This is a genomic window from Streptomyces sp. NPDC033216 (genome assembly GCF_055577115.1).
The window spans coordinates 72,235-128,041 of sequence record NZ_JBVIQK010000009.1 but is presented as its reverse complement, the minus strand read 5'-3'; the positions used below and the strand labels follow the sequence as shown (position 1 = coordinate 128,041).

Below are 55,807 nucleotides of genomic sequence, written 5' to 3'. Positions count from 1 at the left end.
GGGACTGTGGCCGGGCCCGGTCGTGACCGAGGTCGTCCAGGCCGACGAGTTCTGGGAGGCCGAACCCGAGCACCAGGACTACCTGGAGCGCTACCCGGAGGGTTACACCTGCCACTTCCCGCGCCCCGACTGGCGCCTGCCCAGGCGCGACGCGGTCTGACCCGCCGACCGTCACGTCCGAGGCCGTCCCACTCGCCGAGGTGGGGCGGCCTCGGTGGTGTAACGGTGCTCGGGCGGGCCGGCCCGCAGTGGTCATGAGCAGGCCGTCCTGACGCCCGGCCGGTGATCGTCCTGTCGACGCGTGCCGGCCGGGTCGGCATCTGTCGCCGGGTCGGCCGTGCGGCGGTGGGACGAAGTGCTCGCGCGTCGACCGCCGCGCCGGCCGCCGAGTCCAGGACCGCGAGGGGATGACCGTCGGCGAGGAGCCGTGCGCAGCCGGGGCGCAGGTCACGGCGGGATGCGCGGAACCAGCAACGTGTGTACGTCCTGGCCGGCGAAGATCAGACCGTCGGGATGGCCGAGGTCGATGGCGAGCGCCAGGTCCTCGTCGGTGGGCCAGTTGACTGCCAGCAGGCCGAGGAGCACCTGGTGCCCGATGCGGACGTCGGGGAGCGTCCGGAGCATGCGCTCGACCGACGTGAAGACGGGAACCGTATGCGGTCGCGGCGGGTCGTCGATCACCGGGAGGGTCAGCCTGCCGTCCTCCGGGGAACGGCGGGCGATGAACTCGTCCGGCTCCGGGACGAGGATGTCGCAGGCGACCAACGTGTCCAGCACCGCCCGGTCGCCGGGGGTGCGGTTGAGGTCGCGCAGTGCCTCCTGCGCGGCCGCCACGAGCACTTCCTCGGGGATGCTGTCGTCGTGCATGGCTTGCCCCCATCAGGGCCCCGGCCGGACCGTCCGGTGCGGGATGCGCCAGGCGGCGGCGTGGCTTCACCTTCCCCCTACCCGGGGCCTGATGGGGCCATGCGGCGTCCCTGCCAGCGAGGCGGGCGGACGTGTCCCCGGGCCCAGCCGATCCGACCCCTCCTCACCTCGGGCGGGCGTGGATATCCCTGGGAGTGGGCAGAGCGTCGTCCGGCGTCAGGGCCGTCACCGACGGGCGGGTGCCACCGGCTCGGCGCGGCCGTGCCCGGACATGTCACGTCGCGGGTCCCAGGAACAGGCCCCCGTGCCGGTGCGGTCATGCCGTGGAGCGCCGCGCGCCTGGGGAGGGTCCGCCGGGGACGGGCCCTCTCGGAGCGGTCACGCCGTGGAGCGCCGCGCGCGTCGGCCGCCCTTGTCCAGGAAGCGGCGCAGCCGGGCGTGCGGCCAGGTGTTGATCACGTCCTCCTTGGAGAGCCGGCCGCGCTGGGCCGTACCCACGCCGTACCGCATGTGGGCCAGGTGGAGAACGGAGTGGGCGTCGCTGTCGATCGCGAACCTCACGCCGTGCCGCCCCGCCCGCAGAATGTCCTCGTCGCGCAGGTCGAGCCGGTCCGGATGGGCGTTGACCTCCAGGGCGGTGCCGGTGCGGGCGCAGACGGCGAAGATCTCGTCGAGGTCGGCGTCGATGCCCGGCCGCTTGCCGAGGATACGGGTGGTGGGGTGGCCGATGACGTTGACGTACGGATTCTCGCAGGCCCGGACGATCCGCCGGGTCAACGCCTCGCGACTCTGGTCGAAGTGGGAGTGCACCGAGGCCACGCAGAGGTCGAAACCGGCGAGGAAGTCGGCGGGCCAGTCCACGGCGCCGTCGGGGGCGATGTTCAGCTCCACTCCGTGCAACAACCGCATACCGCCCCGCCTGCCGAACCTCCGGTCCAGTTCCCGGACTTGATCGCGCTGGGCGAGCATCCGCCCGGTGGTCATGCGTTGCATGTACAGGTCCGGCCCGTGGTCGGTGATCGCGTAGTAGGCGTAGCCGCGCTCCGCCGCCGCCCGCACCATGTCCTCCAGCGTGGCGAGACCGTCGGTGAGATCGGTGTGGGTGTGCAGGTCGCCCCGGAGGTCGGACTCGGTGACCAGCTCGGGCAGTTCGTCGCGCAGTCCGGCCTCGATCTCGCCGCGGTCCTCGCGCAGCGTGGGCTCGATCCACGGCAGGCCGAGCCGGGCGTACACGTCCTCCTCCGTGGCGGAGACGATCTTCGCACCGCTGTCCACGTCGAACAGCCCGTACTCGGAAAGCCTCAGCCCTTGGGTCAGGTCCGCGTACTCCTGGAACAGGGCGGCGACCTCGTCGTTGGACCGAGCCACACCTCCAGGATAGGCAGTGAAGCGGCGGTCGGACCGGCGCGGGCCGATGCGCGCCGCCCGGTCGTCCGCCGTGTCGCCGTGCCTGCGGGCAGCGGCCTCCGTGACCGTGTGCTCGGGTTACCCGTCCAGTGGGGTGGCGGCGCGGTGCCCAGCACCGTGGGCGACGCGCTCTCCGGCGGCGATCTCGACACAGGGCGCCGCCCTGCTCCCGTCCAGCTCCGCCGCTTGTTCGGCGAGGGCCGACCCGGCGGCCTGGCCGGCGCCCGCCGGACAGTGGGGTGTCCCGAGGTTGCAACCGGTACCCGGGTACAGGTTTACCGTCGGAGGTGTCCCCGCCGGGGGACGTGACGACGGGAGTGGGCGCGATGAACGATCTTGCCTGGGTGCCGCAGTCCTGCGCGCTGCCCACCGCTGATCGACCCCTGCGGGTCGCCGAGTGGGATGCGCTGTTCGCCGAGCGGCTGACCTCGCTGTCGCGGCCCCGGCCGCTCGGCCTGCGCCTCGAGCTGACCGGGAGCCCGCTGGTGGAGGACCAGCTCCTGGACCTGATGGAGCGGGAGAGCGGCTGCTGCTCGTTCTTCACCTTCACCTTCACCACCGCCGACGACCTGATACGGCTGGACATCTCGGTGGACCAGGCACACGAGGCGGTCCTGGACGCCCTGGCCGCGCGGACGGCTGACGCGGGGGAGCGGCGGTGAGTGCGGGCCTGCGCAGCGGCAGGTCGCCGAAGCGGCCGGGGTGAACCTCCAGACCCTTCGCTATTACGAGCGGCGCGGTCTGCTCGCCGAGCCCGAGCGCAGCAACGGCGGTCACCGCCTCTACGACGAGAACGCGATCACCACGCTGCGGGTCATCAAGGCCGCCCAGCGGCTCGGATTCACGCTGGAGGAGGTCGCCGAGCTGTTGGAGGCCGGCCGGCACCGGCACGGCCGTCCCGTGGCAGGGCTCCAGGCGCGGGCCGCGGCCAAACTCGCCGAGGTGGACGCCGAGATCGCCGATCTGACCACCATCCGCACCGCCCTGACCGCCGCCGTCGACGCCGGGTGCGACGACCTGACCGCCTGCGCGTCCAGCTCCTGCTGCCCCCTTCCGTTCACCGACCTCGCCGAGGAGAACCGTCATGCCGGACCGGACGGCTGAACTCACCTCCGGCGCCCGCGAGGCCCTCGGCAGCCTGGCACCGGCCTTGTCCCTACGTCCGTCAGCTCGACGCCCTGGAACGGCTCGGACTGGGTGACGCGTGGTTGCGCGCGGTCTGCCACGGGAACGGGGCGCGGCTCTGCGGGCATAGGCGCGCCGACGTCGGCGCCACGCCGCGCGTTGCCGGGACGGCGCCCGGCTCGGAGCTGCGGGCGACCGCGCCTACCTCGTGACCGCGTCCTCCGCCCCGGCCGGGCCCTCGGCCGCGTTCGCCGGGTGCGCGGTGAGCAGGTCGGCGAGGCCGACCCGGGTGAGGAACTCGCGGCGGACGCGGTCGGCGACGTCCGAGACCTCCTCGGAGCCGTCGTCGGCGGGGTCGATGTGGACGCGGTACGGGCGCTGCCCGGCCGGCAGGGCGACGATGCGGGTGATCTCGTCGGAGACCATCGAGGCGTCGGCGTCCTCGGGGGCCAGCCCGGCCAGTTTCCTGGAGACCTGTTCCATCAGGCCCGGGTGCCTCGTCTCGTACGCCGCCTCGGTGGCGCTGTCGGCCGGGTGGCCGGAGTGGGCGAAGTGGTTGGTGCCGCTGGTGAAGGAGCCGGGGACCACGATCGAGGTCTCCACGCCCCAACGGGCCACCTCGGCGGCGTAGCTGACCGCGAGGGAGTCCATCGCGGCCTTGGCGGCGAAATAGGGGGCGAGGTAGGGCGGGGTGCCGCCCTTCACACTGGAGCTGGACACCCAGACCACCAGACCCCTGCCCGCGGCGCGCAGGTGCGGCAGGGCCGCGCGGTTGACGCGCTGGGTGGAGAGCACGTTGACGTCGTAGAGCTCCGCGAGCTGTTCGGGGGTGAACGCCTCGGCCGGACCGGTGACCATGTGCCCGGCGTTGTGGATCAGGACGTCGATACGGCCGTGTTCGGCGATGACCCCTCCGATCGCGGCGTCCACAGACTCCTGGGAGGTGACGTCGAGTTCGACGGCACGCAGGTCGACGCCGTGCTGGGCGCCGTACTCGGCGGCGGCCCTGACCTGCTGCGCGTTGCGGGTGCCGGTCTGGCGCATACCGGCGTAGACGGTGTTGCCGGCGTCGGCGAGGGCGCGGGCGGTCAGGGCGCCGAAGCCGCTCGAGGCGCCGGTGACCACGACGATGTTCTTCACGGGGTTCTTCTCCTCGGGCATCGGTTCCCGGCAGGGTGGCAGGGCGAGAGAGGCGTGCCGGGCGGGACGGGAGGGGGCCAGGCGGTCAGGCCAGGCCGCCGTTGGCGTACAGGACCTGGCCGTTGATCCAGCGCGCCGGTCCGGCGAGGAACGCGACCGCCTCGGCGATGTCGTCGGGGGTGCCCAGGCGCTCCAGTGGCGCCGCCTTGGACAGATTGTCGATCGTGGCCTGGTCCTTGCCCTCCAGGAAGAGGGGCGTGGCGGTGGGGCCGGGGGCCACGGCGTTGACGGTGATGTCCCTGCCGCGCAGTTCGCGGGCCAGGACGAGGGTCATGGCCTCGACCGCGCCCTTGCTCGCCGCGTAGGCGCCGTAGGTCGGGAACTGGAGGCGGGTGACCGAGGTCGAGAAGTTGACGATGGCGCCGCCGGCGCGTACCCGGCGGGCCGCCTGCTGGGAGACCACGAACGTGCCGCGGATGTTGGTGCGGTGCATCCTGTCAAGGTCGTCCAGGTCCAGTGTGGCGATCGGCGACAGCAGCATGATGCCCGCCGTGTTGACGACGACGTCGACGCCGCCGAACTCCCGCTCCAGGGTGTCGAAGGCCTCCGCCATGGCGTTCTCGTCGGCGATGTCACCGCCGACCGCGATCGCCCGGCCGCCTGCCGCCGTGATGGCGGTGACGGTGTCGTCGGCGCGGGTCTGGTTGCCGGCGTAGTGGACGCCGACGGCGATGCCGTCCTCGGCGAGGCGCTCGGCGACGGCGCGGCCGATGCCGCCGGAGCCGCCGGTGACCAGGGCGACGCGGGCTGTGGAGTCGTCCTTCATGGTGATCCGTCCTTCGTGAGGTGTTCCGCGGGCGCGGAGCCCGGGACGGTGCGCGACAGCCGTGGGAATCGCCGCTAACGGTTCTGACACATCAACGCTAACACATCGATGATGTGATGCAAGTGTTAGCATCGATGCATGGCGACGGTCGAGACGAGGACAACCCAGCCCCGCGAGCGGATCCTGCGAGCCGCGACGGCCCTGCTCGCCGAGGGCGGACGAGACGCGGTGTCCACACGCGCGGTCAGTGCGGCCGCCGGCGTGCAGGCGCAGACCATCTACCGGCACTTCGGCGACATGCGGGGACTGCTCGACGAGGTGGCCCGTCGCGGATACGCGTCCTATCTGGCCGCCAAGCAGGCCCAGGACGGCGTAGGCGACCCCGTGGCGCAGTTGCGGAACGGCTGGGACACGCATGTGGCGTTCGGGTTGGCCAACCCCGCGCTCTACAGGCTGCTGTACACCGAACCGCGGCCCGGCCAGCAGTTCGCCGTCACCGGTGCTGCGCACGAGGTGTTGCTGCACATCGTCGAACGGGTGGCCAGGGCCGGCCGGCTGCGGGCGGGCGTCGAGGCGGCCGCGACGATGATCCACTCCTCGGGAATGGGCGTGACCCTCACCCTCATAGCCGCGCAGGCCGACGGCAGGCTCGCACACTACGAGGGTCTGTCCGAGAACGTCCGGGAAGCCGTCCTGGACTCCGTGCTCACCCCCGCCGACGTCGTCGTCACCCGGCCGGGCCCCGAAGCCCGCTCCGTGAGCGTGCACGCCATCGCCCTCAAGTCCCTGATACGCGACGGAGCGCGGTCCCTCACCTCCGCGGAGCGCATCCTGCTCACCGAGTGGCTGGACCGGATCGCGGCCGACGGGGGCGGTGCGCAGCCCGACGCCGGCACGGCCGTACCCGGCGTGGGCCCCGCGCCACGGCAGTAGTGCCTGACGGGCCGCGGGTGCAGTGTGCGGGAGCACGTTCCGCGGCTGGACCGATGGCCGAAGCCGGACCGGTGGCCGACGCGGTTCGCGCGAGGCGGCCCGTGAACACCCCGCCGTCGGCGCCCCGGACGGTCGACGGCGAGGTGCGGTGGCTCGTCAGCGGGACCCGCGGGCGTTGAGCCGGGCGGCCTGACGCGTCAGGTGGTCGCGCTCGGCAAGGCCGGGTGCCTTCCGGGCCGCCTCGGCGTACAGCCGTGCCGCCGTCGCCACGTCGCCGTCGCGCTCGTGGAGGTACGCCGCCACCGCGGTGTGGCGGGGCAGTGAACAGTCCACCGCCGCGAGCGCGGCCAGGCCGGCGCGCGGCCCGTCGGCCTCGCCGACCGCCACCGCACGGTTGAGCCGGACGACCGGGCTGTCGGTCAGCCGAGTCAGCTCGTCGTACCACTCGACGATCTGCACCCAGTCCGTCTCCTCGGTGCTGGGCGCGTCGGCGTGGAGGGCCGCGACGGCGGCCTGGGCCTGGAACTCGCCCAGCCGGTCGCGGGCGAGAGCCGCCTGGAGGATCTCGACCCCCTCGGCGATCGACGCGGTGTCCCACCGGCCGCGGTCCTGCTCGGCGAGCGGCACCAGACTGCCGTCGGATGCGGTCCGGGCGGCGCGCCGGGCGTGATGGAGCAGCATCAGGGCGAGCAGCCCCGCCACCTCGGGGTGGTCGATCGCGGCGGCGAGCTGCCGGGTGAGCCGGATGGCCTCGGCGGCGAGGTCGACGTCGCCGGAGTAGCCCTCGTTGAAGACCAGGTAGAGGACGCGCAGCACGGTGGCGACGTCGCCGGGCCGGTCGAACCGCACGCGGGAGACGGTGCGCTTGGCCCGGCTGATGCGCTGCGCCATGGTCGCCTCGGGCACCAGGTACGCCTGGGCGATCTGGCGGGTGGTCAGCCCTCCGACGGCACGCAGGGTGAGCGCGACCGCGGACGACGGCGTCAGCGAGGGGTGGGCACACAGGAAGTAGAGCTGGAGCGTGTCGTCCACGGCGGCCGCGGGCCCGGGCGCCGGCTCCTCTTCGACGAGGTCCTCCCGACGGCGGCGGGCGGTGTCCGAGCGCCGCGCGTCGAGGAACCGGCGCCAGGCCACCGTGACCAGCCAGCCCTTCGGGTCCCGCGGCGGGTCGGCCGGCCAGACGCGGACCGCCTCGACCAGGGCTTCCTGCACGGCGTCCTCGGCCGCCGCGAAGTCGGCTCCGCGGCGGACGAGGACGGCGAGCACGCTCGGTGTGAGGCTCCGGAGCAGGACCTCGTTCATTCCGGTCTCACTCCGTGATGGTGTGGTGCGCGGACAGGAACGGGCGCAGCTCGAGCCACTCGTGGATCGGCCTCCCGCCCGCGCCGGGGGCGGCCGACAGCTCCCCGGCCAGCTCTACGGCGCGCTCGTAGCTGTCGACGTCGATCACCATCCACCCGGCGATGAGGTCCTTGGTCTCGGCGAACGGGCCGTCGGTGACCGGCGGGCGTCCCTCGCCGTCGTACCGGACGAACGTCCCCTCGGGAGCGAGGGCCTGGCCGTCCACGAACTCGCCGGTCTTCTCGAGCCGGGCCGCGAAGTCGTTCATGTACCGGACGTGGGCCGAGATCTCTTCCGGCGTCCACTGGTCCATGGGCACGTCGTTGACCGAGGCCGGCGCGCCACGGTAGTGCTTGAGCAGCAGATACTTGGCCATCGTGGTTCTCCTCTACGCTGGTGCGACCCATTGTGGTCGCGTTCACCCCGGGGACGGAGCCGGCCACGCGTTCTCGACATGGCCGTCCGAGATTCCTCTTCGCGGCTCCCGTGAACGAGCCCGGGGGAACCGGCGCGGGGTGTCCGACGCCGCGCCGTGCCGAACAAGGACAGTCACTGTCGGGGGGAACGCCGACGCCCCGGTTCTTCCGCTCCCGCACGGATTCCCCCCGCCTCCCGCCACGTCCGGCGGCCGATCGCACGGACCCGCCGCGTCCGCCCTGTCGAGGCGCCCGGCGACGAATACTCCCGTGCCGGGAAACCGACGGTGATGCAGACTCGCTCCATGGTGGACACGGTGGACATGGAGGCCTTCCAGAACGAGGTGGCTGTCTGGGCGGCCGGCGGTTCCGGCGGGCCGGCGGGTGAACTGGCCGAGCGACTGGGCGTGCGCACCGCGGTACTGCTGGAGGGACCCAGCGACCTCGCCGCCGTCGAGGCACTGGCCGCCCGGCGTGGCCGGGACCTGGCCGCCGAGGGGGTGTGCGTCGTCTCGATGGGCGGGGCGATGAGCGTCGGCCGCTACGCCGACATCCTCGGACCACCCGGCCTCGGCCTGCGCCTGACGGGACTCTGCGACGAGCGGGAGCAGCCCTTCTACGACCGTGGCCTGGAGCGCGCACGGGCGCCGCGCCGGGGCTTCTTCGTGTGCGTGTCGGACCTGGAGGACGAGCTGATCCGCGCGCTGGGCACGGTCAGGGTCGAGGAGGTCGTCCGGGCGGAGGGCGACCTCCGTGCCTGGCAGACCTTCCTGCACCAGCCAGCACAGCACGGCCGCCCCCCGCACCAGCAGTTGCGGCGCTTCCTCGGCACGAAGAAGGGCCGCAAGATCCGCTACGGCCGCCTCCTGGTCGAGGCCCTCGACCCCGGACAGGTGCCGGCCCCGCTCGACGACCTCCTCACGAGCTTGTGAGCCATGGGCTGGCGACTCATGGGCCTGTGACCGGCGGGCCCGTGACCCATGGGCGCGCGACTGGTGGGCGGGTCTGTGACCGGTACTCCCCGCACCCGAGGGAACAGGACCGCTCGAGACGACGGTGGCCGAGCGCCGCCGTCGGTTCGGGCCTCGACCCCGGCTTCTGCCTTCACACCCGCACGACCGGCGTCATGGAGCTGGACGGCCGGCAGCCGCCCGCCCCCGACGCAGCCGCCCGGTTGCTGACCCGCCCGCCAGGAGGAGCTTCGCGTAACCGTGATCAGGGGCGGCCTGTCGCGTCGATGTACGTCTTGGTGGCGTCGGTGATGAGGTCCCGGCTGCTGTCCAGGTCGAGAGCCTGGGCCTGGAGGTGGTCGTACATCACGCGGTAGTGCTGCACGTCGGAAGCTTTCTCCAGGTAGAGATCGCTGGTGAACCGTTCCAGGTACACCACCGCGTCGGGGGTCTCGGTGAACTCCAGAATGGAGAACTGTCCCGCCAGGCCCGGGTGGGCGCCCGCCCTGTAGGGGAGGACCTGCACGGTGATGTGAGGCTCGGCGCCGAGCGCGTTCAGGTGCTCCAGCTGGTCACGCATGACGTCAGGGCTGCCGACGACGCGGCGCAGGGCCGACTCGTCCAGGACGACCCACAGGCGCAGTAGAGAGGCCGGGTCGTAGATCCGGTGCTGTCGGCGCAGTCGCACCTTGAGGTGCGTGGCGGTCCGCTCCGCGGTGAGCTGGGGGATCGACTGCTCGATGACTGCGCGGGCGTAGGCGGGAGTCTGTAGCAGTCCGGGGATCACCATGGGGGCGTAGGTGTGCAGGGAACCGGCGTCCGTCTCCAGGGCGATATAGACGCTGTGGGGGACGTTGCCGTAGGCGTGCCACCAACCCTGCTGTCCGGATTCCCTGGCCATCTGCATCAGGTTGTCGACGACCTGCTGGTCCGTCACTCCGTAGATCGCGCACAGGTCACGCACATCGCGGGAACTGATAGCGCGGTTGCCGTTCTCCATGTGGCTGATCTTGGACTGAGAGACCATGAGCCGCTCCGCCACCTCATAGCTTTTCAGCCCACTGGCCACGCGGAGCCGATGCAGCTCGGCCCCGAGACGGCGTCTCCTGACGGTGGGGTTGATGTTCGCCGCCATACGTGGTGTACCTCCGGCTCCAAATCATCGTGCGGCCCGAAGACTGCCATGCGGCAAAGGCTGTTGATCAAGCGCCATGCCGTCGTGTTCGCGGCGGCCGAAAGCGGACTGTGACCTTGTCATGTGCCTCACGGCAGCAACCATGGGGCGTGCTGCGGGGAAGGTCGAGAGCTGACGCGGAAGGCGGACGTGTGTACACCCCGTTGCATACCTTCTGTCCCGCACTGTGGCCGGCCTTCGATGACGCTGGTGCGGCTGAAGGCGGCTGTGGGTACGGAGGAGCGACTGCGGGGTGATATCGGACCGACTTCTTCTCTTTCCTCCCACCTTGCACCGCAGCACCCAGAAACATGCTGAATCAGGATATTGAGCTCCAGATGGTGGAAGTAGCCGCCCTCTTAATCGGTTGACCCCGTGACGTCGCCTCGGCAGGGTCGGCAGCGTCCTGCCACACCCGAATGGAAGCCTGCTCGCTGGTGGACCGCGCCGCCCCGCCGGGCGGTGGGACAGCGAGCCGGCGGACCGGAGATGCCACCCAATGACTTCTCACCTCCATGCGCTCACCTTCGACGCGAACGACGCGCCCCGTCTCGCGCGCTTCTGGGGCGACTTCCTGCGCTGGGAGGCGGCCGACGACTCCCACGACGGCATCGCTCTCCTGCCGAGCGACGACACCGGGTTCCGGATGAGGTTTCTTCCGACCGAGGAGCAGAAGACCGGCCCGAACCAGATGCACTTCGATCTGACGAGCACGTCCCCCGACGACCAGCAGCAGATCGTGGCGAGGGCGCTCCGACTCGGCGCCCGGCACATCGACATCGGTCAACGCCCGGAGGAGGGGCATGTGGTGCTCGCCGACCCCGAGGGCAACGAGTTCTGCGTCATCCCGCCGGGCAACGAGTTCCTCAAGGACTGCGGTTTCATCGGGGCGCTCGCGTGCGACGGTTCGCAGGACGTCGGCTACTTCTGGAGCCGCGCGCTGGGCTGGCCGCTGGTCTGGGACCAGGACCAGGAGACCGCGATCCGCTCGCCGCACGGTGGACCGAAGGTCACGTGGGGCGGCCCGCCGCTGGCGACGAAGACCGGGAAGAACCGGCTGCACTTCGACATCGCCCCGCCCGCCGACGGCGATCAGCAGGCGGAGGTCGACCGCCTGGTCTCCCTCGGGGCCAAGCGCATCGACATCGGCCAGGGCGAGGCCGGTTGGGTGGTGATGGCCGACCCCGACGGCCATGAGTTCTGCGTGCTGCCCCCTCGATGACACGCAAGACCCGCGGAACCGGCGACTTCCGTACGACGGACTCTCGCACAGCGGACCTTGCCACGACGGGGCCGGCGTCGCGCGACGAGCGTGCGCCCACCTCGTCGACGGTCAGCTGGTCAGTCCTCACGTCGACACGTCGCACCGGACGCGTCCCCCGACTGCTTCCAGGTCCCCAGGGCGCGAGCGGGTCTTCACCGTGGTCCACGGTGCCCGAGCGGTCTGCGCCGGCGGACAGGACCGGTTGGCTACGTCGCCGTTCCGGTGCCTGGGCGCACGTTCTCGCCGGACACGTGTCCGCAGGAGTCCACCCGTTCGGAGTCACGCGGCTCCCGGGCCGCGCCGGTGGGTGACCAGTTGAGCATGCCCGCGCCGGTCCGCCGGTCCGCCGGTCTGCCGGTCCGGCCATGCGGCCCTCCGGCGTCCGGCCGTGCCCGCCTACCCGCGCGCCGACTTCGGGAAAGTGTGTGCAGAGCCCGCCGGGCCTTCTCCCACCCCGGCCACCCATGGCACCGGCACGACGGCGTCGGCACCGCCACCGCAGAGACGGGGCGCCGAAGCCGCTCAGGCTCTGGCAGGAGACACATCGGTGTTCCAGGCGGCGCGCAACTGTGATCATGGGGCGGGACAACTGACGCCGCATTCACGAGGAATCGCTCACCATGCCTGTGCCTGCCGACCCGACGGTGCTCCATCCGATGCCTGAGCACCCCCGGGTGGTGCTGCTCAAATCCTTGGTCACCTCCCCGTTGATCGAGGTCGGGGAGTACTCCTACTACGACGACCCGGACGATCCCACCGCGTTCGAGACGCGCAACGTGCTCTACCACTACGGGCCGGAAAAGCTGGTGATCGGCAAGTTCTGTGCCCTCGGCACGGGGGTACGGTTCCTCATGAACGGCGCCAACCACCGCATGGACGGCCCCTCGACCTTTCCCTTCCCCACCATGGGCGGCTCGTGGGCCGAGCATTTCGATCTGCTCACCGGCCTGCCGAACAAGCGCGACACGGTCGTGGGCAACGACGTCTGGTTCGGCTACGGCGCAATGGTGCTGCCCGGCGTACGGATCGGGCACGGCGCGATCATCGGTGCCGGCGCCGTGGTCGCGTCGGACGTGCCCGACTACGGGATCGTCGGCGGCAACCCGGCCCGCCTCATCCGCACCCGCTACAGCGACGAGGACGTTGCCCGGCTCCTGGCTGTGTCCTGGTGGGACTGGCCCGCCGCGCACATCACGGAACACGTACGGGCGATCATGTCGGGCAGCATCGCCGACCTGGAGGCCGCCGCCCCGGACGCCGGCCGCACGTGACGCGGACGAGGAGACTTCAGCTGAGCTTCTCGGCCGCTCCGGCGATGACGCCCCTGGGGCCGCGGACGTTGTGGACTAGGAAGCTGCCGTCGAAATGCCGTACCTCACCGTCGAGTTCGGCACCTTGGGCGCGTCGACGGGCGAGGGCGTCCTCGATGTCGTCGACGGCCGACATGGTGCGACGCTTGCGTTTCGCGTGACCTCGGCTCCGCGGCGGCGACCGCGGAGCCGAGCGGTGTCACTTGGTCGCGCCCTGCGAGAAGCCGTTGTAGATGTAGCGCTGGAGGAAGAGGAACACGAGCAGGGTCGGGGCGATCACCAGGATGGTGCCGGCCGAGATGTTCTCCCAGTGCGCGCCGAAGGGCCCCTTGAAGCGGAACAGCGCGGTGGAGATGGTGCCGAGATCCTCCGAGGGCATGTAGAGGAAGGGGATGTAGAAGTCGTTGTAGACGGTGATTCCCTTGATGATCACCACCGTGGCGACGGCCGGCTTCAACAGCGGCAGGATGATCTTCCAGTAGATGGAGAGGGCGTTCGCCCCGTCCAGGCGCGCGGCCTCGTCGAGGGAGACCGGGATGCCCCGGATGAACTGAAGGAAGATGTAGATCGAGACGATGTCCGTCCCCATGTAGAGCAGGACGGGCGCCCACAGGCTGTTGAACAGGCCGAAGCCGTTGACCACTTGGAAGGTGGCGACCTGCGTGGTGACCCCGGGGACCAGGGTGGCCACCAGGAACAGCGCCATGACCGGCTTCTTCGCGCGGAAGGCGAAACGGTCGACCGCGTACGCCGTCATCGAGCCGACCAGGACCGTTCCGGTGATCGAGAAGAGCAGGATGAACGCGGTGTTCCCGAAGGCGGACAGCATCTTGCCGTCCGTGAAGGCCGTCGCGTAGTTGCCGAGGTTGAGCCAGTCGCGCGGCGGCGTCAGGGCGCCGCCGTCGGCGACCTCCTCGGACGTCTTCAGCGAGGTCAGGAAGACGACGACGAGGGGGACCAGCACGATCAGGGACGCGACGACCAGCGACAGGTAGGTCAGGGCCGGTCCGATCCGACGACGGCGCGGGGCGGGCAGTGGCGTGGTCATACGAGGTCCACCTTCTCGTCGGGCACGAGGCGGCGCTGGATCCAGGTGACCAGCAGGATGATCAGGAGCAGGACGACAGCGGCGGCGGATGCCAGGCCCGTCTTGTTGAACTGGAAGGCGAGCTTGACCGTCTGGATGACGAAGGTCGAGGTGCCGGTCGCGCCGCCGGTCATGATGTACGGGATCTCGAAGACGGACAGGGACCCCGAGACGGCCAGGATGACGCTGAGGCTGACGACCGGTCGGATGCTCGGGGCGATGATGTGCCGGAACTGCTGCCACCGGGTCGCCCCGTCCAGTTGGGCGGCCTCGTGCAGTTCGGCCGGGATCGACTGGATCGCGCCCAGGAACAGCACGAAGTTCAGCCCGGTGAACCGCCAGACGGACACCCCGGCCAGCGAGGTGTTCGCCGACGTGGCGTCACCGAGCCACGCGTGGTCGGAGCCGGCGCCGAACAAGGTCAGCACCGAGTCCAGCGTGCCGCCGTCCTGGAAGAAGTAGAGGAAGACGAATCCGATGGCCACGCCGTTGACGAGGTAGGGGAAGAACAGGATCCCCTTGAAGAGGTTCCGGAAGCGCAGGTCGAAGCTGAGGACGGTCGCGAGGTACAGGGCGACCACGATCTGTACGGCGGACGCGGCGAGGTAGTAGAAGCCGACGAAAAAGACCCGGAACAGTTCGGGCCGGGTGAAGATCTGCCGGTAGTTGTCGAGGCCCGTGAAGTTCCGGTCCGGGCTGACCCCGTCCCAGTCGGTGAAGCTGTAGAAGATCATGTTCCCCACGGGCACGTAGGTGAACGTGACCAGCAGGGCCAGGGGTGCGGCAAGGAAGAACCACGGGGTGAGGCGCCGCAGCAGCGGGGCGCCGCTCCGGGGCGACGGGCGGCGTGTCGTCCTGAGGTGCTGCGGGGCGGTGCGTGGCACTTTCGCGGGTGCCGTCTCGGTCGTCTCGGGCATGTCGGGCCTTTCGTCGTCCGCTGATCCGCGGCGGGCGGTCGGCCCCGTCCGTCGGTCCGGGCGGGGCCGGTTACGGCTGGGGGAGTGGAGAGGCCGGCCGGCGGTCAGGAGCCGACGGTCCCGGCCGCCTCGTTCCACCTCTTGTCCAGGTCCGCGAAGAAGTCCTCGGGGCTGCCCTTCTGCGCGCCTCGAGCGGTGTCGACGAGCTTCTGCCGGTAGTCCGGCTTGTTCAGTCCGATCTCGGCCGCGTTGTCGATCGCGTTCACCTCGCCCGTCTCCGCCTCCGAGCGCTCCAGGAAGGTGACATCGTTGTCAACAAAGTCCTTGAGAGTGCTGGGCATCTCGGCGGACTTCAGCGCGGAGACGGCGCCCTCCTCTGCCGGGAAGCCGGACTTGTCCGAGAACCAGTCGATCCAGGCCCGCGCCGCGGTCTTGTGCTCGGAGTGCGCGTTGACCGCCTGCTGGTAGTCGGAGGCGAGCAGGGCGCAGTACTTGCCGTTCTTCTGTGCCGGGAAGGGCATGAAGCCGATGTCGTCGGGATCGGTGCCGGCCTGCTGCGCGGCGTCGCGCATCTGGGTGATGGCCCAGGAGCCCAGCTGCATGGTGGCGACCTCACCCTTGGCGATCATTCCCTTGGACGCCTCCCAGTTGGTGGTGTTGGGGTCCTTCTCGGACAGACCGGATGCGACGATGTCGTAGAGGAGCGAGTCGATCGACCGCAGTTCGCTGCCCGCCTCCCACGGGGACACCGGGCCGGCGAGCTTGTCACCGGCCCGTGCGTCGCAGGTCACCGAACCGATGTTGTTGCTCCACGCGGTCAGGGGCCAGCCGTCCTTGAAGTTCGTGTAGTACGGCACCGAGTCCGTCTTCGACTTGATCGCCTCGAGGTCGCTGACGAACTCCTGCGGCGTGGTGGGCCAGGCGGTGATGCCGGCCTTCTTCCACACGGCCTTGTTGTAGAGGAATCCGTTGGCGGTGCCGAAGGTGGCGATGCCGTAGATCTTGCCGTCGACATCGGTCTTGTCGCTGAAGCGGTACTTGCCGCCCAGTTCCGCGCTGCTGCCGAGGGGGGCGAAGAACTTCGGGTAGTCGTTCTTGGCGACGACGGACGGGATCATCAGGACGTCACCGTAGTCCTCGGTGTTCATCCGGATCTTGACCTCCCCCTCGTAGTCGGTGAGGGCCTCGAACCTCACCCGCACCTCGGGGTAGATCTTGTTGAACTCGGCGGCGTACTTGTCCATCGTCCCGTTCTGGACGAGGTCGGTGCGGTGCGTCAGGACCTTGATGGTGCCCGAGGCGTCGGAGGGATCAGCGGGTGCCTTCGCCGATTCTCCGGAGACCGTGGCCTGGCCACCGCAGCCCGCGACGGTCAGGATCGCGACGGCCACAAGCGCCCCCGTGAGCGACTTCTTCTTCCCCATGTGCCCAGCTCCTTCAGGATTGCGGCTCAGCTCTGCGGGTGGGATGTGGGCACTATGGCAGCCGGGAGTTAACCGGTAAAGCTCGGATTTCCCGCACGATACGCAATCGTTACCGGGAGCGGTAGGGGTCGGGGGGCTGACGTGCATGAACGGGTGAGCGAGGATGGCGAGAACAACTAGACCGGTTTATGGACAGCGGTTGATCAGCGGGTTAGGTTGTCGGCCGTTGTTCATCCACCCGGCCTGAGTCAGGCGATTGGAGCGCACCATGAAGGACGTCACCCAGCTCTGCGAGGGCTGGAGCCTCAGCCACGGACAAGATCTGCTGGAGGCCACGGTGCCCGGATGCGTCCACACCGACCTGCTGAGCGCCGGGGTCATCCCCGACCCGTTCGTCGGACTCAACGAGACCGAGGTCGCCTGGGTGGGCCGCCGGCCCTGGACCTACGTCCGCGATCTCGAGCACGACAGCGCGCACGAGCGCACCGATCTGGTCTTCGACGGCCTCGACACGGCGGCGCACATCACCCTGGGCGGCCGTCCGGTCGGCGCGACCCGCAACATGCACCGCCGCCACCGGTTCGACGTCACCGGCCGCTCCGGTCGACTGGAGGTCCGCTTCGCCTCCGCCTACGACGAGGCGGCGGCCGTCCGTGCCACGACGGGGGAGCGGCCCAACGTCTATCCGGAGCCGTCGCAGTACATCCGCAAGATGGCCTGCAACTTCGGCTGGGACTGGGGGCCGACCCTGGTCACCGCCGGCATCTGGCGGCCCGTGCGACTGGAGCACTGGTCCACCGCCCGCATCGCCCACGTACGCCCGCTGGTCACCGTGGACGAGGACACCGGCCGGGTGGAGGTGCGCCTGGAGGTCGAACGCACCGCGCAGGGGCGGGGGCGCACGCTGCGCGCCGAAGCCCGGACGGCCGGAGCCCGCACGGAGGCCGTCCTTGTCGGCGACGAGGCGGTGCTGCACCTGGAGGTGCCCGGCCCGCGTCGGTGGTGGCCCCGCGGTTACGGCGAACAGCCCCTGTACGACCTCCACCTCGCTCTGCGCGACGACGAGGGCCGCCCGCTGGACACCTGGCACCGCCGGATCGGCTTCCGCACGGTCGAACTCGACCGTTCGGCCGACGAGCACGGCACCGGCTTCACCCTCGTCGTCAACGGTGTGCGGATCTTCGCCCGCGGCGTCAACTGGATCCCCGACGACGCCTTCCCCTCCCGGGTCACCCCCGAGCGCTACCGGACCCGGCTCACCCAGGCCGCCGAGGCCAACATCGACCTCGTGCGGGTGTGGGGCGGCGGCATCTACGAGGACGACGCCTTCTACGACGTCTGCGACGAGCTGGGACTGATGGTCTGGCAGGACTTCCTCTTCGCCTGTTCCGCCTACCCCGAGGAACAACCGCTGCGCGGCGAGGTGGAGGCCGAGGCACGCGACAACGTTGTCCGTCTCATGCCGCACCCCTCGCTCATCCTGTGGAACGGCAACAACGAGAACCTGTGGGGCTTTCGCGACTGGGACTGGGAGGGCGCCCTGGCAGGCGACTCCTGGGGCGAGGGCTACTATCTCGGCCTGCTGCCCCGCGTCGTGGCCGAACTCGACCCGACCCGCCCCTACACCGCCGGCAGCCCCTGGTCCGGCTCCTGGGACCACCACCCCAACGACCCGGCACACGGCACCCATCACTCCTGGGAGGTGTGGAACCGCCAGGACTACGCGGAGTACCGCGCCAGCGTCCCCCGGTTCGTCGCCGAGTTCGGCTGGCAGGCGCCGCCCGCTCGGGCCACCCTGCTGCGCGCCCTGCCCGCAGAGCGGCTCGCCCCCGACTCCCCGGGCATGCTCCACCACCAGAAGGCCGAGGACGGAAACGGCAAGCTCGAGCGCGGCGTCGCACGCCATTTCCCGCTGCCCGAGGGCGACTTCGACCGCTGGCACTACCTGACCCAGCTCGTGCAGGCGCGGGCGGTCGCGACGGGCATCGAGCACTGGCGCTCCCAATGGCCCGTCTGCGCGGGCACCATCGTCTGGCAGCTCAACGACTGCTGGCCCGTCACCTCCTGGTCCGCCATCGACGGCGACGGCCGCCCGAAGCCCCTCTACCACGAGCTGCGCCGGGTGTACGCCGACCGGCTTCTGACCTTGCAGTCCGGCACCGACGGACTGGTGCTCGCCGCCGTCAACCAGGCCGCCGAGCCCTGGCGGACCGCCGTGACGCTGCGCCGGTGGCGAGCGGACGGGACCCTGATCCACGAGAAGGTCGTCGAGGTGGCCGCCGACCCCCGCTCGGTCGTCCGGCTCCCGGTGCCCCGCGACCTGGTGCCGGACGGGCGGTCGGCGAAGGAGTTCCTGGTCGCGGACGCAGAGGGCTCCCCCCGGGCGGGTGAAGCCGAGAGCGAGGGAGGGCTGCGCGCGCTGCACTTCCCGGTCGCCGACAAGGACTTCGCCTACCCGCGGCCCGTCTATGACGTCAGCGTGGAGCCCGTGGCCGGGCAGGGGGATAGAGTCGACGTCGTGGTGAGCGCCCGTACCCTCGTCCGAGACCTCCTGCTCCAGCCCGACCGGCTCGGCCCGGCCGCCGTCGGTGACCGGGGCCTCCAGACCCTGCTGCCCGGCGAGCACGTGCGTATCCGGGTCACCGGCTGCGCCACCGCCGACGTGCGGGACGTCAGGGCCGCCCTGCACTGCGTGGACGTGGCGTGAGCAGCTCGACGGAACGGGTCACGATCAAGGACGTCGCCGCCCGGGCCGGGGTGTCCAAGGGCGCGGTGTCGCTGGCGTTCAACCACAAGCCCGGCGTTTCGGCGGCCACCCGTGAGCGGATCTTCGAGGCGGCCCGGGAACTGGGCTGGGCCCCCAGCGCCACCGCGCGCAACCTGTCCAACCAGCGGGTGGACGTCGTCGGTCTCGCCCTGTGCCGGCCCGCCCGGCTGCTCGGCCTCGAACCGTTCTACATGGAGTTCATCTCCGGCATCGAGAGCGTCCTGGCGGAGCGGTCGTGCTCGTTGCTGCTGCGGCTGGTGCGCGACCTCGACGAGGAGACCGCCGTGTACAAGGCGTGGTGGGGCGGCCGGATGATCGCCGGCGCGATCCTGGTGGACCTCCGCGAGGACGATCCCCGGCTGCCGTCCCTGAAGCGCGTCGGGTTGCCGGTCGTAGCCGTCGGCCATCCCTCCCTGACCGGTGCTTTCCCGGCGGTGTGGACCGACGACGCCTCCGCGGTCGGCGAGGCCGTCCGCTACCTGGCGGCGCTCGGCCACCGCAGGATCGCCCGCGTCGGCGGCCCGGCCGACCTCGGCCACAGCGCCATCAGGACACGCGCGTTCGCGTCCACCATGCGCGAACTCGGGCTGGAGGAGGCCCGCCAGATCGCCACGGGCTTCGACGAGAAGGAGGGCGCCCGCGCCACCCGCTCGCTGCTGCTCGCCGCCGACCGGCCCACCGCCATCGTCTACGACAACGACATCATGGCGGTCGCGGGCGCGGGCGTCGCCGCCGAGATGGGCTTCACCGTCCCCGACGACCTGTCGCTGGTCGCCTGGGACGACTCGCAGCTGTGCCGCATCACCCACCCGACACTGTCGGCGATGAGCCACGACGTGCACCACTTCGGGGCCGAGGTGGCGCGTGTCCTGTTCGACGTGATCGAAGGGACGCACACCGGCTCGCACCAGGCGCCGACGCCCACGCTGACACCACGGGGGTCCACCTCCCGGGCGCCCGGGACCGGTGGGTAGTCGGTGAACACGCGCAGGGCCGCTCCGCCGAGGGAAGCGACCCTGCGCCCGGCTGCCTGCCGTCGTCAACTCGCCGTGCAGTTGTCGCCGTTGAGGGTGAAGGACGCGGGAACTCCGTTCGTTCCCGTGGAGGAACCGTTGAAGCCGAAGGTCACCGTGCCGCCGGCCGGAATCGTCTCCGTCCAGGACTCGTCGGTGGCTCGCACCTGGTTGCCCTGCTGGGCCGCCCTGGCGTTCCAGACCTGGTCGAGCTTCTGCTCTCCGGGGAAGGCGAAGTCGAGCCGCCAGCCCTTCACGGCCGTGGTACCGGTGTTGCGTACGGTCACGTCCGCGTTGAACCAGTTGCCCCAGTCGCTGAGCCGGTAGGTGACCGCACAGCTTCCTTCGGAGGGGTCGTCGCCCGGGCCGGAGGTGAAGACGCTGGCCTCGCGCGCGGTCTGCTTGATGCCGTTGGGGCCGTCGAAGATGCGCCGACCCCAGTCGGTGAGCCGGGACGCGTCGAAAGCGGTGGCCATGTCGAGGTATTCGACGCCGCCGCCGTTGCCGCTCCAGGACCAGCCCAGGTAGCCGACGCCGAGTCGTTGGGCGGCTGCCATGATGGCGTCCTCGTCCGGGTTGCCGTCCGAGTGGTCATTGCCGAATTCGCCGACCACAATCGGCAGGCCCTGGGAAATGAACCGGTTCAGGTAGTCGTTCACCTCGGCCGCGGTGTCGAAGACGCCGTACATGTGGATCGAGAACACCGTGTTGCGGTCGGGGTCGGCCGCGAAGACCTTGCCGGCGTTGTCCCGCATGGTGAAGGACCAGTCCTGGCCCCAGTTGGGCGCGTCGACCATGAGCGTGTGGTCGAATCCGGCGTCACGCATGCGCGCGACGGCCTTCTGCGTGTCGGCGGTCCACGTCTGGTAGGCGGTGTTGCCGTACGGCTCGTTGCCCAGGTTGAGGACGACGTACTTCTCCTGACCCCGCAGTACGTCCTTGAGGCCGAGCCAGTAGTCCACGGCGCGGGCGAGGGACACCGCCCCCGCCTGCTCGCCGTAGCCGGTGGTGTCGTGCGCCTCCAGCACGCAGACCAGCCGGTCCTGCCTGCACTCGTTGATGATCGCGGTCACATCGGCGGCTTCGGTCCTGGTCCAGCGGTCCCCGGTGGCGAGGACCACGCGCACCGAGTTGCCGCCCAGCGCCTTGATGTCCTTCAGCGCCCGTGGTGTCCGGGTGGGGTACCAGGCGTGGGCGTGGTTGACGCCGCGCAGGACGAAGTCCTTGCCGTTCGCGTCCCGCAGGCGGCCGTCGCGGACGTGGAAACCGGATGCCGCCCGTGTCTCCGCCTGTGCGGGGGACGGGGTGGCCAGGAGTGAGGCCGCGACGGCCAGCAGCGCTCCCGCCGCGGTGGCCAGTGTTCTTCTCATTGCCGCTCCCAAGGTTGTCGCGGGCGCGGGCACGCGTGTCCGCCGGCCCGGGCCGTGACGAGGCCCGGAGGCGGAGGTGCGCGTGCCTGCCTGGAGCCCCGCTGCCCCGGTCTGGCGTGCGGCGCACGCCGGGCGGCGGGACGTCGGGTCGCCACGAAGGGTCACCACGTGTTTCCCGCGGTCAGGAGAGGAACGGGTGGTGGTGAATGCCTCCGATCGGCGGTTGGGAGAGAGGCTAGAAGGAGACATGGTGCGCAGACAACCATTCGAGCGAAACCGGTTAAGTTTAGTAACGGTTCAGTTCGCGGGGGAAGAACGGCGGCGGCACGGAACGGCACGCCGTTCGGAGCGACGTCTGGCGCCGGGGACTCAGCTGTCCGTCGTCGGGTCGGTGCGGATGACGGCCTGATCGCCGTGGGGCCCGAACAGGTGCAGGATCTCCACCGCTTCGGCGCCTGCGGGGCCGAACCAGTGCGGGGTGCTGGTGTCGAACTCGGCGACCTCGCCGGGCCGCAGGATGGTGTCGCGCTGTCCGAGGATGAGGCGGAGTTCACCGGCGAGCACGTAGAGCCATTCGTAGCCGGAGTGGGTCACCAGCTTCGGTTCGCGGTGCGCGAGAACCTGCTTGAAGACCTGGACGCGGCCCGGGTACCGCGTCAGCGGGACGACGATGTTTCCGCGTTCCCGGCTCCTGGGCCTGAGGTGGACCCGGGGATCGCCGGTGGCCGGGGCCGCCACCAGCTGGTCCAGCGCGACGCGATGGGCTCGTGCGAGCGGGATGAGGAGGTCGAGTGTCGGGCGCCGCAGACCCGATTCGACGCGTGACAGCGTGCTCACGGAGATTCCGGTGTCGCGGGCGAGCACGTCGAGGGTGAGACCCCGGTCGTGTCGCAGGGCGCGCAGTCGTGGCCCGATGCTGTCGATGAGTTCTGCGAGTTCAGGGTCCATACGACCATTTTGCGGTCCTCGCAAAATTTCTGGGCCCCGTCCCGCTCCCGGCCCGAGTCTGAGCGCACCCGATCCCGTACGAAGGGGGACCTCCCGTGCTCACGAAATCCCTGGCCGCTGCGCCCGCACCGCTGAGTGCGTGCCGACGCTGGACGGTGCTCGCCGTCTGCGCGTTCAGCATGTTCCTGGTCGGTGTCGACACCACCATCGTCAACGTGGGCCTGCCGGAGATCGGGCATGGTCTCGGGGTGGGCACCCATGGTCTGGAATGGGTCGTCGACGCCTACACCGTGGTCCTGGCCAGTCTCCTCGTCGTCTCGGGGGCGCTCGCGGACCGGTGGGGGCGCCGCCGGGTCTTCCGGTACGGGCTGGTCGTCTTCGGCCTGGCCTCCCTCGCGTGTGCCCTCGCCCCGTCACTCGGTGTGCTCGTCGCCGCGCGGGCCGTTCAGGGGGCCGGGGCGTCGATGCTGAGTCCCGTGGCACTGGCGATCGTGGTGAACGCGATGCCCGACCGGCGGGAGCGGGCTCGGGCGATCGGCGTGTGGGCGTCGGTCTTCGGGCTCAGCATGGCGGCGGGTCCGGTCACCGGCGGTGCACTCATCGCCGCGTTCGGCTGGCGTTCGGTGTTCTGGATCAACACGCCGGTCATCGTGGCCGCCCTCGTCCTGGTCGCCGTGTTCGTGCCGGAGTCCCGCGCTGCGCGCGCCCGTCGTCTGGACTGGCCCGGACAGACGCTCCTCACCGTGGTGCTCTGCCTCGTCGTCGGCATCCTCATCGAAGGACCCCGTATCGGCTGGGCCTCGCCGACGGCCCTCATCGGCTACGCCGTGGTCGTGGCCGCGGCGACCGCGTTCGTCATGGTCGAACTGCGCCGTGACGAACCCCTGATGGACCTGGGCCTGTTCCGCCGGCCACCCTTCGCCACGGCGGTGCTCGGTGCCATGGCGGTGTTCGTCGCCCTGAACGTGAGTCTCCTCCTCAACACCCTCTACTTTCAGCACACCCGGGGCTGGACTCCGCTGGCGACCGGCGCCACCACCCTGCCCATGGCGCTGGGGGCCACTTTGTGCGCGCCCTGGTCCGGCAGCCTGGTGGGACGCCTCGGACCGAGGCGTCCGCTGGTTCTCGCGGGTGCGTCCACCGTGGCCGGGGGTCTGTGCCTGACGCGTCTGGACCAGGACACGAGCGTGCCGCTGATCCTGTTCGCCCACCTGCTGATCGGCATCGGATTCGGCTTCGCCAACGCCCCTCTCACCAACACCGCCGTCAGCGGTCTGCCGGCCACCCGGGCCGGTGTGGCGGGGGCGATCACCTCCACCGCCCGTCAGGTCGGTGCGGCGGTCGGTATCGCTGTCGCCGGGGGACTGGTCGCCGGCACCGGGCCCGTCGGCTTCGCGGCGGCGTCGCATCCGGGATGGCTGCTCGTATCGGCCTGCGGACTCTTCCTCTTCGTCGTGGCCCGCGCCTCGCAGCCGGCGGCCGCCGACAGAGGTCCCTCGCACGCCGGACGCGGCTGAAGCAGCCGGACCGCCCCCGCGGCACGGCCCGGTCGGCCGCACCCGCGGCGTCCTGTCGACTTCGCCCGCATCCGGTCCCCCCGAGCCGCCGTCGGCCGGAGCGGACCCATCACATGCCGACCGTCCGGACGAAGCCCGAGCGCACGTCGGGGAGTCCACCCGCCTCCGCCGGGAGCTGGGATTCCTGCCGGGGGTGGCGGCGAACCTGGTCGGGCTGACGCATCCGGCCGCCCAGCAGGGGCGTCGGGACGACATCGTCGTGCTGCTCAGGGAAGCGACAGAGCCGGCCGAGGGCCCCGCCTCCCACGGCGTGCTGCGCCGGCTGGCGGGAGCCCGCAAGGAACTCGGCTTGCCGTGAGCCCTTCACCAGCGCGGCGACCTGCTTGTCGGAGAACCGTCCGGGGGCCGCCGGGACGCGTCATTCCACCCAGCCCGGCGATCCGGTGCGCGACACACCTCGCCCTCCTCCGGCCCACCGCATGCGGCGTCGAGCCGCCCAACTGCGCCGCGAGGTCCTCGTGCGACGCTCCAGTGGCGCAGGCCAGCATGATTCTGGCACCCGAAGCAGCCCACGCCCGCGGCACGGAACGGGGCCGCACCCGCCTCTCCGGCACAACCGCCCCTCATCTGACAGGGGCAACCCGCCTTCGGCCGCCCAGTACGTGCCACCCGGCAACCGCACACATCGGAACGGAACCCCTGACTCGGAGGACCGACCGCGCTGCTTGCGCGCCGGAGAGCGACCAGCCGGTCAGGCTGCGGGTCCTGGGGACGGACGTGGCGCTGTAGCCGGGATGACGGCACAACCTGTGCGGCATGCTCGCGGCGTGTTCGGATCAGATCAGGTGCTTCTGTGTGCCCCAGCCGTGGCCGATTTCGATGCCGGTGTTGAGGCTGTTGCTTTTGCTGGTGTAGAGGTGGAGGTTGCCGGTGCTGCGGTTGATGGCGGTGATGTCGGCGCGTCCGTCGTTGTTGAGGTCGGACAGGGTGAGTTTGCTCATCAGGTTGAAGCTGGAGCCGATTTCGATGGCGCTGCCGACGCCGCCGGTGGTGGTGCCGGGGTAGAGGAGCAGGCTTCCGTTGTCTTCGTGGGTGGCGACGAGGTCGGCGCGGTTGTCGCCGTTGAAGTCTCCGGCGGCGAGGTTGGTCATCTTCGACCAGCCGCTGCCGATCTGCTTGGTGTAGGTGACGCCGCTGCCGTTGCCGGTGTAGAGGTTCAAGGTGGCGTCTGTTTCGTTGACGGCGACGATGTCGGCCTTGCCGTCGCCGGTGAAGTCGCCGGCGGCGAGCTGTTCTATGCCGGTCCAGCCGTGTCCGATCTCGCTGGTGGACTTGAATCCGCCGTCGCCGTTGCCGATGTAGAGGAACAGTTCGCCGGTGGTCTTGTTGGTGGCGACGAGGTCGCCGTCGCCGTCGCCGTTGAAGTCGGCGGCGGCCACCTTGTCCATGGCTGTCCAGCCGCTGCCCACTTCGTGGGTGAAGGCCACTGCGGAGGAGCCGTTGCCGGAGTACAGCCGCAGGGTGCCCGCCGAGTCCACACCCAGCAGATCGTCCTTGTGGTCACCGGTGTAGTCGTGATCGCGGTGCACCTCGACGGCCGGGTACGGGTCGGCATGGTCATAAGCCAGACCGGCCACCGCGCCGCATCGCGGCCATGCACCGGCGCCCTGGCTGGCGAGGACCTTCTCGGCTATGAGGATCTGCTGCTTCTTCGTCGCCAAGTGGGCGTTGGAGGCGTAGACCTGGCCGCCGTAACCGGCCCAGGTGCTCGCCGAGAACTGTAGTCCACCGTAATAGCCGTTTCCGGTGTTGATGGACCAGTTCCCGCCGCTCTCGCACTGGGCGACCTTGTCCCAGGTGGCCACGGAGGCGGCCGTGGCGGGTTGGGTCATGACCAGCGGGGTGGCGAGACCGGCCACGATGGCGGCGACGAGGGCGGGGCGGGACCGGAGGGCGGAGGCGAGACGCGGCATGACGGGCTTCCGTTTCAGGTGAGGGGGCGTCACAAGGACTGGGGGAAGGGGCCCGCGCCGGGCGGGCCCCTCGGTGGTGTCGGGCCGTCGGCCTCAGACCAGGTGCCGGAAGCTGCCCCAGCCGTGGCCGATTTCGATGCCGGTGTTGAGGCTGTTGCTTTTGCTGGTGTAGAGGTGGAGGTTGCCGGTGCTGCGGTTGATGGCGGTGATGTCGGCGCGTCCGTCGTTGTTGAGGTCGGACAGGGTGAGTTTGCTCATCAGGTTGAAGCTGGAGCCGATTTCGATGGCGCTGCCGACGCCGCCGGTGGTGGTGCCGGGGTAGAGGAGCAGGCTTCCGTTGTCTTCGTGGGTGGCGACGAGGTCGGCGCGGTTGTCGCCGTTGAAGTCTCCGGCGGCGAGGTTGGTCATCTTCGACCAGCCGCTGCCGATCTGCTTGGTGTAGGTGACGCCGCTGCCGTTGCCGGTGTAGAGGTTCAAGGTGGCGTCTGTTTCGTTGACGGCGACGATGTCGGCCTTGCCGTCGCCGGTGAAGTCGCCGGCGGCGAGCTGTTCTATGCCGGTCCAGCCGTGTCCGATCTCGCTGGTGGACTTGAATCCGCCGTCGCCGTTGCCGATGTAGAGGAACAGTTCGCCGGTGGTCTTGTTGGTGGCGACGAGGTCGCCGTCGCCGTCGCCGTTGAAGTCGGCGGCGGCCACCTTGTCCATGGCTGTCCAGCCGCTGCCCACTTCGTGGGTGAAGGCCACTGCGGAGGAGCCGTTGCCGGAGTACAGCCGCAGGGTGCCCGCCGAGTCCACACCCAGCAGATCGTCCTTGTAGTCACCGGTGTAGTCGTGATCGCGGGTGGTGGTGACGTCCTCAACGATGTTGTTGTAGCGGTACGGCAGGTAGGAGCCGGAGTTGTTGAAGTAGGCGTACGGGATGGTGCGGCGCACGGCGTGCGGAGGAGTCTGCTCGATCCCGACGTACGAGGTCATCGACGAGTCGGTCCAGCGCTCGAACAGGACGACGTGGGAACCGCGCGAGGGGTTCGAGGGGTTGTGGAAGAGGAGCATGTCGCCCTTGCGCAGCTCGCCCTTCGAGATCCGCCTGGCGTAGCTGTCGAGGTTGCCGGTCCACGCATTGGTGCCGAGGTTCCAGGCCATGGAGACCAGGCCGGAGCAGTCGGTGCGGTAGCCGTCACGGTAGTTGTTCATGCTGTAGGGCACCTGTGCGTCGGCCCAGACCTTGGCGCGAGCGATGACCGCGCTGCGGTTGATCGGCGCGCCGGCGGCCGTGGAGGCCAGGGGGTGCGAGGAGAAGGTGCTCCGTGGGGAGCCGCTCACCAGGGGGCCGACTTCACCCTGGGGACGCTCGACGTCCTCGGTGGCGGTGCGCACGCCGGAGACAGCGGTGTTCGGGGCGGCCGTCGCGGCAGGGGAGACGGCGAGGGTACCCAGCACTGTGGCGGAGGCGAGGACGACGGTGAGGAGGGAAGTGTGCGGCATTTTGGACATAGGCATGACAGACAACTCCTTGTTGGGTTGTTCGGGCGGGGAGGGCGGGGACTGCCTGCCGGGGCGTCGTGGCCCGCACGGCGGCGTCGAGGCGAGGGAGGAGTGGTCAAGGGAGAACGGGGGGCTCACCCGGAGAGGTTCAGCGGCCCCACCGGTGTCGCGGACCTGTTACTGCCAGCCGAAGTCGCCGACGACGGGGGTGGTCTGCCAGCCGAAGTCGTTCGTGGACAGGGCGGGGCCCGCGACGCCCAGCCGACCGGAGCCCTGGCTACCGGGGCCGCTGGCCCCGGTAGCTGCTCCCAAGCCGAGGAGCAGCGCTCCCGCGGCGAGGAGGGTGACCGCGGCGGTCTTGGCGGTACGGATGGCGCGCATGGCGGGTGACCCTTCGGCGGGAGTGGACCTGTCGGACTGTTCCGGCCTTCCGTCCCGCGGTGACGTGGCGCCGGTTCCTTCGTGTCTGCCGGTCGGTGACCCTTCCGGCGAGAACTACTCTCGCCGCAGGTCGCAGGGGTGGGAAGAGCTTTCCGATGGCCCCAATGGTCCATGTCCCAATGGGGCCAGCAGCGGCACTTGCGCCCTGCGCAGACCCCAACCGGTCCATTCTGTGTGCGAGTTGAGCAACCGGCGGCACAGCATCGCCGTCAGCGCCTCTGCCTCGGTCAGCGATTCCGCCACAAGGAAGACCCCGAGTACCGGGTCGGGTACGGCGTGCGGGTGCGCGGTGACGTGCTCCACCCCTTCACCGGGACGTGCGAGAGCGAGGACACGCCGGGCCGCGTCGGAGGGAAGGAGGCTGCCCAGCGGGGCCGACAGGTGGGCGTGGATCAGATACATACCGACGAAGTGTGCGACCGCAGCGCGAGAGGGACAGGCCCGAGCGCTGGCCCATTGAGGATCTGGACGGAACAGGCCAACCCTCCCTTCCGACCCTCCACATGGACCCGGCCGCATGCGACGATCGGCGGTGAAGATCACTTCACTGGGGGGGACGCCATATGTTGACCTTGCTGGGTCTGGACAGACGGACAGAAGCCGTCTATCGCGCGATGCTGGGGTCCCCGGGCGACGCCGTGGCCGATCTCAGCCGGCGCCTGAAGATGTCAGAGGAAGATGTCCGCAGCGGTCTCGACCGTCTCAGTGAGCTGGCCCTGGTGCAGCCCTCGTACGAGGAGCCCGGCCGGCCCCGTGCGGTCAGCCCGGACATCGGCATGGAGATCCTGCTCGCCCGCCAACAGGCGGAACTCACCGCTCAGCAACACCGGATCGAGGCCTCGCGGGCAGCCGCCGCGCAGCTCATCTCCGAGTACGCGGGCCTGCGCCCTTCGGCTGCCGAGCCCGGCGTTGAGCACCTCATCGGTCTGGACCGCATCCGCGATCGGTTGACCCTGCTCCATCGCGAGATTCGGGAGGAGGCCATGATCTTCGCCCCGGACGGGGAGCAGACACCCGAGAACCTCGAAGCTTCCCGGCCGTTGGACGAACACCTGCTGGGCCGGGGCGTCCGGATGCGTACCGTCTACCTCGACAGCGTGCGCAACAGCCCGCACACCGTGGCCTACGCGCAATGGCTGAGCGGCCTGGGCCGACAGGCCCGAACCGCGCCCACGCTGCCTACTCGCCTGATCATCACGGACCGTAGCACCGCCGTGATCCCGGTCGACAGCGACGACACCGCTGCGGGCGCGGTGGTGCTCACCGGCCAGGGGGTGCTGACCGCCCTGTGTGCCCTGTTCGAGGCCGTCTGGGAGGCGGCGAAGCCCTTCGGCGAGATCACGCGGCGGCACGAGAGCGGGTTGACCGATGCCGAGGCGACGGTATTGAAGCTACTGGCCGACGGTTTCACCGACGAGGCCATAGCCAAGCGACTGGGGGTCTCGCATCGGACGGCTCGCCGCACGGCGACGGGTCTGATGGAACGCCTGGGGGCGCGCAGTCGCTTCGAGGCGGGGGTGCGCGCCGTACGGCAGGGCTGGTTGGTGTGACACGTCAGGAGCGTTTCGCCACCTCACCCGGATACTTGGTCGCCGATACGTCTTCCCTTCCTGCCGGATAAGGCTATTGCGACAGGGAGACCGGACGGTTTCCTTGATGATGGGAGACGAAGGCCGCCCAACGGGGTTCCATGACGAATCGTCAGGTAGGAAGCGTGCTGCTGGACATGCGGATCGATTGTGGGCAACCTCCGGTTGCGTCGTGATCATCAGAGGGAAGGGCCGCATTTTCCTGGAGTTCTGGCGAAAGGGTTCCGTTGCGATGCTGGCTCCTGTGGCCCTGGCGGCAGGGGGCCACCGTGTGGCCAACGAGGCCCCCGGCCTCGTCTGACCCAAAGGCCTCACTGGCCCCCGAGACACATGCATGCCAGTCGCGACGGCGAACATCAGACGACATTTCAGCAAGATCTCATCACTGTCAGTTCCGACGGCCGGGGCTGGAAAACCTATGCAGGGACGACATGGTGTTCAAGCGTATTCGTTCGATGGCGACCGTATTGCTCGCCCTGGTCGGCACGGCTGTGCCCGCGTTTGCGTCGCCGGCCTCAGCCACTTCGTCGGCTTTCGTGTACGAAGTCACGCGCAACGCGGCGCCGTACCGGGATATACCGGGAACCGAGGTGACGTTCACCGCCGCGGCGGGTGAGCAGTCGTATCTGTGGTCGCGTTATCTGTCGGTGGCGAGCGTGACAGCTCTGGGCCTCGGGGACAACATCGGGTCCACGGTGGCGGTGCGCTGCGGCTATGCCGACGGCGGAGCGCTCCCTGCCGGGACGGAGGCCGGAGCGTACTGGGCCACGAACCTCGTGCCGCCAGGAGAGGCGGCGGTCACTCCTGCCCTCCGCTGGGTGTTCACCGCTCCCACCGGCGGAACGTACAATTGCCGCCTTTCCGTGACTAGTTACTCATCGATCATCCAGAATGGACGCACGGTCACCATGCAGGTACCGGCCAATGCGGAACTGTCCCGGGGAGCGTTTGCTTCCACAGCACACTGGACGCTGCCGGCGGTCAGCACCGCTGTGATCGCACGGGGCTCGACGCGGACCACACTGGGGTACACCTACACGCCGGGCGCCGGCGACGGCATCACTGTCGTGCAGGACGCGGCGCTGACGACCTGCGCCCCCGGCTCCACGATCTGCGCGGGCGGGACGACGGCCTACACCGGCACGCAGGCCGAAACCTGGATCGAGGCCCAGCCGCAGAATCCCGACGGAACCAAATGCGGCAGCGCGATCAACGGGTCCGTGGCGAGGTGGAACATCTCGACCGCTAAGCACCATCAGACAGCCACCAATGTGCTCCACTTGACGGCTTCTCAACTCGACGGATGCACCGCATTCCGCGTGTCTCTCAAGGTGAGGAACGTCGACGGCAACCCGCTCAACCTGCACGCGGGGTATGCCGCTGGGCAGATCGCCGGGACTCACGGCCTGGCCTTCACGCACTGACCCGACGGGACGGCGCCCGTCGAGAGTCCCGTAGCGTCCCCGGGGGTTGTGCGCCGTTGTCTCGCCCGACCATGTCGAGCGCGAGCCAGGCCCAGGTACGTATGGCGGACGTAGGAGTGGGCGCCGCCATCCACCGCTCAGAGTTCGTAGCCGCACAGGCACAGGCTCCGATCCCCGTACAGCACCCGGCCCCCGAAGCCCCCCCCGGCAAGGCGTCCGTCCTGGTGCGGGAGCGGGCCACCACACCACCGATGCGGATCCGCGGGTGGTGAGAACGAGAGAGACGAGAGGGCCATCGCAAACCGCTTCGGGCACCGTGGCGAAGGCGCGCTCGTAGGCTGGTGTGCGGTAGGACCGCCGGGAAACCCAGACACACGCCCACTCACTTGGAGTCGTCGATGACCGTTCGCCGCGTCATGCCCATCGTCCAGTCCGACGCGATGCAGGAGAACCGGGACTTCTATCGCCTGCTGGGCTTCGAGGAGGTCATGGACCAGGGCTGGATCATGACGCTCGCCTCGCCGTCCACTCCGGCGGCCCAGGTCAGCTTCACGACCGGCGACAGGACCGCTCCGGTCACGCCGGACATGAGCGTGGAGGTGGACGATGTGGACGCGGCCCATGCGCTCATGCGGGACAGCGGCGCGGAGATCGTCCACCCCTTGCAGGACGAGGAGTGGGGGGTCCGGCGGTTCTTCGTCCGCGACCCAAACGGCCGGGTGGTCAACGTGCTGAGTCACCGCTGACCCCGCGCGCTCGTGCCGAGACGGCCGTGCGCAGCGGTGTTCCCGCGGACACCGGCCGGAGCCCGCCGCGCGACTACCCCAGGCCGTAGAAGTGCAGGGGTGAGTTCGGTTCGAAACCGATGCGCGGGTACACGGGTGCGCCCGCGACGGTCGCGTGCAAGGTGGCGCGCGTCAGTCCGGTGGCCCGTGCACCCTCGTGGAGCGCCTTGCGCGTCACGGCCTCCCCATAGCCTCTGCGCTCCCACTGCGGGTCCGTCGCGACGAGTACGACGAAGAGGCGGCCGTCGGCTTCCACCGCCCCGGCGCACGTGACCGGGACACCGTCCCGCAGACCCAGGTAGGCGTGCACCTCCTCCTTCCACAGCACGGACCCGACGAGTCCGTCGCGACCGTGTTCCAAAGGAAAGCCGTACGCACGCGAGTTGAGGTCCGCGTACGAGCGCAGTTGCTCGTCGTCGCTGACACGGACGAAGGTCAACTCCGGGTGGATCGGCTCCGGAACGGGGAGCAGGTCTCCAGCCATGCCGGTGCCCGGGAAGGCGTACACGAGACCCGCTCGCTCGGCCGCCGCCGGGAGGCCTGTGCGCGCCCCGGCGTCGATGAGGTCCTCGAACACCCAGAGGAAGCCGGGGTACTTCTTCGAGCGCATGACGTCCGCCGCCTCGGCCAGACGCTGCTCCAGGAGCGCGGCGTCCGCCCCCACATCGGTCAAGGTGACGCAGTTCCAGAAGGCGAAGGGGCAGTCGGCCCAGCGGACGGCGATCCCCGGAAGGTCTCGCACGTCGGCATCCGCGTTCCGGTCGAGCACCATGTGCCGCCAGACCGTGGCGAGTTGCTCCATCGATTCGACAGAGGCAGCGAGAGGTGTCACCTTGACTCCCTTGATCGTCGGGGGTTGTGCACGCCGTCACGGTGCCACGACCGCGGCCCGTCCGCCAGGACGGTTTCGACCATCCCGGCGGACAGGGCGGGCCGTTCGCCGTTCCCGACCCGTCTGCCCGCCCGCCCGACGGCAGGTGTCAGAGCCGACCTCGGGCCTCCCGCGCCCACCTCTCGACGACGGGCACACAGGCGTCCGCGAAGTACTCGTAGTCGTCGGGTGTGTTGTAGACGTGGGCCGACAGCCGCAGGTATCCGGCTCCGCCGAAGCTGGTGAAGGCGGCCTCGACGCCCAGCTCCGCGGTCGCCCGGTCGCGCAGGGCGTCGGCCTCGATCCGGGTGGTTCCCAGGCCCTTTGGCAGCCGGACCAGGCGCATCCCCGGCACCGGCATGCCGACGTCGACGGGCCCGCCGGGGCCGCCGGACGCCTCGAACGCGGCCGCCACCACCCGCGCGCCGTAGTCCGCCAGCTCGTCCATGTAGGTGCGAGCCGTGTCCCAGCCCCAGGTGCGGCCGACGAAGTCCAGCGCGGTCGGCGCCGCGAGGCAACCGGTCGCGTCGATCGTGCCCTGCTGGTCGAAGCGGTCCGGGAAGGGTTCGGCGGCGCTCCAGGAGTCGATCAGCGGATGGAGTTCCTCGCGCAGCGGACCGCGGGCGACGAGAGCGGCGGTGCCACGCGGCGCGCATCCCCACTTGTGGAGATTGCCGACCCAGGCGTCGCAGACCAGGCCCTCCAGAGGCGCCGCGAGGAGTCCGGGGGCGTGCGCGCCGTCCACGAGCAGCGGGATGCCGTGCCGGGCCGCCTCCTCGCCGACACGTCCTGCGGGCATCAGTCGTGCGGTGGCGGAGGTGATCTGGTCCAGGACGATGAGCGCGACCCGCTCGTCCACCCGGGACATCACCGCCGTACAGGCCTGCTCGGCGCCCGCGCCGAGGGGTACGTGGGCCGTGCGCACGCGTCCGCCCCAGCGCCGGGCGAGCCGCTCGGCGCCCATCGTGACGGCCCCGTAGCCGTGGTCGGTGACCACGATGTCGCCGCCCGGACGCGCCGTGAGGGCGGCGTACACGACGCTCGCGCCGGCACTCGCGTTGGGGACGAGCGCCAAGTCCTGCGCGGGGACGCGGAGATGCTCGGCGATCGCTCCCCGGGCGGCGGCGATCCGGCCGGGCAGCCGCGGGAACCAGGCGACGGGGGCCCGCTCCATCTCGTCCCGCAGTGCGCTCTGCCGTTCCTGGGCCACGCGGGGAACCGCCCCGAACGAGCCGTGGTTGAGGTGCCGCATCCCGGGATCGAGGGTCCAGGCCAGTGCGGCGTCCCGGCCGTCGGCCAGCAGCAGGGGGCGGGGCGCGGCGAGCGCTCGGGTCTCGGTCACGTGAATCCTGACGTGGGCGGTGGGGCGGTGGGGCGGTGGGGCGGTGGGGCGGTGGGGCGGTGGAGCTGTGGGGCTGTGGAGAGGCGGAGTGGCGGGGCTGTGGGGCGGCGGGCTGTGGAGTGCCGAGGCTGTGGGCGGCGGAGGCGGCAATGACGCGCGCTCACGATACCTATGCGCCATCGGTGCCCTGGGACGGGGGAGCGGTGGTCCGGGCGCCGCCGGATCCTCAGCGTGTGCCGGAACACGGCCGGGTGCGACGCCTGGTGGCGGCGGACCCGGCCACAAGGCAGGAGACCGACCGCCCGACGTCGATGCGGCGACCGCGCCGGAGACCTGGCGGACGTGAACCGACGGGGCCGGGCGGCGACGGACCATCGGCGGTGACGGAGCTGACGGCGGTGCGACCTGTCGCCGGCTCCGTCACCGCCACCCCGGCGCCGGGCCGCCCACCCGCATCCCCGGGCGGCGGACGGTAGGCCGGTACGTGCCCCCGGTGTGCCAGCCGTGTCGGCCGTAGCGCTGCCACTCGCGGCCACCGTCGCGGGAGATCCATGGTCCTCCCCGGCGGTGGACGAGGGCCGGCTCCGGCAACGCGAGCAGGATGTCGCCGGGGCGGGTGAGCTGTGCACGGGGGCCGTTCACGTCGTCATCCGCCAGGTGGTCGGATCGAACACGGGCGGACGGCCGGGCAGCGCGATGGTCGGGTGGTTCGGCGTGCTCGTCATGCTGTCCTCCGTGGTGTCTCGTGCCGGGCGTTCCGTACGCCGCCACTCCCTACGACGGTCACCGCGACAGACTCGGGACCGGCCGAGCCTCATCGCGGCGCGGCCGCTCCCTCGGCGAGCCGGTACGGACCACGGCCGGCTGACGGGGCGGGCCCTGACAGGATCGCGGCCCTGAGGCGCGGGCCCGCGGTATTAGGGTCGTGGCCGGTCATGGTCATGGAGGCCGTGGCCGGTCATGGTCATGGAGGAGGGGACATGAGGATGGTCGGGATGGTTACGGCGGTCAGCAGTAACGGCGAGTACTCGTTCTCCAAGCCGAACCGGGACAGCGTCACGTTGCTCGCCGGCCTCGGGGTACAGGGTGACGTCCACGCGGGCGTGACCGTCAAGCACCGCTTTCGGGTCGCGCAGGACCCCACACAGCCGAACCTGCGACAAGTCCATCTCCTCCAGGAGGAGCTGTTCGCCGAGGTCGGTGCAGCGGGATTCAAGGTGTCGCCCGGTGACCTGGGCGAGAACATCACCACTCGCGGCATCGATCTGCTCGGCCTGCCGGTCGGCACGCTGCTGCGCATCGGCGATCTCGCAGTGGTGGAGGTGACCGGACTGCGCAATCCCTGCCGGCAGATCGACACCTTCCAGGACGGGCTGCTGAAGCAGGTCGTCGGCCGCGATGAGGCCGGCAACATCGCACGCAAGGCCGGAATCATGAGCGTGGTGAAGGAGGGCGGCGTCGTTCGCCCGGGTGACGTGGTCGAGGCGGAGATTCCCCGGGGGCCGCACCGGCCTCTGGCGCCGGTCTGACGTCCGGGTGACGGGCCGGCCGTGAAACGGCGTCGGCCGGGGTGGACGCCGAGCCCGCTCGTGTGGCCTGGTCCGCGGGTGTGATCTGCCGCGCCTCGGGCTGACCCGGCTCACGCGCCGTGGACGCGGGCATCGCGGTGGCTGGGGGCGGTGACGGCGTCCGGCAGTAGGTCAGCAGTCCCGTCAGTGCCGGGCGTCCAGCGGCTCCTCCGGGTGAACCGGGTCAGTCGTCCCGCGACGAAGGGTTCCTCGGCGCTGCACTGCGCATGGCGAGTGCCGGGCCCGGCCGGGCCACTGGTGATTCAGCCGATGGCGCCCCGGTCCCGCCCCATGACTCTGGTCGGGTCAGGCACCTGATCCCCGCACCTTTGTCAGGAGGGCTCCATGCGTCGTCGTTCCCCTCGCCCCCTTCTCGGCGTGGTCGCGGCCGCCACGGCCGCGTTCACCCTGTTCTCCTCGGCGTCGACGGCAGGTGCGGCCGATGCCGCGGCACCGGCGGCCCGGACCGCGTCCGCAGCGCGATCGGCGGGCACGGCCGAACAACCGCTGTCCGCCGACACGCCGGTCGTCTTCGTCCACGGATACACCGGCAACGCGTCCAACTGGGTCACCGCCATGAGCGTCTTCCGGCTCAACGGCTGGTCCGGCTCCAACCTCTTCGCCTACGAGTACAACTCCTACGGCGACAACATCACCAACGCCCAGGGCCTCGCCAGCTTCGTCAACAACGTCAAGGCGCGCACCGGAGCGAGCAGGGTCGCGATCGTCAACCACTCGATGGGAGGCCTGGTCAGCCAGTACTACCTCAAGGTGCTGGGCGGCGACACCAGCGTCAGCCACCTCGCCTCGATCGCGGGCGCGAACCACGGGACCACGTATGCCGGCGCCTGCCTGATCTACACGACCTGCCGGCAGATGTACCCGGGCTCGTCCTTCATCTCCCAGATCACCTCGGGCGACGAGACACCGGGTGCCACGAGGTACGCCACCTGGTACTCGGCGTGCGACGGCATCATCCTGCCGTACACCAGCACCCGGCTGGACGGTGCGACGAACAACAACGTGCTGTGCCAGACCCACCTCGGGTACCTGGCGGACCCGGTCGTGCTGGGCCAGATCGCCCGCTTCGTCGCGTCCTGACGCACCGTGCGGTGGTGGACCGCCGAGGCGGTGGCCGCGCGGAGGCGGCCGTGCGAGCCGTAGGCCCCGTCCCCGGCAGTGGCCGGGGACGGGAAGCGAGAGGAATCCCTTCTTGAATTCTCCGCGAGGGTGGGCGGCGACGATTTCGTCCACCTGGTCGCGGTCCAGCCCGTCCAGAGCCCATCCGACGGCGTCGGTCAGGACGCCGTGGTTCGTGGCAGCCGTCTCCGGGCCCATGCGACCGGGAATTCCTGGCGTCGTGTGCAGCGCTATCGCCGTCCAGACCACATCGGCGGCGCTCTCGCGGAACCCGCGGTCGAGCAGGAACCTGCGCGCGTGATCGGCCCCGTCGAGCTCGAAGCGCTGCTCCTTCTCGGAGAACGGGGTCAGAAGGCCTGTGTCGTGGAACATGGCGGACAGGTACAGAAGCTCCGGATCGGGCTGCAAGCCTAGCCGTTGCGCGTGCAGGGAACCGAAGAGGAAGACCCGCCGGGAGTGGTGGAAGATGAGCGGGTCGGTCGTTTCCCGGAGAAGACCGGTGGCCTCCGTGGTCGCCGCGGTGTCGGGGATCTCCACGCCTGCGATGATTCCGGTCATGCTGTTCGCGCCTTTCGATGTGACGTGAGGGGAGCGGGCACGGCGTCCCTCGTCCATGCTGCCGTCGCGTGGCCTTCGCCGCCGCAACGGTCCGGACGTGAACCACTCGGATCCAGACGCCGGGCGTACGCCGGACCGCCCCTCCCGCGGCCTGGTCGAGGCGCGGCGGTGGTCCCGGCGGAGCGGGATGGAAGATGTGAGGGGGACTGCCGCGCGGGCCGGACCACACTGGGATGAGAGCACATGGCATCGAAGACGCACACCGTCGGCGTACTGGCGTTCGACGGCATGAAGATGCTGGACCTCACCGGGCCTGCCGAGGTCTTCAGCGAGGCCAATCGGTACGGCGCCGACTACCGTCTGACCGTCGTCTCGGTCGGCGGTGAGCCCGTGTCCTCGTCGATCGGCATGCTCGTACCGGTGGACGCCGCCGTGGCCGACGCGCCGGCCTTCGACACCCTCCTCGTGATCGGCGGCGACCGGCTGCCCGAGGCGCCGATCGATCCTGCCCTCAGCGCTGCCGCGGGCGCGCTGGCGGGTGAGGCGGGGCGGGTCGCCGCGATCTGTACCGGGGCCTTTCTCCTGGGGGCGGCGGGATTGCTCGACGGCAGGAGGGCGACGACGCACTGGCAGCACACCGACGCCCTGGCCCGGCGCCATCCGGAGGCGCGGGTGGAGGCCGACGCGATCTTCGTCAAGGACGGCGCCACCTACACGTCCGCGGGTGTCACCGCGGGAATCGATCTCGCGCTCGCCCTCCTGGAGAGCGATCACGGCCCGGACCTGGCCCGCCGAGTCGCTCGCTCACTGGTCGTGTACATGCAGCGATCCGGTGGGCAGTCGCAGTTCTCCGCCTCGCTTCAGGGGCCGGCCCCGCGGACGCCGGTACTGCGCCTGGTACAGGACGCCGTCCAGGCGGATCCGACAGCGGATCACAGTCTGGAGGGGCTCGCCGCGCGGGTCCGTGTCAGCCCGAGGCACCTGTCGCGCATGTTCCGCGCCGAACTGAGCACCACGCCGATGAAATACGTGGAACTGATCCGCTTCGACATGGCGAAGGCCCTGCTGGACGCCGGTCACAACGCCACCGAGGCCGCCGCCCTGGCCGGCTTCCCCAGCTACGAGAGCCTGCGCCGCGCCTTCGCACGCCATCTGGGAGTCTCGCCGACCAACTACCAGCGTCGGTTCGCCAGCACCGGTTCCGGCTCCCGTCGGCCGGCCTCACCACGACCGTCGTCCGACGACACCGGCCGCGGCACGCATGACCGTTTTCGAGGGCTTGACGGCCATCGGGGAGCGGCGCCGAGGTCCCCGACGCGCGGATCGTGAGGGGACCACGTCAGCCCCGCACAAGGAGGCCACCATGAGTGAAAAGATCGCCGGTGTCGCGATACCGGACAGCACACTGGCCCAGGCCGCGACCGAACTGATCCGCGACACCACTCCTCCTTTGATCTTCCACCACTCCCGCCGTGTCTATTTGTTCGGCAGTTTGCAGGCCGACGCGCTGGGACTCCGGCCCGATCCCGAGCTGCTCTACGTGGCCGCGCTGTTCCACGACACCGGTCTGGTGGCCCCTTATCGCAGCGACGACCAGCGCTTCGAGATGGACGGTGCCGACCAGGCTCGCGCGTTCCTGCTCAGCCATGGCTGTTCCGAGGGCGACGCGGACACGGTGTGGACGGCCATCGCCCTGCACACGACCCCCGAGGTGCCGTACAAGATGGCATCCGAGATCGCCGCCACGACGGCAGGCGTGGAGACCGACGTGCTCGGCCTGCACCTGAGCAGGATCACGCGGGCCCAGATCGCCGAGGTCACCGCCGCGCATCCACGTCCGGACTTCAAGCGACAGATCCTCCAGGCGTTCACCGACGGGTTCCGACACCGCCCGGACAGTACCTTCGGCACGGTCAACGCGGACGTTCTGGAGCACTTCGTGCCGGGGTTCCGGCGTATCGACTTCGTCGAGGTCATCCAGAACTCCGACTGGCCCGAATAGCCGGGCCGACCGGCTGTCGTCCGACGGAGCGCGTACATGTGGCTGAGCCCACGGGCCCTCGCTGCCGGGCCCGTGGTCGGCCACCGGCCGAGCGCGGAGGCCTGTGAAGGGCTGGCCCGAGCCCCAGCGGTACCGGCGTCGTCCTTGCCTGCCGCAAGGCGTGTGGCCTGTGGGGGTGGGTACAGCGTAGAAGGGCTGGAAGGGGCCGTGAAATGGTGAATCTGCCCGTGGCGTGCCCGGCGGTGCCGGGTGGCGGCCTGCCCCCGTTCTGCCCGCTGACGGGGGTGGGGTGTGGTTGAGAGGGCCGCGGCGGCGCCGCTCGTGCGACTGATGCAGGTCAGCCACACCGTCACTCTGGAGCAGCTTCCGGCGTTGATCGCCGAGCACGCCGCCATGGCCGGTATGTACGAGACGGCTGTCTTCGTCGTGGACCTGCGGGAGACGGTGCTGCGTCAGCTCACCGGTGAGGGGCCGGGCGCCGGGGACGGCGGTGAGCGGTTCCCTGTCGAGGGCAGCCTGCCCGGGCAGGCCTATCAGCGCGTGGAGCTGCTCGCCGAGCACGGCAGGACAGGCGATGGCCGAGGCCGGCGACGCTGGTGGGTGGCGGTCACCGATGGTGTGGAGCGTTTGGGTGTGGTGCGGGCCGACACGGACACCGACGACGAGGTGATGCGTCAGGCGCTGCGCGATCTGGCGTCCATGATCGCGCTGCTGCTGCTCAGCAAGCGTTCCTTCAGCGACTCCTACGCCCGCCTGGTGCGTACCGAGCCCATGAACGTGGCGGCGGAGATGCAGTGGCACCTCACCCCGCCGCCCGCCTACGCCGGTCTTGGCGCGACCGTGGGCGCGGTGATGGAGCCCGCCTACCAGATCGGTGGAGACGCCTTCGACTACGCCGTGGCCGGCACCACGCTCCACCTGAGCGTCTTCGACGCCATGGGCCACGACACCACCGCCGGGATCACGGCCAACGTCGCCGTGGCCGCGTGTCGCAACGCCCGCCGCCAGGGCGCGTCCCTCACGGAGACCAGCGAGCAGGTGGAAGCCACCTTGATCCAGCAGTTCGGCACCAGCCGCTATGCCACGGGGATCCTGGCCGAACTCGATCTCGCGACCGGTCGGCTCACGTGGATCAACCGCGGTCACCCACTGCCCATCCTGCTGCGCGGCAACCGGTGGGCCAGCGAGCTGGTCTGCCCGCCGGCCGGCCCGATGGGCGCTGACCTCGGGCTGACGGTGACCGAATCCAGCGAGCAGTTGGAGCCCGGTGACCGTCTGCTGCTGTACACCGACGGTGTGGTCGAGGCCCGCGATGCCGAGGGCGAGCAGTTCGGGCGTGAGCGATTCATCGACTTCGTCCGACGCCACCATTCCGGCGAGCGCACCCTGCACGAGACCCTGCGCCGTCTGATGGCCGCCGTGCTGAACCATCACGACGGCAAGCTCGATGACGACGCCACCGTCCTGCTCACCGAGTGGCGCGGCGGCCACCAGCGGAAGCTGAACCCATGAACGGTGGATCGCGTGGACGGGAGCGGGGATGAGCACCGACCAGCCCGCCTTCCGAAGGGAGCGGGCCGCGCTGGACGTGCACGTGCGCACCCTGGCCGCCGGCCGCCATCTCGTGACGGCCGCGGGCTCCCTCGACGTCCGCACCGCCCGCCAGTTCTCCGATGTGCTACAGCCGCTTCTCAAAGCCGTGGGCCACACCGTGCTCGCCGACCTGTCCGGCGTCACGTTCCTGGATTCCACCGGCCTGACCTGCCTGATCGCCGGCTATCGCACAACCCGGCACACCGGCGCCCGCCTGGTGCTGATCGCGCCCAGTGAACGGGTGCGCCACATGTTGACGCTGACGGGGACGGACCGGGTGCTGCGGAGCTACCCCACCCTCGACGCGGCCCCCGACTGACCGTCTCGGCGGTCGACGGCACGCACCGGGATCGCCGTGCCGGTTCCACTGTGCCCGGGTGCCGGGACGGTGAGAACCGCACCCGGCCGCAGAGCCGGGACCACTGAATTCGTCGGGTGGGGGTAGTCGGTTCCCGAAGGTTCCGTCGAACGAAAGTGATGCCTCTTCCATGACCGAAACACGAGACGTCGTCGAACTCATTCTCCGGGATCACCGCAGAATGGAAGACCTCTTTCGTCTGATGCGCAGCGTCGAAGCCGACCGGGGCGCCGCACTGCGGGAGTTCGCCGATCTGTTGATCGCGCACGCGCTGGCCGAGGAGGAGAAGGTGTACCCCGCCCTCAAGCGCTACAAGAACATCGACGACGACGAGGTCGAGCACGGCGAGGAGGAGCACGAGGAGGGCAACAAGGCGCTCCTCGCCCTCCTGGAGGTCGACGAGGTCGGCTCCGAGGAGTGGGACGAGAAGCTGGAAGAGCTGGTGGAGGCGATCAACCACCACGCCGACGAGGAGGAGCGAACCATCCTCAACGGCGCCCGCGAGAACGTCTCCACGGAGCGTCGGGAGGAGCTGGGAGAGGCCTTCCTCGCGGAACGTGAGCGTCACCTGAAGGCGGGGCTCGGCACGGTGGACAACGTGCGCCGTATCGTCGGCTCCTGACCGCCGACGCGCGGTGCCGTCGGGTCGGGACAGGGCTGACCCGACCCCAGGCAGCTTGGCACGTGTGGCTCGTCGGGGGGTGGCGGACGGGCCGGCGCCGACACCCTGGGGAGCCAGGGATCCCGCGACTCGTTGTCGCGGATGGGGCGGCGGTTCGGTCACCGCGACGAACCGGGCCGGACGGAGGACGGAAGGGTCTGCCGCTGACCGGACGCCGATCGCGCCACCTCGGGCCGAGTCCACAGGACTCGGCCCGAGCATCTTGCCCCTGGTCGGGACAGCTGATCGCCCTCGTACAGGTCTCCTCCCGATCTTCCCGGACCGCTCTCCGGCCCTCGCCGGCGAACGGCCGACAACCCCGTCGGCCGATGATGTCCGCGCCCCGATGTCGGCGACAGGCGGACCGATACGGCGGGGCGGACGGACAGGCTTCCGCTGGCCGGCGCGGAACCCGCGGTCCGGCCGGCGGTCGGCACCGTAGCCTCCCCGGATGACTACCGCCTCCGTGGACCATCTCGCACGTTCCTACGGAGCCGTCGGTGGCCCGATAGCCGAGATCCACTCCGAGCACCGAACGGCGCCGACCCCGTGCATGGAAGGGATCGTGCGCGAGGCGGTCCACCGTCTGGTCGGATGGGCCTGGTGTTCGGCGCCATGACGAGCGTGGCCCGGTGCCCGGTGCCCGGTGCCCGGTGCCCGATGCCCGAGCGCGGAGCGGACTCCCTCGGCGGCGACCGGGCCTGCCCGAAGATGTCGCCGACCACAGCACTGGCGTCTGCCCAGCTCCCACTCTCCGCTCAGCAGCGAACGGGACGATTCGCCGAACCGCGACCCGGCGAGGAGACGGCTCCGGTCGTCCGACCGGCTCGTCGCGTTTCCGGGCCGGCCGGTGCCACGGCCGCGGTGAGACCGATCGCGGGCCCCGCCGCCGGGCCGACGTTTGGCCGGATGGCAGGCCAGGGACACTGAGGCGATCACCCACGGCCGCTGGTGGCCTGGGTCGGCCGCGGCGAGGTGCCTTCCGTCGGGACGATGCGTTCCCGGTGATGAGCGTCGCCGACGGGCCGCCGCCGGCTGCGAACCCTCTCCGGTGGGGGCGGTGGGTTTCGCGCCAGATTGGAAGGAGACTGTTTCCGGCCGGTCACGTGTGGTGGCGAAGCGCTGTCCGTTACCGATCGCTCCGCGGGGTACGGCCGGTCCGGGTCGGCAGCTCGCGGCCGTGGCCAGGAAGCCCGGGACGGTGACATGGGCGCGGCGGTCGGCCTTCCGGTCGCCCATGCGTCGGTTCGGGTCGCCGGTCGGCGCATGTCTGCGCCGTTTTCCGCCGCACGGGCATCGACTTTTCGCTGCCTTCCGGGCGCTGGAATCGGCGGATTGCCTCCGGTGCGCTCCCACCGCGCTTGTGTGCCGTGTTCCCCCGCGACGGATCAGGGCAGATGCCCCTGGTGCGGGAGGAGCCCAGGCGGTCGTCCCGCGAAACAGCTGCTGACAAGGGGTGGGGGACATGGTTCGTATTCTCGTGGTGCACGACGAAGAACTGCTGCGCTCGGCACTGGTGCAACTGCTCAGATCCGACGACACACTGGAGGTGTCGTCCATGTCCCCCCGCGCCGACGTGACGGCTCACGAGGTGTCGCCGAGGGACGTGTGTGTCGTGGACGGCGAGTGCCTACAGGGACCGGGGGAGGGGGAAGGGCACGACGCACCGTTCTGGGAGAGATGCGGCAACCTGCTCGTCGTCCTGACGACCCCCAAGCGTCCTGGTGTTCTCCGCAGGGCGTTCGATGTCGGCGCGCTCGGGCTCGTCGACAAGAACGCCCCAGCCCAGCGGCTGATCACGGCGGTGCACACCGTGGCCAAGGGGGAGCGTTTTCTCGACGCCGCCCTCACCGTGCCCCTGCTCGAAGGTTCGGTCATGCCACTGACGGCCCGCGAGCTGAGCGTGCTGTCCCTGGCGGCCGAAGGGGCGCCGATGGCTGAGATCGCGGCCCGACTGCACCTGTCCCGGGGAACCGTCCGCAACTACATGGCCACGGCGGTCCGCAAGATGGGCGCCCGCAACCGGGTCGACGCGATACGCATCGTCCAGGACGGCGGGTGGGCCTGACGGACCCCGCGGTGCGGTGACCGTACCCGCACGGCGCACGGCCTTCAGGTCTCGCGGTGGGTACCGCCGTTCCAGTGGCCGGTCAGGTCACGGTAGAGGGACGAACGGACCAGCACCTCCTCGTGCTTGCCGCACACGGCCTCCACGCCGTCCAGCACCAGTACCCGATCGGCCCGGACGGCCGACGACAGGCGGTGCGCCACGACCAGCAGGGTCCCCGGTCGCCCCGCGAGTGCCTCCTCCGCCTGTGCCTCGGAGGCCGGGTCCAGATGGCAGGTGGCCTCGTCGAGCAACAACAGGGGTGCGGGTGACAGATGCGCGCGTGCCAGCGCGATCAACTGCTTCTCCCCTGGAGACAGTTCGCCGGGCCGGACCGAGCCGTCGAGTCCGCCCAGGCGATCGACCAGCGACCGCAGGCCGAGGGCCCGGACGGCCGCGTCGACATCCTCTCGCCCCGCGTCCGGCCGCAGATACGTGAGGTTGTCGCCCACGGTGCCGGAGAAGACGTACGCCTCCTGCGGCACCAGCGCACGGAGCGCGGCGAGTTCGGGGGCAGCGCGCCCGGTCACCTCCCGTCCGGCCACCCGTACCTCGCCGCTGCTGGGCGCCAGCATTCCCGCGACCAGACGGGTGAGCGTCGATTTCCCGATGCCGCTGGGCCCGACGACGGCGAGATGCTCACCCGGGGCGACGCGCAGGTCGAGCGAGTCGAGGACCGGCTCGGCGCGGACGCCGTAGGACAGGGTCACGGACCGCAGCTCCACCGCCGCCGGCCGTCCGCCGGCGGGGGGCCGCGCGCGCCGGGTGGAGGCAGGACGCGGCGGGTCCGCCATCGTGGGAGACGGGCCGCGGCCCCCGGCGTCCGGAGCGGGTACCGGGGGATGGCCGTGAGCCGTCGATGTCACGGCCGCGCCGGCGAGGCCGTGACTGAGCTTCTTCTGCTGGGGGGTGGGGGCGGAGCCGACGGTGGCCACGGCCGACTCCGGCCCTGCCGACTGCGCGGGCTCGGGCCGCGTGCGGGCCGTGATGGTCGGTGGTGGCGCGGGACCGGTGATCCGGTCCAGGACGACCAACAGGCGGGCCCCCGCCGCACCGAGCGCGGTCATCAGGGTGTGCAGGGCGGGCAGCAGCGACTGGACGAGGTAGGTGAAAGCGCCCAGCAGCGCGCCCGCGGTCACGCCTCGCCCGCGTAGCCACGGCACCGCCGCCAGCAGCGCCAGCACGGGCAGGTGGCCCGCCACGCCGAGCGCCGCCGTGCGCACGGCCGCCCATCCGGCCAGGGCACGGGATGCCGCGGCGGCATCGGCGACCAGGTCCGCGCCGCGCCGCGCCGTCTCGGGGCCGGTCCCGCAGGCTGTGAGATCACGTAACGCGGCCCGGGCCCGGGCCGCGTGGTCGCCCAGCGCCTCGTCGGCCGCCAGGGCGCGCCGTTGCGCCGCCGCCATGGGCCGCAGCGTCGCCAGGAACAGTGCCAGGCCGCCCGACAGCGGTGGCAGGACGACGACGACAAGAGCCGGGTGCAGGGACAACAGTCCGAGCAGTGCCCCGGCGGCGGTGAAGAGGAACGAACGCAGGGTGAGGACCAGACCGGCGAAGCTGTCCCGGGCGATCTCGACCTGATTCGTCAGCCGGGAGACGGCCGCCCGGTCCGTCCCGCCGGACCCGTCCAGGGCCTGGGCCATGGACCGGTCGACGGCACGCCCCACCAGGCCGTCGCGCAGCGGCTCCGTCAGCCCGGCCAACTGGGCGAAGACGCCCCGGATCACCGGAGCGCCGAGCAGCACCGCGACCAGGGCGACCGCGAGCCACAGCAGACCCGTTCGAGTGTCACCGGCGAGAAACCCCTGGTCGACGGCTTGGGCGACGCCGTATCCCACCAGGAAGGCCTGCCCCGCCTCCGCCAGCGACCAGACCCCGAGCCGCGCCAGCACCCCCCTGTGGCGGGCGAGGAAGCGACGGGCCTGCGGCGCGATCCGGCGCACTGCCCCCGACCCGTCATCGGCGTGGTGCGCACGATCGTCCCCGGAGCGGGTCACGGCCGTGCCTCTTCCGGCTCGGGCAGCTGCGCGGGTCCGTCACCCGGCGCCGGGGACTCGATGCCGCCGACGCCGAAGACCGCCCGGTAGTCGGGCACGTTCCACAGGTCGCGGTGCGACGCGACGGCCCGCACCTTTCCGTCGTCCAGCCAGATCACCGCGTCCGCCCGGCCGGCCACCGACGGGCGGTGCGCGACGACCAGCCGGGTCCCGGGCCGCAACGACCGGCGCAGCGCCCGGTCCACCTGGTGCTCCGTGGCGGTGTCCAGGCTGGACGTCGCGTCGTCCATGATCAGCAGCCGTCCGGCGTGCGCGAACGCCCGTGCCAGCCCGAGGCGCTGGTGTTCGCCGCCCGAAAGCGGCGCGGCGGGCAACGGGGTGTCGTATCCGTGCGGCAGCCGGCGTACGAAGCCGTCGGCGTCCGCGGCGAGGGCGGCCTGCCGTATCTGCTCGCGCGAGACCGGCCGCGGCCCGGTGGCGACCGCTTCGGCGACCGTCCCCTCACCCAGCACCGGACGCTCGAAGGCGAAGGCGACCTCGGTGCGCAACGCCTCGCGGCTCAGGAGGTCGAGGCGGACCCCGTCCAGCAGCACGTGTCCCTCGTCGGGGTCGATCAGCCGCCCCGCCACGGCCGCCAGGAGGGACTTCCCCGCCCCGCTGCGGCCGACCACCGCGGCGGTGCTGCCGCCTGGTATCCGCACGCCGTCGGCGACCAGCACCTCCCTGCCGTCGCGCACCACCCGCACACCGCGCAGTTCGAGATCCCCCGGGCCGTCCGGCGGCAGGACCCACGTCCCGTACGCCAACGCGGGCAGCCGTTCCAGTGCCAGGGTCCGGCCCCGCGCCTCGCGGCCCCGTACGACCGCGCCCAGCAGTGAGGCTGCGCCGCCGATGCCGGCCGTCAGCTGCGCGTACCGGCAGGCGGCGAGCAGGTCACCCACGCTCAGGGCCCCCGAGGCGAGCCGCAGGCCTCCGACGGCGGTGGCGGCCAGGATCAGCAGGGGCACCAGGACGCCGCTCCTGCCCAGTGCCCGTCCGTGCAGCGCCCACATGCGCCGGCCCAGGGTCGCGAGTTCCGTCAACGGCGCGAGGACGCGCGCTCGTTCACGGGCGGCGGTCCCCGCGGCGGCGATCGTCGCGGTACCTTCCAAGGTTTCCAGCAGGCGGGACGCGATCTGTGACTGCGTGTGCTGGTAGGCGGCCACCGACGCACCGGTGTCGCGGGTGAACGTCCTGAGCACCAGCGCCAGGGCGGGCAGCCCGGCCAGCACACACACCGCCACCCACACGTCGACGACGGCCAGCGCGGCGAGCGCGCCCATCGGGGTGAGCAGCGAGGCCGCCAGCGCCGCCCGGGCCGCCGGGGCGCCTCCCGCGTCGGCGGCGTTGAGGGTCAGCCGGGTCCCGACGTCCCCCGGCGTGAATGGGCGCGCGCGGTCCGGTACGGCGCCCAGCAGTCCGGCGAAGGCGCGGGAGCGGATGGCAGCCGTCCAGCCGGCGGTGCAGCGACCGGTGAACAGCGCGGTGAGGCTGTCGAGCAGCATTTCGCCGACGAGCAGTCCAGCGCTGAGCGTCAGCCAGCGTCCCGCGTCACCGTCGCGCAGCAGGAGGTCGAGTGTGCGGCCGAGCACGAAGGGCTGGGCCACCGCCGCCGCGGCCGCCCCGGCCGAGGACAGCAGCACCAGCAGTTCGGGCGTGCGCCCCGGCTTAGTGCCGTCGGCTCGGCCGCCCGCCGCGGACACCCGCCGTTTCCGTGGCCTGGTCGTCACCACCCCACGAATCCCCTTCCGTCCGTCCTGCCGTCCCGGGACCCCGCTCGCGCACCGCGCCAAGGCGCGTGGCCCGGATGTCCGCGCGAGCAGGCACCGGTGCCCCGGGCAAGAGCCTGGGGCACCGGTGCCGAGCGGCGTCGCTCACCGCGTCGCCGCGGCGGTCAGCTCAGGCGTCAGTTACAGGTCGTGACGCTCAGGCTGCTGTCGCCGCAGAGCAGCAGGCTCGCGCGGCTGCCGGTCTCGACGTCCCCCATGGCCTCTTCCTTCGGGGTCTCCATCGACTGCAGGTCAAACAGGTTCATGACATCTTCCTTTCCTGTGGCAACGGATCCTGCTCTTTCATCACGACCCCTGATGGGGCCGAGTCCGGGGCCGCCGCGCGGTGGACAGCGGCGGGAGGAACGGCAGTGCGGCGGGCGGGTCGCCGTGGACGGAGGCGACCGCCAGCAGGCATCCGGCCGTTCCTGTGGAAAGGTCCATGGACAGGCGCATCATCTGCTCACCGGGGAAGGCGAGCCGGCCGCGGTAGGACATGGCGTGCCAGGACAGCGCGTCGAGCTGGCGTCGCAGGGCCTCGGGTCCGGTGCCCGGTGCCGTGGCCGTGGTGCGACCGAGGTACAGCACCATCCCCGCCACGCCGCGGTAGAGACTCGGCTGGGCGTAGAACATGGCCTGTGCGGCGGCCACGATCTCGTTCCTGGCCCGCTCGAACTCGTCGTCGTACCGGTGCGCCAGATAGTCGTCGAGCACCATGCCGATGCCCACGCTGCCCGCGCCCAGGTAGGGCATGGTGCGCCACCCCTCGTCGACCTGCAAAGCGCCGCCCGCGCCCCGGACACAACGGGCCAGGTCCCGGCGCAGCGCGTCGCGCGCGAGGTCCAGCAGCGCGGAGTCCCGGGTGCGTTCGTACAGCCGCAGGAAGAGCAGGGCGCTGCCCGCCGCGCCGTGCAGCAGGCCCGCCCGTTGCCGGGCGGAACCCTCACTCCCGGCCGGCAGGCCGCGGGCGGTCAGCTCGGCGCAGCGCAGGGCCGCCGAGCGCAGCGCGGCGTCCCGGGTGGTGGCAGCCAGCGAGTCCAGGGCGAGCCCCAGCCCGGCGGTGCCGCTGTGCAGGTCCGGGGCCAGGTGGTCGAAAGGCTGCTCGAGGAGCAGGTCGGCGAGATCGAGGGCACGGTCGCGATGGCCGAGGTACTCCAGCGTCCAGACGATCCCCGCGAGGCCGTCGTGGAAACCGAGCGGCATGCCCGAAGGCGGTTGCTTGGTCCGCTCCAGCAGCCACTGCTCCTCGTCCTCGCTGCGTTGCGCCCCGCTCTCGGCGAGGGCGTACAGCACCCCCGCCGCGCCGTGGCCGAAGGTCAGACCGCCGCCGGCCGTGGCGAACTGCGCGATGTCGCCGGGAAAGAGGCGGTCCGTGCGGGACGGCGTCGCGGAGGCGTGGATCGCCGCGGCCATGGACTCCCGGCTGAGCGGCCAGTCGCCCGGTCGGATCGCCACCAGCGGCTCGGACGTCCCCCGCACGGCGGGCGCGCCGGCGGCGTCGGCCGTGATCTCGTCGACCGCCGCGTCGAGGAAGGCGCGGTCCACCGGGAACTGGTCGGCCACCACGTCGGCGAGATGCGCCGCCTTGCGCCGGTCCAGCGCGAGCAGACTGGTGAGCGGGAGGAACAGCGCCAGCCGCAGGCAGGCCAGCGCGTACCGGTCCACCGCGACGCCCCGCCGGTCGGAGGGCGCCACGAACCCCGGGTTCGCGACGGTCTGCCGCCCGGGTTCGTCGATCTGGTGCGCCGCCTCGAAGTCCAGCAGGACGACGCTGCCGTCGTCCCGCAGCATGATGTTGAACAGGTGCAGATCGTTGAAGACCACGCCCCGCGCATGGACGTCCTCGACGGCCCGTTCCACGCGGGCGTGGACGTCGAGGGCCCAGGCGGTGTACTCGGCCAGCCGCTGCTCACCCGGCGCGGCTTCGATGAGCGGGTGGCGGCGAGCGAAGAACGTGTTCAGCGGCTTGCCGTCGATGTACTCCAGGACGAGGAAGTGGTGTTCCCCGACCGTCAGGTGATCGAGCACCTCGGGGGTGCAGTCGAGTCCCGACAGACGTTCCAGCGCCCGGCGTTCGCGGTGCAGCCGTGTCACGGCGTCGGCGCCGTCGGCCGCCAGCCCGGCGTGCGGGCGGGCTTCCTTGAGGACGACCCGCTCGCCGGTGCGGGTGTCACGGGCGAGGTAGACGCCGCCCCCGTTGGAGAAGTGCAGCGCCGACTCGATGGTGTACGGGAGGTCGGCAACGGTCACCGCGGAGCGGGCGTCGAGGTGCGGGCGCAGGAAGGCGGGCACGTTCACCCAGTCCGGCACCCGGAAGACGGGGCCGCGGAGATCGGGCACCAGCACTCCGTCGGGACCGGTCACGGCAGGCCGCAGCTCGCCGCTCGCGTCATAGCAGTTGCGGCGGGTGAAGCCGCCGTAGCGAACGTGCACGGGGCCGTCGCCGAGCCGCAGGTCGCTCAGGATGTGCGGCCCGGGCTCACCGACCAGCAGGGCCGACAGCTCGCCCGCAAGCTGTTCGAACCGCGCCTCGTCCGCCGGGTACACGGTGATGAACTTCCCGCTGCCGGCCCGGTCCGCGTACTTGGCGTTGCGCTGGTGCAGCAGATAGCGGCTGGGAACGAACTTGAAGGCCGTGCCACCGGCGACGCAGTGCCGCCAGACGCGTTCCAGCACGGACTCGGCGTTGTCGAGGCAGGCGGAGACGTGGATCTTCCAGCCCTGGTCGGGCAGATCCACGTCCACCGGACGCAGGGCGAGCCAGTCCCCGCTCTCGTTGCGCTGCCATCCCGACGGGACGGGCAACGAGGCCGCGGCGTACCGGGACCGTCCGGAGGCGGTCCGGGCATCCCTGCGGTGCGGAGCGTCGTAGAAGTACGGGTCCGCGTCGCAGTACACGGCATAGCCCTTGTTCACGCCTTCTCCCTCCCACCGATCGCTGACCGGTAAGACGTTGTCACGCCGCTCACCGGCCCGCACAGTTGCCGCTGTCATCAATCCGACGTGCGGAACGCACGGGTAACTTCGCCGGGCGGGCACCCGGTCCGTCGGTGCGGGCGCTCGCCGCACCGCACGCCATCGCCCGGTGTGCCGCCTGCTCGACGGCGTCCCCACGGTCGGTGCGGAAACACCCGATGCCGGCCGGCCGGAGGCGCGCGCGTCCCCTGGCGCACGGGGGTGGCCAGGCGGCCTTCGCCGGCTGTCGAACCCCATGCCGTTGCGGCTCGGCCCACTCTCCGGACGTCCTCACGGACGGACGACGCCCGCACTGCGACTTCGCCTCGTCGTGCAGTGCGCCCGAGCAGGCGGACGGGCGGGTACGGCGCCGGGCCCGGTCCTGGTTGCCGCTGTGGGCGCCGTACTCCCAGAAACGTTGCACCCGGAGTGAATCAATATCTGTGCCCATGAGATGAGAGTTCAACGGACCATGCGGTGAGAGATTTTGTCGTGATGAGTAGAGTGGGAGAATTCGACGAGCACGGGCCGTTCCGGCGTGCTACTGTCGATCTCAGTTGCAGTTGTGGTTCCCAAACTTCAAGTGCCCCCATTCGGCTACTGCCGGTGGGAGCACTTTTGTATGCCGGTCATTTGTCGGGCGGGGTAATCATCACGGCGACATGGTGTCCGCGCAGTGCGGATTCCGATGTACTGCCCCAAAGGAGATATGACATGGCTGCTGGTACCGTGAAGTGGTTCAACGCGGAAAAGGGCTTCGGCTTCATCGAGCAGGACGGTGGCGGCCCCGACGTGTTCGCCCACTACTCGAACATCGCCGCGCAGGGCTTCCGCGAGCTGCTCGAGGGCCAGAAGGTCACCTTCGACATCGCGCAGGGCCAGAAGGGCCCGACGGCCGAGAACATCGTTCCGGCCTGACGCTGACGCGCACTTCGTAGCTGGGGCCCGCATCCTTCGGGGTGCGGGCCCCAGCTGCACGCGTCTCCCGCGGCGGTTCCACCCGCGGGGACGACTCGGCGGACTCCGGAGTCCCACCCTGTGCGGCTCGTCCCTTCGCGGTGCGAAGGCGTCCCGAAGGACCGCACCGGAGTCGACGCCAGGACTGCACGCCTCCATCGCTTCACCCATTTCAGCACCTCTGCCCGCGTGATTTCAGCCGGCCAGGTCTGCTCTCTTTTGCTATCGGTCCATACTTGTAATTCTCCGTGCCGCTCATCGCTGCGGAAATTCCTTGATATGCGCCGCATCGAGGAAGGTTCCGCATGAACCGCGCACGTACGAACGACCGCTCGTCCCGCACGCGTTACGGCAGTGTCGACGCAGGGAAGCGCGGCAGCCGCTTCGACTCGCAGACACCGCGCCGCTCCACCGGTTACGGCCGTCGGCCCGCCGCGCTACAGGGTGAGTTCGCGCTCCCCGAGACGATCACCCCCGCGCTGCCCGCCGTTGCGGCGTTCGCCGATCTCGCCATGCCTGAGCAACTTCTGGCCGAACTCGGCAGGCAGGGCGTGACCGCACCGTTCCCGATCCAGGGCGCGACGCTGCCGAACTCCCTGGCGGGCCGTGATGTCCTCGGCCGCGGACGCACCGGTTCCGGCAAGACCCTCGCCTTCGGCCTCGCCCTGCTCGCCCGCACCGCGGGACAGCGTGCCGAGCCCCGACAGCCGCTGGGGCTCATCCTCGTACCGACGCGGGAACTGGCGCAGCAGGTGACCGACGCGCTCACCCCGTACGCCCGCTCGGTCAGGCTGCGGCTGGCCACGGTCGTGGGTGGGATGTCGATCGGCAGGCAGGCCGGCGCGCTGCGGAGCGGGGCCGAGATCGTCGTCGCGACCCCGGGCCGTCTCAAGGACCTCATCGACCGTGGCGACTGCCGGCTGAACCACGTGGGCGTCACGGTGCTGGACGAGGCCGACCAGATGGCCGACATGGGCTTCATGCCGCAGGTCACCGCGCTGCTCGACCAGGTGCGTCCGGAGGGACAGCGAATGCTGTTCTCCGCCACCTTGGACCGCAACGTCGACCTGCTCGTGCGCCGCTATCTCACCGACCCGGTCGTGCATTCGGTCGACCCCTCGGCCGGCGCCGTCACGACGATGGAGCACCACGTCCTGCACGTCCACGGCGCCGACAAGCACGCCGCCACGACCGAGATCGCCGCCCGCGAGGGCCGCGTCATCATGTTCCTGGACACCAAGCACGCCGTCGACCGGCTCACCCAGGACCTGCTCAACAGCGGTGTCCGGGCCGCCGCGCTGCACGGCGGCAAGTCGCAGCCGCAGCGCACCCGCACGCTGGAGCAGTTCAAGACGGGGCACGTCAGCGTGCTGGTGGCCACCAATGTCGCGGCGCGCGGCATCCACGTCGACAACCTCGACCTCGTCGTCAACGTCGATCCGCCGACCGACCACAAGGACTACCTCCACCGCGGAGGCCGTACCGCCCGCGCCGGCGAGTCCGGCAGCGTCGTCACCCTCGTCACCCCCAGCCAGCGCCGCGGCATGGTCCGCCTCATGTCGGACGCCGGAATCCAGCCGCAGACCACCCAGGTCCGCTCGGGCGACGAGGCCCTGAGCCGGATCACCGGCGCCCAGGCACCGTCCGGCATCCCGGTCGTGATCACCGCGCCGGTGGTCGAGCGCCCCAAGCGCAGCGCCTCCTCCCGAGGTCGGCGCCGCCCCTCCTCGTCTACCCGGCGCGCATCCGGGCGCCCGCCCGTCTTCGACGCGGCGGCCTGAACCCTCGTGACCGGGAAGCCGATTCGACCTGCGCAGGAGGCACCTTTGACGCTGATTCAGACACCGCCCCACCCGGCGAGCGCCAACCACCCGCACAGTACGGTGGTTGCCGTCTTCGACGCGGCCGAACCGCAGGTCTGTGACGACATGAGCGTCGAGGTGGCGCTTGCCGTCATGGCCGCCGCACGCACGGACCGACTCCTCGTCTGCGATCAGGACGGCCAGAGCACCGGCGTGGTCACCCGCACCGAACTCACCGCCGTCCGCCACAGCTCCGCGTACACGGACCGCGTCCGTCTGCGCGACACCCTCGGCGAACACGGGACCTTCACCTCAGCCGTGACCACTGCGGCCGAAGCCGAACACGTCACGCGCATCCGTCGGCTCGGTGTCCTGCCGGCGGTCGGCGAGCAAGGCAGCGCCCTGGGCGTCCTCGCCCTTTCGCGCTGAACCGTCTCATCCCCGGTCGGACCGTTCTCCCCCCTTTCTCTGTGAGGCCTCATGCGCTGCGTCATCGCCCGCTTCCCCTTCGAACTCACCAAGAGCGGTGTGCTGGATTCCATGAAGGGCGTCAAGCCCGAAGCGGCCATCGGCGAGATCGTGATCATCGGCCGCCGCCACTACCCCGTCAAGCAGGTCGGGCAGGTCATCACCCGCCAGGACCGGCGTGACTTCACCGCCGCCGAAGTCCTGCGGGCCATGACTCGGCTCGGCTTCACGTGCCGCACTCTCCCCACGGCCGCACCGGTGCGCATCCTCGACTCGGTCCAGCGGGCTTCCGCGATGCTGGGCACCCCGGTAGCCGTCTGACCTCGAGGGAACAGGCACCGAACGAACACCCGGACCGCGTGTGGGCCCGGCCGGCGCGCACCGGCCGGGCCCACATCGCGTGCGGCCGGGTCTCCGTCGCAGTGGTCCGCTCGCCTCGGAAGGCGGAAGTCGCCCGCGGTGCGGATCAGACCGCCGTCGATCACCACGCGATCCGTCCCGCCGCCCCCTCTTGAGGCCCGGGCTGTGCGTGGCCGGTTCACCCACGACGCCAGGCCGCTCGTGCGCCTGGCCGGCCGGGTGACGACGAGCAACGGATCGTCGGTCATGCGGCGACACAGGCGGATTCCCGGAGTCGGGCATCGGGCAGGTGGTGCGTTGCGACGCAGAGCCCTCCGTGCGGCCGACCTGGGGTGGGCGGCACCACCGGAGGGCGCCCGCGGCTTCCCCCGCACGTCGATCGGGAACCGGCACCTCCGGCCTCCCCGCTACGTGCCCCTACCGTGCACTCCTGTCCGAAGGGGCCGTGGTCTTCGTGGCGGGGTGGTTGCCCGGCCCGCCCGTCTGGGCGGTGAGCGGAGTCGGGGAGAGGACGCTGTCCTCCTCACCCGGTTCGAGGAGGGTGGCTGCTGCGCCGACGATGAGCGGATCCGGCTCGCCGACGGTCTCCGCGTCCTTCGCCGCGTAATCGATGCGGTGGAGCAGACTGCGCATGGCCTCGAGGCGAGCACGTCGCTTGTCGTTGCTCTTGACGACGGTCCACGGGGCGTGTTCGGTGTCGGTGGCCCGGAACATCTCCACCTTGGCGGTGGTGTACTCGTCCCACAGATCGAGGGACTCGACGTCGGTCGGTGACAGCTTCCACTGGCGGACCGGGTCGACCTGGCGGATCGCGAAGCGCGTCCGCTGCTCCGCACGGGAGACGGAGAACCAGAACTTCACCAGGAGGATGCCGTCCTCCACCAGCATCCGCTCGAACGACGGGCACTGTTCCAGGAAGAGTTCGTATTCCCGCTGGGTACAGAAGCCCATCACGCGCTCGACTCCCGCCCGGTTGTACCAGGAACGGTCGAAGAAGACGATTTCTCCTGGTCCGGGGAGATGGTTGACGTAGCGCTGGAAGTACCACTGCCCCTTCTCGCGCTCCGTGGGCTTGTCCAGAGCCACGATGTTGGCGCCACGCGGGTTGAGACGCTCGGTGAAACGCTGGATGGTGCCGCCCTTGCCTGCGGCGTCCCGGCCTTCGAAGATCACGACCAGGCGGCCGCCGGTCTCCTTGATCCAACGCTGGAGTTTGAGCAGCTCGATCTGGAGGACCCGCTTGCGGCGCTCGTAATGCTTGCGCGTCACTTTGTGGTCGTAGGGGTAGTTCTCCCGCCAGGTGGTGATCGGTTCGCGGGCGCCGTCGAGGAGTATCGGCTGTTCGGGCCTACGGTCGTCGACCGTCAGACCGGCCAACAACCGTGCCTCGGTCTCATCGCCGTCCATGTGGTCCTCGCTCCCTGCGTGGGCGGTCGCTACTTCTGGGTTTCATGGGAGCGATTGCCCGAAACATCGCAGCTCTCACCTGAACGGACGAGGGCCGCTTCACGCGGCGGGGGCCCCGTCGACGGGGGATGCCACCGTCCGGTGTCTGACGAGAACGCGGGGTGGTCCGGGACCCTGCCGAGGCGCCGGACGGTGCCCGGGGGCCGGGGAGGAAGAGCGGTGGTGCGACGCCGAACGCGGGAGACGGCCGGGGGGGGGGGGGGGGGGGGGGGGGGGGGGGGGGGGGGGGGGGGGGGGGGGGGGGGGGGGGGGAGGGATGGGGGGGGGGAGGGGGGGAGGGTGGGGGGGGGGGGGGGGGGA

Annotated in this window: 48 protein-coding genes and 3 pseudogenes (1 of these 51 cut by a window edge); 27 read left to right on the top strand and 24 right to left on the bottom strand. The window is 70.8% G+C overall.

Going from position 1 to position 55,807, the window contains the following annotated elements; all coding sequences use genetic code 11:
* On the top strand, window positions 1-160 hold the end of the coding sequence (msrA, locus tag ACZ5Y0_RS18820) for a peptide-methionine (S)-S-oxide reductase MsrA (protein WP_469129788.1). Its footprint begins 356 nt before the window's first position; 160 of the gene's 516 nt are visible here — the last part of the coding sequence; its start codon lies off the left edge, out of view; it ends in the stop codon at window positions 158-160.
* Between the two features lie 287 nt (window positions 161-447).
* On the opposite strand, the gene ACZ5Y0_RS18815 is transcribed toward msrA, so the two are convergent.
* Together ACZ5Y0_RS18815 and ACZ5Y0_RS18810 are read right to left on the bottom strand one after the other, a co-directional pair.
* On the bottom strand, window positions 448-867 hold the full coding sequence (locus ACZ5Y0_RS18815) for an SseB family protein (protein WP_469129787.1): 420 nt from the start codon (window positions 865-867) through the stop codon (window positions 448-450).
* Window positions 868-1,245: 378 nt separating this feature from the next.
* Window positions 1,246-2,178 (bottom strand): annotated as a pseudogene (locus ACZ5Y0_RS18810) (PHP domain-containing protein); the annotation flags it as partial.
* A 422-nt stretch (window positions 2,179-2,600) separates the two neighbouring features.
* Between ACZ5Y0_RS18810 and ACZ5Y0_RS18805 the strand changes: the two are divergent.
* The 3 genes and pseudogenes from ACZ5Y0_RS18805 to ACZ5Y0_RS18795 form a co-directional block, all read left to right on the top strand.
* Window positions 2,601-2,936 carry a hypothetical protein gene (locus ACZ5Y0_RS18805; protein WP_469129786.1) on the top strand — a complete coding sequence of 112 codons (336 nt, stop codon included), beginning with the start codon at window positions 2,601-2,603 and terminating at the stop codon, window positions 2,934-2,936.
* Window positions 2,914-3,378 (top strand): MerR family transcriptional regulator, encoded by a 465-nt coding sequence (locus tag ACZ5Y0_RS18800; protein WP_469129929.1) that lies wholly within the window; start codon window positions 2,914-2,916, stop codon window positions 3,376-3,378. The genes ACZ5Y0_RS18805 and ACZ5Y0_RS18800 overlap by 23 nt, the downstream gene beginning before the upstream one ends.
* A gap of 44 nt (window positions 3,379-3,422) precedes the next feature.
* A pseudogene (locus ACZ5Y0_RS18795) lies at window positions 3,423-3,611 on the top strand (hypothetical protein); the annotation flags it as partial.
* On the opposite strand, the gene ACZ5Y0_RS18790 reads toward ACZ5Y0_RS18795, so the two are convergent.
* A complete protein-coding gene (locus ACZ5Y0_RS18790) occupies window positions 3,601-4,560 on the bottom strand; it encodes an SDR family oxidoreductase (RefSeq protein ID WP_469129785.1) in 960 nt (319 codons plus the stop codon). The pseudogene ACZ5Y0_RS18795 and the gene ACZ5Y0_RS18790 sit on opposite strands and share 11 nt — an antisense overlap.
* A 64-nt stretch (window positions 4,561-4,624) precedes the next feature.
* The gene (locus ACZ5Y0_RS18785; protein ID WP_469129784.1) at window positions 4,625-5,365 is read right to left on the bottom strand and encodes an SDR family oxidoreductase; all 741 of its coding nucleotides are present in this window, start codon (window positions 5,363-5,365) and stop codon (window positions 4,625-4,627) included.
* A gap of 138 nt (window positions 5,366-5,503) precedes the next feature.
* Here ACZ5Y0_RS18785 and ACZ5Y0_RS18780 point away from each other — a divergent pair, with 138 nt between their 5' ends.
* Window positions 5,504-6,298 carry a TetR/AcrR family transcriptional regulator gene (locus ACZ5Y0_RS18780; RefSeq protein ID WP_469129783.1) on the top strand — a complete coding sequence of 265 codons (795 nt, stop codon included), beginning with the start codon at window positions 5,504-5,506 and terminating at the stop codon, window positions 6,296-6,298.
* A 156-nt stretch (window positions 6,299-6,454) separates the two neighbouring features.
* Here the strand turns inward: ACZ5Y0_RS18780 and ACZ5Y0_RS18775 are convergent, their stop codons facing one another.
* Together ACZ5Y0_RS18775 and ACZ5Y0_RS18770 are read right to left on the bottom strand one after the other, a co-directional pair.
* Window positions 6,455-7,600, bottom strand: coding sequence for an RNA polymerase sigma factor (locus tag ACZ5Y0_RS18775; protein WP_469129782.1), 1,146 nt, complete (start codon window positions 7,598-7,600; stop codon window positions 6,455-6,457).
* Window positions 7,601-7,607: 7 nt separating this feature from the next.
* Window positions 7,608-8,015 (bottom strand): YciI family protein, encoded by a 408-nt coding sequence (locus ACZ5Y0_RS18770; RefSeq protein ID WP_469129781.1) that lies wholly within the window; start codon window positions 8,013-8,015, stop codon window positions 7,608-7,610.
* Between the two features lie 345 nt (window positions 8,016-8,360).
* On the opposite strand from ACZ5Y0_RS18770, the gene ACZ5Y0_RS18765 reads away from it, so the two are divergent.
* Window positions 8,361-8,987, top strand: a complete 627-nt coding sequence (locus tag ACZ5Y0_RS18765) for a TOPRIM nucleotidyl transferase/hydrolase domain-containing protein (RefSeq protein WP_469129780.1) — start codon at window positions 8,361-8,363, stop codon at window positions 8,985-8,987.
* A gap of 283 nt (window positions 8,988-9,270) precedes the next feature.
* Here the strand turns inward: ACZ5Y0_RS18765 and ACZ5Y0_RS18760 are convergent, their stop codons facing one another.
* Window positions 9,271-10,140 (bottom strand): helix-turn-helix domain-containing protein, encoded by an 870-nt coding sequence (locus ACZ5Y0_RS18760; protein ID WP_469129779.1) that lies wholly within the window; start codon window positions 10,138-10,140, stop codon window positions 9,271-9,273.
* Between the two features lie 538 nt (window positions 10,141-10,678).
* Between ACZ5Y0_RS18760 and ACZ5Y0_RS18755 the strand changes: the two genes are divergently transcribed.
* The gene (locus ACZ5Y0_RS18755) at window positions 10,679-11,401 is read left to right on the top strand and encodes a VOC family protein (protein ID WP_469129778.1); all 723 of its coding nucleotides are present in this window, start codon (window positions 10,679-10,681) and stop codon (window positions 11,399-11,401) included.
* 662 nt (window positions 11,402-12,063) lie between these two features.
* On the top strand, window positions 12,064-12,714 hold the full coding sequence (locus ACZ5Y0_RS18750) for a CatB-related O-acetyltransferase (protein ID WP_469129777.1): 651 nt from the start codon (window positions 12,064-12,066) through the stop codon (window positions 12,712-12,714).
* A 16-nt stretch (window positions 12,715-12,730) separates the two neighbouring features.
* Here ACZ5Y0_RS18750 and ACZ5Y0_RS18745 read toward each other — a convergent pair whose 3' ends face one another.
* The 4 genes from ACZ5Y0_RS18745 to ACZ5Y0_RS18730 form a co-directional block, all read right to left on the bottom strand.
* Window positions 12,731-12,889: a VOC family protein gene (locus ACZ5Y0_RS18745; protein WP_469129776.1), complete on the bottom strand. Its 159-nt coding sequence runs from the start codon at window positions 12,887-12,889 to the stop codon at window positions 12,731-12,733.
* A 63-nt stretch (window positions 12,890-12,952) separates the two neighbouring features.
* The gene (locus ACZ5Y0_RS18740) at window positions 12,953-13,801 is read right to left on the bottom strand and encodes a carbohydrate ABC transporter permease (RefSeq protein WP_469129775.1); all 849 of its coding nucleotides are present in this window, start codon (window positions 13,799-13,801) and stop codon (window positions 12,953-12,955) included.
* Window positions 13,798-14,757 carry a carbohydrate ABC transporter permease gene (locus tag ACZ5Y0_RS18735; RefSeq protein ID WP_469129774.1) on the bottom strand — a complete coding sequence of 320 codons (960 nt, stop codon included), beginning with the start codon at window positions 14,755-14,757 and terminating at the stop codon, window positions 13,798-13,800. Before ACZ5Y0_RS18735 ends, ACZ5Y0_RS18740 begins: the two co-directional genes overlap by 4 nt.
* 104 nt (window positions 14,758-14,861) lie before the next feature.
* Window positions 14,862-16,181, bottom strand: a complete 1,320-nt coding sequence (locus ACZ5Y0_RS18730) for an ABC transporter substrate-binding protein (protein ID WP_469129773.1) — start codon at window positions 16,179-16,181, stop codon at window positions 14,862-14,864.
* 268 nt (window positions 16,182-16,449) lie between these two features.
* On the opposite strand from ACZ5Y0_RS18730, the gene ACZ5Y0_RS18725 reads away from it, so the two are divergent.
* Both ACZ5Y0_RS18725 and ACZ5Y0_RS18720 read left to right on the top strand, forming a co-directional pair.
* A complete protein-coding gene (locus ACZ5Y0_RS18725) occupies window positions 16,450-18,888 on the top strand; it encodes a glycoside hydrolase family 2 protein (protein WP_469129772.1) in 2,439 nt (812 codons plus the stop codon).
* Complete coding sequence (locus ACZ5Y0_RS18720) at window positions 18,885-19,922, top strand: LacI family DNA-binding transcriptional regulator (protein ID WP_469129771.1); 1,038 nt, start codon at window positions 18,885-18,887, stop codon at window positions 19,920-19,922. The genes ACZ5Y0_RS18725 and ACZ5Y0_RS18720 overlap by 4 nt, the downstream gene beginning before the upstream one ends.
* A 65-nt stretch (window positions 19,923-19,987) precedes the next feature.
* Here the strand turns inward: ACZ5Y0_RS18720 and ACZ5Y0_RS18715 are convergent, their stop codons facing one another.
* Entirely contained in the window at window positions 19,988-21,331 is a 1,344-nt protein-coding gene (locus ACZ5Y0_RS18715; RefSeq protein WP_469129770.1) for a cellulase family glycosylhydrolase, read from the bottom strand.
* Window positions 21,332-21,700: 369 nt separating this feature from the next.
* Complete coding sequence (locus ACZ5Y0_RS18710) at window positions 21,701-22,279, bottom strand: helix-turn-helix domain-containing protein (protein ID WP_469129769.1); 579 nt, start codon at window positions 22,277-22,279, stop codon at window positions 21,701-21,703.
* A gap of 95 nt (window positions 22,280-22,374) precedes the next feature.
* Between ACZ5Y0_RS18710 and ACZ5Y0_RS18705 the strand changes: the two genes are divergently transcribed.
* Both ACZ5Y0_RS18705 and ACZ5Y0_RS18700 read left to right on the top strand, forming a co-directional pair.
* On the top strand, window positions 22,375-23,796 hold the full coding sequence (locus tag ACZ5Y0_RS18705) for an MFS transporter (protein WP_469129768.1): 1,422 nt from the start codon (window positions 22,375-22,377) through the stop codon (window positions 23,794-23,796).
* Window positions 23,797-23,989: 193 nt separating this feature from the next.
* Window positions 23,990-24,154: a hypothetical protein gene (locus ACZ5Y0_RS18700; protein WP_469129767.1), complete on the top strand. Its 165-nt coding sequence runs from the start codon at window positions 23,990-23,992 to the stop codon at window positions 24,152-24,154.
* Between the two features lie 478 nt (window positions 24,155-24,632).
* On the opposite strand, the gene ACZ5Y0_RS18695 is transcribed toward ACZ5Y0_RS18700, so the two are convergent.
* From ACZ5Y0_RS18695 to ACZ5Y0_RS18685, 3 genes are all read right to left on the bottom strand, one after another.
* Complete coding sequence (locus ACZ5Y0_RS18695) at window positions 24,633-25,769, bottom strand: FG-GAP-like repeat-containing protein (RefSeq protein WP_469129766.1); 1,137 nt, start codon at window positions 25,767-25,769, stop codon at window positions 24,633-24,635.
* A gap of 93 nt (window positions 25,770-25,862) precedes the next feature.
* Complete coding sequence (locus tag ACZ5Y0_RS18690; RefSeq protein WP_469129765.1) at window positions 25,863-27,269, bottom strand: C40 family peptidase; 1,407 nt, start codon at window positions 27,267-27,269, stop codon at window positions 25,863-25,865.
* A 162-nt stretch (window positions 27,270-27,431) separates the two neighbouring features.
* Window positions 27,432-27,635, bottom strand: a complete 204-nt coding sequence (locus ACZ5Y0_RS18685; protein ID WP_469129764.1) for a hypothetical protein — start codon at window positions 27,633-27,635, stop codon at window positions 27,432-27,434.
* Between the two features lie 623 nt (window positions 27,636-28,258).
* On the opposite strand from ACZ5Y0_RS18685, the gene ACZ5Y0_RS18680 reads away from it, so the two are divergent.
* The 3 genes from ACZ5Y0_RS18680 to ACZ5Y0_RS18670 all read left to right on the top strand — a co-directional run bounded on the left by ACZ5Y0_RS18680 (window position 28,259) and on the right by ACZ5Y0_RS18670 (window position 31,454).
* Window positions 28,259-29,245 (top strand): LuxR C-terminal-related transcriptional regulator, encoded by a 987-nt coding sequence (locus ACZ5Y0_RS18680; protein WP_469129763.1) that lies wholly within the window; start codon window positions 28,259-28,261, stop codon window positions 29,243-29,245.
* A 470-nt stretch (window positions 29,246-29,715) separates the two neighbouring features.
* A complete protein-coding gene (locus tag ACZ5Y0_RS18675; protein WP_469129762.1) occupies window positions 29,716-30,708 on the top strand; it encodes a hypothetical protein in 993 nt (330 codons plus the stop codon).
* A gap of 398 nt (window positions 30,709-31,106) precedes the next feature.
* Window positions 31,107-31,454 (top strand): VOC family protein, encoded by a 348-nt coding sequence (locus tag ACZ5Y0_RS18670; RefSeq protein WP_469129761.1) that lies wholly within the window; start codon window positions 31,107-31,109, stop codon window positions 31,452-31,454.
* A 73-nt stretch (window positions 31,455-31,527) separates the two neighbouring features.
* Here ACZ5Y0_RS18670 and ACZ5Y0_RS18665 read toward each other — a convergent pair whose 3' ends face one another.
* Both ACZ5Y0_RS18665 and ACZ5Y0_RS18660 read right to left on the bottom strand, forming a co-directional pair.
* Window positions 31,528-32,325 carry a GNAT family N-acetyltransferase gene (locus ACZ5Y0_RS18665; protein ID WP_469129760.1) on the bottom strand — a complete coding sequence of 266 codons (798 nt, stop codon included), beginning with the start codon at window positions 32,323-32,325 and terminating at the stop codon, window positions 31,528-31,530.
* 148 nt (window positions 32,326-32,473) lie between these two features.
* Window positions 32,474-33,706, bottom strand: coding sequence for an aminotransferase class V-fold PLP-dependent enzyme (locus ACZ5Y0_RS18660; protein WP_469129759.1), 1,233 nt, complete (start codon window positions 33,704-33,706; stop codon window positions 32,474-32,476).
* Window positions 33,707-34,692: 986 nt separating this feature from the next.
* Between ACZ5Y0_RS18660 and ACZ5Y0_RS18655 the strand changes: the two genes are divergently transcribed.
* Together ACZ5Y0_RS18655 and ACZ5Y0_RS18650 are read left to right on the top strand one after the other, a co-directional pair.
* Complete coding sequence (locus tag ACZ5Y0_RS18655; RefSeq protein ID WP_469129928.1) at window positions 34,693-35,235, top strand: MOSC domain-containing protein; 543 nt, start codon at window positions 34,693-34,695, stop codon at window positions 35,233-35,235.
* Between the two features lie 384 nt (window positions 35,236-35,619).
* Window positions 35,620-36,375, top strand: coding sequence for an esterase/lipase family protein (locus tag ACZ5Y0_RS18650; protein WP_469129758.1), 756 nt, complete (start codon window positions 35,620-35,622; stop codon window positions 36,373-36,375).
* Between the two features lie 81 nt (window positions 36,376-36,456).
* Here the strand turns inward: ACZ5Y0_RS18650 and ACZ5Y0_RS18645 are convergent.
* Window positions 36,457-36,972: pseudogene (locus ACZ5Y0_RS18645) on the bottom strand (HD domain-containing protein); the annotation flags it as partial.
* A gap of 243 nt (window positions 36,973-37,215) precedes the next feature.
* Between ACZ5Y0_RS18645 and ACZ5Y0_RS18640 the strand changes: the two are divergent.
* The 6 genes from ACZ5Y0_RS18640 (at window position 37,216) to ACZ5Y0_RS18615 (ending at window position 43,654) form a co-directional block, all read left to right on the top strand.
* Window positions 37,216-38,301 (top strand): GlxA family transcriptional regulator, encoded by a 1,086-nt coding sequence (locus tag ACZ5Y0_RS18640; RefSeq protein ID WP_469129757.1) that lies wholly within the window; start codon window positions 37,216-37,218, stop codon window positions 38,299-38,301.
* Window positions 38,302-38,335: 34 nt separating this feature from the next.
* Entirely contained in the window at window positions 38,336-38,974 is a 639-nt protein-coding gene (locus ACZ5Y0_RS18635) for an HD domain-containing protein (RefSeq protein WP_469129756.1), read from the top strand.
* A gap of 330 nt (window positions 38,975-39,304) precedes the next feature.
* Complete coding sequence (locus tag ACZ5Y0_RS18630) at window positions 39,305-40,486, top strand: PP2C family protein-serine/threonine phosphatase (RefSeq protein ID WP_469129927.1); 1,182 nt, start codon at window positions 39,305-39,307, stop codon at window positions 40,484-40,486.
* A 28-nt stretch (window positions 40,487-40,514) separates the two neighbouring features.
* The gene (locus ACZ5Y0_RS18625; protein ID WP_469129755.1) at window positions 40,515-40,886 is read left to right on the top strand and encodes an STAS domain-containing protein; all 372 of its coding nucleotides are present in this window, start codon (window positions 40,515-40,517) and stop codon (window positions 40,884-40,886) included.
* Between the two features lie 169 nt (window positions 40,887-41,055).
* Window positions 41,056-41,547, top strand: coding sequence for a hemerythrin domain-containing protein (locus tag ACZ5Y0_RS18620; RefSeq protein WP_469129754.1), 492 nt, complete (start codon window positions 41,056-41,058; stop codon window positions 41,545-41,547).
* A gap of 1,504 nt (window positions 41,548-43,051) precedes the next feature.
* Window positions 43,052-43,654, top strand: coding sequence for a response regulator transcription factor (locus tag ACZ5Y0_RS18615; RefSeq protein WP_469129753.1), 603 nt, complete (start codon window positions 43,052-43,054; stop codon window positions 43,652-43,654).
* A 44-nt stretch (window positions 43,655-43,698) separates the two neighbouring features.
* Here the strand turns inward: ACZ5Y0_RS18615 and ACZ5Y0_RS18610 are convergent, their stop codons facing one another.
* The 4 genes from ACZ5Y0_RS18610 to lanKC all read right to left on the bottom strand — a co-directional run bounded on the left by ACZ5Y0_RS18610 (window position 43,699) and on the right by lanKC (window position 50,414).
* Window positions 43,699-45,690 carry an ATP-binding cassette domain-containing protein gene (locus tag ACZ5Y0_RS18610; protein ID WP_469129752.1) on the bottom strand — a complete coding sequence of 664 codons (1,992 nt, stop codon included), beginning with the start codon at window positions 45,688-45,690 and terminating at the stop codon, window positions 43,699-43,701.
* Window positions 45,687-47,462, bottom strand: a complete 1,776-nt coding sequence (locus ACZ5Y0_RS18605) for an ATP-binding cassette domain-containing protein (protein WP_469129751.1) — start codon at window positions 47,460-47,462, stop codon at window positions 45,687-45,689. The genes ACZ5Y0_RS18610 and ACZ5Y0_RS18605 overlap by 4 nt, the downstream gene beginning before the upstream one ends.
* Window positions 47,463-47,635: 173 nt before the next feature.
* Window positions 47,636-47,764, bottom strand: a complete 129-nt coding sequence (gene ramS, locus ACZ5Y0_RS18600) for a mycelium formation morphogenetic lantipeptide SapB (protein ID WP_006130296.1) — start codon at window positions 47,762-47,764, stop codon at window positions 47,636-47,638.
* Between the two features lie 40 nt (window positions 47,765-47,804).
* A complete protein-coding gene (gene lanKC / locus ACZ5Y0_RS18595; RefSeq protein WP_469129750.1) occupies window positions 47,805-50,414 on the bottom strand; it encodes a class III lanthionine synthetase LanKC in 2,610 nt (869 codons plus the stop codon).
* 753 nt (window positions 50,415-51,167) lie between these two features.
* Between lanKC and ACZ5Y0_RS18590 the strand changes: the two genes are divergently transcribed.
* The 4 genes from ACZ5Y0_RS18590 to ACZ5Y0_RS18575 all read left to right on the top strand — a co-directional run bounded on the left by ACZ5Y0_RS18590 (window position 51,168) and on the right by ACZ5Y0_RS18575 (window position 54,001).
* Window positions 51,168-51,371, top strand: coding sequence for a cold-shock protein (locus ACZ5Y0_RS18590; protein WP_045556499.1), 204 nt, complete (start codon window positions 51,168-51,170; stop codon window positions 51,369-51,371).
* Between the two features lie 344 nt (window positions 51,372-51,715).
* Window positions 51,716-53,191 carry a DEAD/DEAH box helicase gene (locus ACZ5Y0_RS18585; RefSeq protein WP_469129749.1) on the top strand — a complete coding sequence of 492 codons (1,476 nt, stop codon included), beginning with the start codon at window positions 51,716-51,718 and terminating at the stop codon, window positions 53,189-53,191.
* Window positions 53,192-53,236: 45 nt separating this feature from the next.
* A complete protein-coding gene (locus ACZ5Y0_RS18580; protein WP_469129748.1) occupies window positions 53,237-53,641 on the top strand; it encodes a CBS domain-containing protein in 405 nt (134 codons plus the stop codon).
* A gap of 51 nt (window positions 53,642-53,692) precedes the next feature.
* Entirely contained in the window at window positions 53,693-54,001 is a 309-nt protein-coding gene (locus ACZ5Y0_RS18575; RefSeq protein ID WP_469129747.1) for an SCO5918 family protein, read from the top strand.
* A 456-nt stretch (window positions 54,002-54,457) separates the two neighbouring features.
* On the opposite strand, the gene ppk2 is transcribed toward ACZ5Y0_RS18575, so the two are convergent.
* The gene (gene ppk2 / locus ACZ5Y0_RS18570) at window positions 54,458-55,447 is read right to left on the bottom strand and encodes a polyphosphate kinase 2 (protein WP_469129746.1); all 990 of its coding nucleotides are present in this window, start codon (window positions 55,445-55,447) and stop codon (window positions 54,458-54,460) included.
* Between the last annotated feature and the right edge of the window lie 360 nt (window positions 55,448-55,807).

Excerpts from the sequence above, each read along its gene's own strand:
- ACZ5Y0_RS18615 (WP_469129753.1), top strand. The coding sequence starts at position 43,052 with ATGGTTCGTATTCTCGTGGTGCACGACGAAGAACTGCTGCGCTCGGCA.
- ACZ5Y0_RS18805 (WP_469129786.1), top strand. The coding sequence starts at position 2,601 with ATGAACGATCTTGCCTGGGTGCCGCAGTCCTGCGCGCTGCCCACCGCT.
- ACZ5Y0_RS18620 (WP_469129754.1), top strand. The coding sequence starts at position 41,056 with ATGACCGAAACACGAGACGTCGTCGAACTCATTCTCCGGGATCACCGC.
- ACZ5Y0_RS18680 (WP_469129763.1), top strand. The coding sequence starts at position 28,259 with ATGTTGACCTTGCTGGGTCTGGACAGACGGACAGAAGCCGTCTATCGC.
- ACZ5Y0_RS18670 (WP_469129761.1), top strand. The coding sequence starts at position 31,107 with ATGACCGTTCGCCGCGTCATGCCCATCGTCCAGTCCGACGCGATGCAG.
- ACZ5Y0_RS18625 (WP_469129755.1), top strand. The coding sequence starts at position 40,515 with ATGAGCACCGACCAGCCCGCCTTCCGAAGGGAGCGGGCCGCGCTGGAC.
- ACZ5Y0_RS18750 (WP_469129777.1), top strand. The coding sequence starts at position 12,064 with ATGCCTGTGCCTGCCGACCCGACGGTGCTCCATCCGATGCCTGAGCAC.
- ACZ5Y0_RS18770 (WP_469129781.1), bottom strand. The coding sequence starts at position 8,015 with ATGGCCAAGTATCTGCTGCTCAAGCACTACCGTGGCGCGCCGGCCTCG.
- ACZ5Y0_RS18760 (WP_469129779.1), bottom strand. The coding sequence starts at position 10,140 with ATGGCGGCGAACATCAACCCCACCGTCAGGAGACGCCGTCTCGGGGCC.
- ACZ5Y0_RS18725 (WP_469129772.1), top strand. The coding sequence starts at position 16,450 with ATGAAGGACGTCACCCAGCTCTGCGAGGGCTGGAGCCTCAGCCACGGA.
- ACZ5Y0_RS18635 (WP_469129756.1), top strand. The coding sequence starts at position 38,336 with ATGAGTGAAAAGATCGCCGGTGTCGCGATACCGGACAGCACACTGGCC.
- ACZ5Y0_RS18765 (WP_469129780.1), top strand. The coding sequence starts at position 8,361 with ATGGTGGACACGGTGGACATGGAGGCCTTCCAGAACGAGGTGGCTGTC.
- ACZ5Y0_RS18575 (WP_469129747.1), top strand. The coding sequence starts at position 53,693 with ATGCGCTGCGTCATCGCCCGCTTCCCCTTCGAACTCACCAAGAGCGGT.
- ACZ5Y0_RS18715 (WP_469129770.1), bottom strand. The coding sequence starts at position 21,331 with ATGAGAAGAACACTGGCCACCGCGGCGGGAGCGCTGCTGGCCGTCGCG.
- ACZ5Y0_RS18735 (WP_469129774.1), bottom strand. The coding sequence starts at position 14,757 with ATGCCCGAGACGACCGAGACGGCACCCGCGAAAGTGCCACGCACCGCC.
- ramS (WP_006130296.1), bottom strand. The coding sequence starts at position 47,764 with ATGAACCTGTTTGACCTGCAGTCGATGGAGACCCCGAAGGAAGAGGCC.
- ACZ5Y0_RS18650 (WP_469129758.1), top strand. The coding sequence starts at position 35,620 with ATGCGTCGTCGTTCCCCTCGCCCCCTTCTCGGCGTGGTCGCGGCCGCC.
- ACZ5Y0_RS18695 (WP_469129766.1), bottom strand. The coding sequence starts at position 25,769 with ATGCCGCGTCTCGCCTCCGCCCTCCGGTCCCGCCCCGCCCTCGTCGCC.
- ACZ5Y0_RS18590 (WP_045556499.1), top strand. The coding sequence starts at position 51,168 with ATGGCTGCTGGTACCGTGAAGTGGTTCAACGCGGAAAAGGGCTTCGGC.
- ppk2 (WP_469129746.1), bottom strand. The coding sequence starts at position 55,447 with ATGGACGGCGATGAGACCGAGGCACGGTTGTTGGCCGGTCTGACGGTC.
- ACZ5Y0_RS18785 (WP_469129784.1), bottom strand. The coding sequence starts at position 5,365 with ATGAAGGACGACTCCACAGCCCGCGTCGCCCTGGTCACCGGCGGCTCC.
- ACZ5Y0_RS18585 (WP_469129749.1), top strand. The coding sequence starts at position 51,716 with ATGAACCGCGCACGTACGAACGACCGCTCGTCCCGCACGCGTTACGGC.
- ACZ5Y0_RS18630 (WP_469129927.1), top strand. The coding sequence starts at position 39,305 with ATGCAGGTCAGCCACACCGTCACTCTGGAGCAGCTTCCGGCGTTGATC.
- ACZ5Y0_RS18675 (WP_469129762.1), top strand. The coding sequence starts at position 29,716 with ATGGTGTTCAAGCGTATTCGTTCGATGGCGACCGTATTGCTCGCCCTG.
- ACZ5Y0_RS18640 (WP_469129757.1), top strand. The coding sequence starts at position 37,216 with ATGGCATCGAAGACGCACACCGTCGGCGTACTGGCGTTCGACGGCATG.
- ACZ5Y0_RS18690 (WP_469129765.1), bottom strand. The coding sequence starts at position 27,269 with ATGCCTATGTCCAAAATGCCGCACACTTCCCTCCTCACCGTCGTCCTC.
- ACZ5Y0_RS18710 (WP_469129769.1), bottom strand. The coding sequence starts at position 22,279 with ATGGACCCTGAACTCGCAGAACTCATCGACAGCATCGGGCCACGACTG.
- ACZ5Y0_RS18740 (WP_469129775.1), bottom strand. The coding sequence starts at position 13,801 with ATGACCACGCCACTGCCCGCCCCGCGCCGTCGTCGGATCGGACCGGCC.
- ACZ5Y0_RS18755 (WP_469129778.1), top strand. The coding sequence starts at position 10,679 with ATGACTTCTCACCTCCATGCGCTCACCTTCGACGCGAACGACGCGCCC.
- ACZ5Y0_RS18775 (WP_469129782.1), bottom strand. The coding sequence starts at position 7,600 with ATGAACGAGGTCCTGCTCCGGAGCCTCACACCGAGCGTGCTCGCCGTC.
- ACZ5Y0_RS18745 (WP_469129776.1), bottom strand. The coding sequence starts at position 12,889 with ATGTCGGCCGTCGACGACATCGAGGACGCCCTCGCCCGTCGACGCGCC.
- ACZ5Y0_RS18685 (WP_469129764.1), bottom strand. The coding sequence starts at position 27,635 with ATGCGCGCCATCCGTACCGCCAAGACCGCCGCGGTCACCCTCCTCGCC.
- ACZ5Y0_RS18730 (WP_469129773.1), bottom strand. The coding sequence starts at position 16,181 with ATGGGGAAGAAGAAGTCGCTCACGGGGGCGCTTGTGGCCGTCGCGATC.
- ACZ5Y0_RS18780 (WP_469129783.1), top strand. The coding sequence starts at position 5,504 with ATGGCGACGGTCGAGACGAGGACAACCCAGCCCCGCGAGCGGATCCTG.
- ACZ5Y0_RS18790 (WP_469129785.1), bottom strand. The coding sequence starts at position 4,560 with ATGCCCGAGGAGAAGAACCCCGTGAAGAACATCGTCGTGGTCACCGGC.
- ACZ5Y0_RS18655 (WP_469129928.1), top strand. The coding sequence starts at position 34,693 with ATGGTCGGGATGGTTACGGCGGTCAGCAGTAACGGCGAGTACTCGTTC.
- ACZ5Y0_RS18815 (WP_469129787.1), bottom strand. The coding sequence starts at position 867 with ATGCACGACGACAGCATCCCCGAGGAAGTGCTCGTGGCGGCCGCGCAG.